Source organism: Janthinobacterium sp. BJB426 (assembly GCF_002735705.1).
GTDB lineage: Bacteria > Pseudomonadota > Gammaproteobacteria > Burkholderiales > Burkholderiaceae_D > Janthinobacterium.
In genome coordinates, this window is sequence record NZ_PDZL01000024.1 from 1 (window position 1) to 57671 (window position 57671).

The window sequence follows — 57671 nt, forward strand, 5'->3', positions numbered from 1 at the left end:
GGCGCAATCGGTGCGGATCTATAACCAGGAACGGCCGCATACGGCCCTGCAATACAAAACGCCCGATGCGGTGCATCGGGCGTTTCTACAGCAATAAATACTGTCAACCTATTTTAGGACTGGACACCGTACCGCCCGCGCTCAGTCCGTGACGCCGTACGACGCCGTCGTCAGGATGCCGTTAGGCGTGCGCACCGTCACCGTCAACAGGCCGTTGCGCACGCTGTTCGTCTGGCAGGTGGTGCCGTTCTGGGTCACGTCGCTGATCATCTGCACGGGATAGATCCAGCTGGCGGAACTGGCGCTGTCGATGCTGGGCACGACAAAGCTGTTGCCGCTGACGATGCTGCCATTGCTGGACGCGAAACTGATCGTCGTGCCGGCCGGCAGCGGATTGCCGGGCAAGTCGAACACCCGCTTGGTGACATCCTTGCCATTGACGACAAACACGGTGTCATTGTTGTCGCGGATGGCCAGCTGGAAAGTATGCACCGTGTTCTCGAACAGCGTGCCATCGACGCATTTGTCCAGGTCGATGCTGGCTGCGTCCAGGGGCGTGAAACGCGCCGTGCTGCCGGACAGCACCTGCACCAGCGCCTGGCGTATGTGCACGGTGTTGGCGACCGTCGTATTGACGCTGGAGGCCGCGCGCAGCACGCCGTTGTACTGCCCATCGCCGGCCGGGTCCCAGAGGCCGTTACCATTCGAATCAATTTTCATTTCGCCAGTGGCACGCACGGCATTGCCCGTGCTGTAGGCATCGTCCTTCAAATTGGCATTGCTGCCAACGATGGCGCGGTCGTTGCGGAACGGTTCGCCCAGGTCGACATACGTCTCGCCGCTCTCGAACAGGTTGTTGCCGTTCGCATCGGCAAAGCTTTCCTCGCCCAGCGCATAGGCCAGGATGGTCACGCGGCCGTCAGCGGGACGGGGATTGCCGGGGCAGAAACGCACGCTGCACGAACCCGGCACGCCTTTCTGCGTAATCACGGTACCGTCCGTCAAGGTCGTGTTGACCAGGCCCGTCAGGCAGGACGCATCGATGGTGCCGCCCTCGACCGAGAAGCTGACGGCCGTGCCATCGGGTACGGGATTGTGGAAATGGTCGCCCAGGCGCGCCGTGATGGTGGCGCCCGTCGGTGCGGTACAGCCGGCAAAGTCCCCCCCTTCCGTATTGAACATGGACGTGCTCAGGGTAAAGCTGTCCTGCTCGGGGATACCGGTGGATACGACCAGCTGGTCCGACACCGTCGACAGGCCCGTGCCCTGCAGGCTGGCCGTGATGCGGATCGGCGTATTCACGGTGCCCGAAGCCACCGTGGTGCTGACGCTGCCGTCCGCGCCGGTGGTCGATTGCGCCGGGTTCAGGCTCAAGCCGCCCACCGTCGTGTTGAGCGCGAAATTGACCACATAGCCGCTGACGGGATTGCCGTTCCGGTCGAGCACCTTGAAGGTGACGATGGACGATTCTTGCCGCCCCGCCCCGCCCGTGCCCTTCAGGGCAATATTTTGCGGCAGGGCCGAGACAAAGCCGATCTGGCCTGCGCTGGCCGTCTGTACCGTCAGGGTGCCCGTCTGGCTCAGGGTGGTGGCATTGAAGACGGTGCTGGCCGTGATCACGTCGGGCGCGCCGCAGCCCTTGTCGATATAGGAAGTGCTGGCTACGCCATTCACTGTATTGACGGGGCTGCTTATGGCTGCCTTGCCGGCCGTCGCGCAAGGCGAGCTGAAGACGACCGACTGCACCGGCGCATATACGGCCGGGCCATTCATCACCGTCACGCTCAGGCCGGCCGTGCCGCCCGCCGACAGGCTTGCCGGAACGACACCCACGCCACCGAGAGTCAGGGTCGGGAAGACCACCGTGTAATTGATACTCGACGTCAACACGCTGCCATTTACCGTGGCGCTGCCCGTCAGCGCAAAAGCGCCGCTCTGGCTGCCCGCCGCGATCACGATCGTGGCCACGCCATTCGCGTCCGTCAGGGCGCTGGCCGCCCCCGGGGTGAAGATGGCGCTCTTGTCGCTGCTGTTCAAGGTCAGCAGGACGCCCGGCAACACGGCACCACTGCCATCCTTCACGACGGCTTGCACAGTGGCGCTGTTGCCGGGACCGACCGAGGTAGTCGCCTTGCCGGCGCCGTCTTTCAGGCTCAGCGCCAGGGTCGCAGGCACGGGCACGACAGGCGTCACGGGCAGCACCGGCGTGACGGGCGGCACCACGCAACCGGGCAGGTTCGGATTGCGGCCCGGGTCCAGGGTGCTGCAATCGCTGCCGCCGGAACCGCCACCACCACAGCCGGCCAGCAACGTCACTGCCGTGCCGGCAGCCAGACACAGCGCCCAGCGCGCCGGCAAACTGTTACTCATCAATCCTGACATGCACTTCTCCCTGTTATTTTGATGCTGATCATGTGTTGCTGCTATTGTGTTCAAGCCTGGTCGCGCCCCAGGATCAGGCGGATGCCGGCGCCGCGCCCCAGGCTGGCGACGGCCACCAGTGGCACGGCCTCCCCTCGCTGCGCCAGAATTTGCCGCAAGGCATCGGCCTGGCGAGCGTTGCCGGGCGCATACAGGATCTGGCTGCGCGCCTGGCGGAAACCGGGAAGATTCGCCAACCGGCTGACCGCCATGCCATGCTCCCGCACGCGCTGGCGCATGTGCGCCGCCATGCCGCGGATGCCATTGCCGTTGATGATTTCGATCTCGGCCGGCACCTCCGGCGCGGCGGCCACGACTAGGGCGGCTGGTGCCAATGCAGCCTGTGCCGCTTGCACCAGCTGCAAGTTGTTGCGCGCCAGCGCCGTGCCGCCGGCGCGCGCCGCGGCCTGCCCGAGCATGGCGGACGCTTGCGCCAGCTCCCCTTGCAGGTAGTACACATAACCGAGGTTGTTCCTGGGCTGGGCAGCGTCCGGGTAGTCGCGCACCAGCGCCTGCAGCGCCGTGGCAGCCTGTTCCAGCCGGCCCTGGCGCGCGTCGAGCACGGCTTGCGCATTGCGCGCGCCCAGCTGCCGCGGGTCGAGGGCGAGCGAAGCGGCATACGCGCCGGCGGCCAGTTCCAGCTGACCCCGCGCCTGGTAAAACTTGCCCAGTTCCAAATACGTGGCGGCACTCTGGCCGGCGGAATGGCCGATGCGCTGCACGCCCTGTACCTGCCAGTGCGGCGCGGCGGGCGTGGCCGCACAGCCCTGCAGCAGGCATGCCAAGAGCCACCACACAGGTATCCAGTACCAGCGCAGCGTCATAGCCCGCCCATCGCCGGCAGCAGGGCGCGGCGGATCTGCAGCAGGGCCGGCCCCATGAGCACGACCAGCAAGGAGGGAAAAATGAAAAAAATCAGGGGAAACAGCAGCTTGAGCGCAATCTTGGCCGCCGTTTCCTCGGCGCGCTGGCGCCGCTTGGTGCGCAGCTCGTCCGACTGCACGCGCAGGGAAGCGGCGATACTGGTGCCGAAACGCTCCGCCTGTATCAGCAAGGTGACCAGCGCATCGACATCTTCCACGCCCGTGCGCAGGGCCAGGTTGCGCAAGGCCTTGTCCTTGGCGCTGCCGGCACGCAATTCCAGTGTCACGAGTTGCAATTCCTCGGCCAGGATCAGGCTTTTCATGCCGATTTCCTGTGCCACGCGCGCCAGCGCCGCATCCATCGCCAGGCCCGCCTCCACGCAGACGGTCATCAAGTCCAGTGCGTCGGGAAAGGTTTCGAAGATTTCACGCTGGCGCTCCTTCAGGCAATGCTTGAGCCAGAAATCGGGCAGGTAATAACCGAGGGCCGCCGCCAGCACCAGCCACAGGAACAGGTTGTAGTCGCCGTGCCGCAGCAGCAGATAGGCCAGCAGGGGGAACAGCAATGCCAGCCCCGTCTTGGCCGCATAAAACAGCGCCGGTGCGGCGCTCTTGCGCCAGCCCGCATTGATGAAGCGGATGCGGATGGGCGACACTTCCCAGCCCTCTTCGGGCAAGGACAGCTTGGCCAGCGGACGGGTCAGGCTGACCAGGTGTGCCAGCCAGCGCTGGTTCATGCGGCGCGCCCTGCCCGTATCGATCTTCTGCACCTCGAGGGTATCGAGGCGCAGTTGCACCGCGTTGCCCGCAAACAAGCGCGCCAGCACCAGGACGATGCCGAACACGATCAGGAACAGCACCACCAACAGACCCATCTGCATGCCGCTCATCGTGCCACCCTCTGTCTGGTCAATTGCTTCATTTCATGGCCTCACACGCGAATCCGGACAATCTTGCGGATGACAACGATGCCAATCAGCAGCATGCCGAAGGCCATCGACACCATCTTGCGGCCGCCGCTATCGAGGTACAGCACGGAGAGGAACTCGGGGTTCGTCACCTGCATCATCAGGGCGGCGGCAAAGGGCAGCGATCCGAGCACCCAGGCCGACATGCGCCCTTCGGCCGACAGCACGCGCACCTGGCCCATCAATTTAAGGCGGTCGCGGATGATGGCGCTGATGCTGCCAAGCAATTCCGTCAGATTGCCGCCCGTCTCGCGCTGGATCAGCACGGCGATGACGAAATAGCGCAAGTCCGTGCTCGGCACGCGCGCCGCCAGGCCCGACAGGGCGTCAGCCATCGACACGCCAAAATTGACTTCGTCAAACACGGCGCGGAATTCATCGGCCAGGGGGCCCGTCATCTCGTCGCCGACCATTTTCAGGGCCGTGGGGAAAGCATGGCCGGCACGCATGGCGCGGCTCATCATGTCGAGCGCATCGGGCAATTGCAGTTCGATGCGCGCCTGCCGCCTGGCCTTGGTGCGCAGCACCAGCAGGAATGGCAGCGCCGCGCAGGCAAGGCTGAGCAGCAGGCGCAGATACCAGGGCAAGGGGCTGAGACTGCCCAACAGCAAACCCAGCAGCCAGGCCAGCAAGCTGTAGCCGAGCAGCTTGCCCACATTCCAGTCTTTGCCCGACTGCAACAGCAAACGGTCCAGCGCGGCCACGCCGGGCAGCCATTCCAGCACGCCCTGGATGCCCGCATGCGAGCTGAGCAGCCGGTCCTTGGTGATCGACACGGTTTTCTGCGCGTCGTCGCTGGCCGTATTCATCGCGCGCAAGCGGCGCGCCACGCGCCCGGCGCCGGCGCCGCGCGACTGCCAGTTGAAATACACGGCGCCCACCAGCAGCATGACCGCCAGGAAGATCAGCAAATACACCAGATACGAGAGATAGCCCATGCCGCGTCAGCGCCCGCTGCCGGTCGGCTCGAAGACGGCGCTGGAAATGCCGATGCCAAAACTCTTCAGGCGTTCCAGGAAATGCGGACGGATGCCGCTGGCCGAGAAATACCCGACGACGGCCCCGCTCTCCCCCACCCCCGTCTGCTTGAAGCTGAAGATTTCCTGCATCGTGATGACATCGCCCTCCATGCCCGTGATTTCCTGGATCGACGTGACCTTGCGCTTGCCGTCGATCAGGCGCGACACTTGCACCACCACCGATATGGCCGAGCTGATCTGCTGGCGGATGGCCTTGCTGGGCAAGTTGGCGGCCGCCATGCTGATCATGTTTTCCAGCCGCGTGATGGCGTCGCGCGGGGTGTTGGCGTGGATGGTAGCCATCGAGCCTTCATGGCCCGTGTTCATGGCGCCCAGCATGTCGAGCGCCTCGGCGCCGCGCACCTCGCCCAGGATGATGCGGTCGGGACGCATGCGCAAGGCATTGCGCACCAGCGCGCGCTGGCTCACTTCGCCCTTGCCTTCGATATTCGCGGGCCGCGTTTCCAGCCGTACCACGTGCGGCTGCTGCAATTGCAGCTCGGCCGCGTCTTCCACCGTGACGATGCGTTCCGTATGGCCGATAAAGCCGGAAATGACGTTCAGCATGGTGGTCTTGCCGCTGCCCGTGCCGCCGGAAATGAGGATATTCATCTTCGCCTTGCCCAGGCCCTGCAGCACTTCGGCCATCTCGGCCGTCATGCTGGTGTAGGCGACCAGGTCGGCCAGGCGCAGCGGATCGACGGAAAAACGCCGGATCGACATCACGGGCCCGTCGATGGCCAGCGGCGGGATGATGGCGTTGACGCGCGAACCGTCGGGCAGGCGCGCATCGACCATGGGGCTCGATTCATCGATGCGGCGGCCCACGCGCGAGACGATCTTGTCGATGATCTTCATCAAATGGGCATCGTCATTGAACACGACATCGGTCAATTCCAGCTTGCCGCGCCGCTCGACATACACTTGCTGGTGGCCATTGACGAGGATATCCGACACGGTCGGGTCCGACAGCAAGGTTTCCAGCGGGCCAAAGCCCAGCATCTCGTTGCGGATGTCGCGCGTCAGGTTCTTGCGCTCGAGATCGTTGATCACGACGGCTTCCTCGTCGAGCAGGCGCTCGACCAGGCTGCGCAACTCGTCGCGGATCTGCTCCTGCGTCAGCCGCTGCATGCTTTCCAGGTCGACGCGCTCGAGCAGCAGCGCATGGATGCGCTGTTTCAGCTCGCGGTAGCTGCGGTTGTCGATCGACGGTGCGCGCTGCGGCGTCAGGGTGGCGATCTTGCCATTGCCGAGGCGCTCGCGGATCGACAGGCTGGAGACGGGAGAAGTGGCCATGAGGGTTCCTGTTCGAATGAAGTTAGGCGCGCTGCAGCACCCGGCTCAGCCAGCCTTGCCGCACGGGTTCGGCGCTGACGCCCGTCAGGCTGGCGGCAAACTCCTGCAGCGAGCGCGTGATGGGGCTGTTCTTGTCCAGCTGCAAGATCGGCATGCCCTGGTTGACCGAAGCGGCGGCCGATGCATAGTGATTCGGCACCGTGCGGTCGATCGTGGTGCCATACGCCGCCTCCAGGTCCTGAAGGCGGATTTCGCCGCCCTTGTCGTGCCGGTTGACGATCAGGCGCACCTTGTCCTTGTCGTATTCCAGCGAGCGGAACATGCCCAGCAGGCGCTTGCCGTCGCGGATATACGGCAAGGTCGTTTGCAGGATGGGGAAGATCAGGTCCGCGTGGTCGAGCGCGCGCACGCTGACCGCATCGAGGTTGCGCCCCACGTCGAGCACCACGAAGTCGTACTGGCGCCGCGCCAGCTTGATGATGGCGTCGATATGCTCGGGCTGCACTTCGCTGGCATGGGCCGGGTCTTCCGGCGCCGCCAGGACGCTGAAATTGGGCAACACATTAAGCATGCTCGAGGCGAGGAAGGACGGATCGAGGCGGTGGATGTCGCGCGTCACGTCGGCCAGGGTGGCCAGCGGCTTGTTCTCGGAGACAAACAGCGAGGCATCGCCGAAGTGCAGGTTCAGGTCCAGCAGGGCAACACGCTTGTGTCCGCTTTCCGCCAGGGCATAGCCGAGGTTGGTGGCGATGAAGGTGGCGCCGCTGCCGCCCTTGCAGGAAATGAAGGCCAGCACCTTGCCATTGCCATTGTCGCGCCGCTCGAGTTTTTCCTCGATGCGCTCGAGCGCCGGGTAGACGCTGGCGGCCGCCGCCGGCGACGGCAGCACTTCGCGCACGCCTGCACGCATGGCTTGCAGCAGGAAATCAGGCGAATGCTGCGGGCACAGCAGGATGACGGCCAGGCGCGGAAACTGATTGCTCAGGCGCTCGATGGCGGCCAGGTCGGCGCCATCGTTGCCGGGCCGGTCGAACATCAGCACATCGGGCAGCTCTTGCGCCGAGTACAGCTGCTCCAGCGGTCCGCTGCGGGTATCGACGTCGTCGGCCGGATTGCGGTTGCCGACCAGGCGGCCCAGCTCGGCCAATGCTTTTTCATCGCGGGATATGATGGCGATTTTCACAATATGCCTTGCCTGTTCTGTGATAACGGTGACATCTTCATTGGCGACCACCCACGCCGATGGTCAGGGTGCTCGATTGCGGCACGGGCGCGCTGAAGGTTTTCTCGTACGCGGTGTAGCCTGCCACCGCGGACTTGCCGTCGAGGCCGGCGACGGGGTCGCGGTTCAGTCCCGCCTGCGGGTTGATCACCTGCTGTGCCCGCAGCAAATCGACGCTGCGGCCAAACTGGCGGTCCAGGTGCGGCGTGGTGGTGCAGCCGCTGGCGGCGAACGACGCCAGCAGCACGCACAGCACGGAAAGGAATGGCGGACGCTGCATGCTCACTCTCCTATTGAAGGTCGAAGCCGGTTGCCGCGGCGGCGCCCGGTTGTTTGTCGGCGGCGGGCGGCGGCGTGGCATCGCCTTCCATCTTCCCTTGCAGGAAGAATTGCGCGCGGCTGGGCGCCACGTAGGCATCCGTCGGCAACACGTAATCGCCGGCCAGCGGCTTGACCAGGTGCGGCGTGATGATGAACACGAGTTCGGTGCGGTCCGTCTGGAAATCGCTGCTGCGGAACAAGGCGCCCAGCACGGGTATCTCGCCCAGCATCGGCAGCGCCTTGATATTCGTCGTCACGTTGTTCTTGATCAAGCCGCCGATGGCAAAGCTCTGTCCATCGAACAATTGCACGGTGGTGGTGGCGCGCCGCGTGGTAAACGCGGGCAGGATGGCGCTGCCGGCCGTGCCGCCCGTGGTGATGCCGATGCCGTCCTTGTTGAGCTCCGACACTTCCGGCGCCACCTTCAAATTGATGCGTCCGCCATCGAGCACGGTGGGCGTGAACTTGACGGCAATGCCGAATTCCTTTTCTTCCAGCGTGATCTTGTTGGTGGCGCTGTCTTGCGAGACGGGAATGTAGATCTTGCCGCCGGCCAGGAAGCTGGCCTCCTGGCCGCTGATGGCCATGATGTTCGGTTCGGCCAGCACTTTCACGAGGCCGTCGCGCTTTTGCGCATCGAGCGTGAGGAAATTGCCGTTTTTGCTATTAAAACCGTCGATCATGCTGGGATTGCCGCTCAACAAGTTCGACAGGAAGCTGTAGGTCCAGTTGCCGCTGCTGGCGCGCGCGCCGATGCTGGCGCCCAGCTGGTCGACGAGGGTTTTCGACACTTCGGCGATCTTGACTTCCAGCATCACCTGCTGCGGCGCGGCGATGGTCAGCATATTGATCACGCTCACGCCCGGCGTGGCGGCACCGGGGGCACCAGCCACTGGCGCAACGCCGGTCGCGGCAGCCGGCGCCGCCGCCTCGCCGGCACCGCGCTGCGCGAACGCCGTGGCCATGGCCATGATCTGGCTGGCCTTGACGGCGTCCGACACCATGCCCGTCAGCACGATGGCACCGCCGGCCGAGCTGGCCTTGAGATCGGTTTCGCGCGGAAACACGTGTGACAGCTGGGCCTGCAAGCCGTCGGCATCGACGCCGACTTCGATATCGACAATCACGGGCCGGTGATCCTTGTCCCACAGGATCAGATTGGTGCTGCCCGGTGCCAGGCCCCAGATATACAGCTCGCTGGAACTGCCCAGCAGCCTGGCGCCCGCCACCTTCGGATCATTGACGGCGATCTGCGAAACGGCGCGCGTCAGGCTGCGCAAGGTCGACTTGCCAACGGACAGGCGAATCGGCGGCCCCAGCCGGGCGATATCGGCGCCCAGCGACAGGGGCGCCGCCTGGCTGGCGGCATCCACCTTGCGCACGGCGGGCGCGGCACTGGCGCCAGCCGGCCACAGCAAGCTCGCCGTCAAGCCGCTCAGGGCCAGGGCCAGGCGCACGTGCGGCCTGGCGATACGGGTACGAAATGAGGTCATCGACTATCCCTGCTACTGGTATGGTTAAAATTGCTGGACGCGGGTATCCATGCCCGTGATCACTTTGACGCTCTCGGCCGGTGGCGCGGCGGCACGCGGCGCCTGGCGCGCCGGGGCGGCCGCGCGCGGTGCCGCGACGGGCGCCAGCGGCTTGAGTCCCAGCAGCGACTCCTTGGTGGCGCCGCCCGTGTTGACGGGCGCCGGATCGACCTGGTTGCGCAGCACCAGCGACAAGGCGCCCACGCTGCGCGCCAGGTCGAGCTTTTCCACCTGGTCCGGCGTCAATTCCAGGGTCACGGCATTGACCACCTTGGGCTTGTTGTCGTCGCGGTTCGATTCCTGCGCCACGGCCAGCACCAGGATGCGCTCGAGCACGATCTTGGAAATGGCCAGCTCGGCGCCGCCGCTGGCCTTGGCGCGGTCGTCCTGGGTATTGACGAGGATGTCGACAAAGTTGCCCGGCAAGGCAAAGCCCGCCACCCCGACCACATCGTTGACGCGCACGGTCATGGCGCGCTTGCCGTCGGCCACGATGGAGGACAGGCCGCCGCTCGTGCCCGGCGGCGCAAGCTTGCTTTCCAGTACCGGTTCGCCGAGGCTGACGGCCGAGCGCGTGATGCGTCCGTCCAGCGCCTTGCCGTCGGTAAAGGCGCCGGGCGGCTGCGCCCCTGCGGGCCAGTCCATGCTGCGCAGCATCAACGGACTGATCTTCGTGCCCACGCCGATATCGACCAGGGCCACGACGATCTTCTGGCTGGCGGGCGTGCTCTGGCCGCCCATCCAGATCGCCGCCGTCAGCACGGCGGCACCGGCCAGCACCAGGGCCAGCAGCAACATCAGTAAAGCACGGGTATTTCGCATCGTTTTTCCTCTGACTTCAACTTGATTTCGGTTCGCGGCGTTCCTGCACGGCCAGGTCGTCCGCGCCCTGGCGCTGATTCGCGCCGGCAAAATAATTGTTCCAGGCCCAGTCCAGCACCGTTTCACTCAACTGCACCGCCGTGCCTTCGTAGCGGGCCAGGTCGCGCACCTGGCGCAGCAGGTCGCGCGGGTAGCAGGCCAGCAAGGGCGTCGCGCTGCGCGCATGGCGCTGCAGCAAAAAGGCAAAGGCGGCCGCGTCGAATGCCACGCCGTAGGTGGCGCACGTCTGGCGGAACACGGTTTCGTAATGGGCGGCGCTGAGCGCCGGCACTTCGATCTTGTAGCCGAGACGGCGCAGGAAGGCCGCGTCCGACAGGCGCTCGGGCAGGAAATTCGAGGAAAACACCACCACCACGTCGAACGGCACCTGGAAGGTATGGCCGTTGTGCAGCGACAGGTAATCGATGGCGCGGTCCATCGGCACGATCCAGCGGTTCATCAGTTCCAGCGGCGAGCAGCGCTGGCGCCCCAGGTCGTCGATGATGAAAATGCCATTGTTGGCTTTCAGGTGCGGCGGCGCGCGGTACAGGCGCGTCACGCTGTCGAAGCGCAGGTCCAGCATTTCCAGGGTCAGTTCGCCGCCTGTCAGCACGGCCGGGCGGCGCACGCCGCGCACCCAGCGCGCGTCCAGCTGCACGGCCCGCTCGATGCCGGCCGGCGCTTCCTGCTGCTGCGCCGCCGGCAGATGCAGCACCGGATCATAAAAGGGCACGACTTCGCCATCGACCATGATGGCGTAAGGCAAGGCAATGGCGCCTTGCAGCAAATCTTGCAGGCGTTCGGCCAGGTAAGTCTTGCCGCTGCCGGCGGCGCCGTAAATGAAAATGGCACGCCCGGAATTCATGGCCGCGCCCAGCTGGTCGAGCACGGCCTGGTTGACCACCACGCCATCGAAGCTGGCTTGCACCTGCGGACGCGTGACGTGCATGTTGGCCACGCTCTGTGCCGCCACCTGCGCGTTATAGGCAGCCAGCGGCACGGGGCACGGGCCAGCGTAGGCATTGCGCGCCAGGCATTCGAGGGCGCGCTGGCGGCCGCTGTCCGTCAACTGGTAATGGATGTCGGCATCCGTGCCGCTGGCGCCGCGGCGCATGACCTCGCACATTTTTTCCTGCCGCATGAAGACGATGACGGGGTCGATCACGCCCAGGCCCAGCTTGACGTAGCTGGCCAGCTCGGGCAGGTGCAGCTGGCCCCGCTGGAACAGCACCTTGACCAGCAGTTCGACGAGGAAAAAAAAGGGCAAGCCCGTCTCTTCGACGGTGCGCGGGGCACGCTGGGACGCCGGTGCGGCAAGCAGGTCAGCAGGCATGGGAACAGCGACAGAAGATGCCAGCGATCATGCGAACATGTCCAGCTGGCCGGCGGCGGCCAGCAGCAGATACAGCGCGGTGCCGCTGGCGATGGCTATGGCATACGGCAACTTTCCGCTGGGCACGACAGGCGCGTCGATATCGGGCCGCTGCGCCGCGATGGCCCGCATGAAGCTGTTCAAGGCCATGTGATAGCTATTGCTGCCGACCTGGCGCAAGGTGCCGTGACAGGCGGCCACGGCCAGTGACAGCACGCCGCCGGCAAGCAGGCTGGCCAGCAGGCAACAGAAGACGGTGAGCGGGCCGACAAAGGCGCCCACCATCGCCATCAGTTTCACATCGCCGGCGCCCAGCGCCTTGAGCGCATACATCGGCAGCAGCAACACCAGGCCCAGGGCCAGGCCGCCCAAGGCCGGCCAGAAGCCGAGCGCGCCCGGCGTGGCCGTCAACAGGCCTGCACCAGCCGGCAACACGGCATTGAGCAACAGCCCGGCCAGCGCGCCAGTCAACACCAGGCGGTTCGGAATGCGGCGGCTGCGCACGTCGTGGTACACGGCCAGCAGCAGCAAGCCGGCCAGCAGGACCGCCGGCGACCAGGTCAGGAAAAGATCGGTGTACATGGATTATCTGGCACGCGAAGGACGATGGCTGGGCCACAAACGACGATGGCCCGGCGCCATGCGGCTGATCCGGGCCACCATCGGCGCGTGCCCGGAAAGGGGCGCGCCGCCATTGCACGTGTGCTGATTACTTGCCCGTCAACGTGGTCGAGACGCCTGTAAATACGGTCGACAGATTAGTGCCCAGCAATTTGACCGCGCCAACGATTGCAACAGCGATCAGTGCGGCGATCAGGCCGTATTCGATTGCGGTAACGCCATCTTCTTCAGCGATAAAGTTTTTGATGAAATTCATGATTAATCCATTCAGAGTGAGTTTTACAACGTCATGTGCAACTGCGGATGCGGCCAGCCAATAGATCGATATCACGCATCCTTGCATATAGACAGAAGTGCAATCAGACACACCAAGGCCATCGGCGACAATAACTGTACGTCCCCGGAAAATGAATTTCCGGGCCCGGCGCGCAATACATGCGCGCTGCCTGGAAAATCATCTTTATTCCGGATTTTTTCCGCTTTTGTCCCTATTCGCAATATCAGCCTGGCTAATTCAGCGGTATTTACCGATTGCTGATGCAGATATTATAATTAAATAAATATTGATATTAAACAGACAAAAGTAATTTTATTGCCGGTACAAAAGAGCTTTTTTTCTGCGTGACATCAGTACATTTGTACCGGCTTCAATATTCATGCGCCGCCGCAAGGCCATTCTTCAAGGCGTACACATACAGCTCGAGGCGGTTGGCCACATCGAGTTTGCTGTAAATCGACGTCAAATGGTTGCGCAGGGTTTGCTCGGAAATGAAGGCGCGCTGCGCGATGGTTTTGTTGAGTGCGCCATTGCCTTCCACCATCATGGCGACAATCTTGCGCTCCTTGAGGGTCAGCAAGGCGATGCGCGCCGCCTCGGGATCGGGCGCCGCCGGCGTCGGTGCCGGCTTGATCAGCGCGCCCAGCAGACTGCCCAGCAAGGCCTGGTCCAGGCACAGTTCGCCGCGATGCACGCGCGCGATGGCGTCGATAACCTGTGCCGCCGCCACCTCCTTGCCGATCACGCCGCGCGCCCCGTTACGCACGGCGCTGGCCAGTACTTCCTGGTCGCGCGTGCCGCTGAACATCAGCGCCCGCGTGACGCCATTGGCCACCAGCGCCGGCACGAAATCGACGGAACATACGCCATCGAGATCGACATCGAGCACGACGATATCGGGCTGCAAGCTGCAGCTCAGGGCCACGGCATCGCCAATATTGCTGACGCTGGCGACCACTTCCATCGACGGGCACGCTTCCTCCAGCATTTTTTCCAGACCCCACAACATGGTCTTATGGTCGTCGACCAGCATGACGCGAATCGGATGCGGATTTAACATGGATGTATACCTTTTATGTGCCACGGCGCGCAGGGCCAGGCCCTTACACGGGAATTTCAATGCGCACCGCCGTCGCGCCGCCAGCCGCCTGGCCCACCTGCACGGTGCCGCCCAGCGCCAGCGCCCGTTCGGCGATGGAAGCGGGCATGAACGGGGCGCGCCGGGACGCTTCGGACTCGGCGGTATTCTCGATCGAGATCGACACGGCATGCGTGCCGCAGGCCAGGCGCACGCACCCCTCGCGGGCCGTCGTATGCCTGCGGATATTGCTCATGCCTTCGTTAACGATCTGAAATACTTCCGCCGCCAGCCTGTCGCTGAGGACGAACGCCCGCTCCGAGACGATCTCGATGTCGATGCCAAAGAATTTCTTCAACTGTTGCGCCTGCCGCCGCAACGCCGCCAGCAGCTCGGGCTCGTCATGCCGCTCCTGGCCGCCGCGCACCGTCTGCGCCATCTGGCGCAAGTCGCCAATGACCTGGCCGCTCATCTCGATCAGCTTGTCGAGGTCGCCCAGCAAGGGATTGCCGGCGGCCACCTTGGCCCGCAAGGCGCTCAAGCCATGGCGCAAGCCGATGTAGGGCTGGATGGTCGAATCATGCAAATCGCGGGCAATCTTCTGCCGTTCGCGGTAAGCGGCGCCGGAGGCGAGCTTGTCGAGAATGGCGATGTTCTCTATCTGGGGAAATACCTGCTCGACGATCTGCGCCAGGAACGTGGCGTCGGCCTTCGACAGCCGGTCCGTGGCCGCCAGCACATACAGGCGGCCCTGCCCCTTATGCAAAGGCAAGGGAACGCTGATGAAGGATTGCGCATCGAAGAGTTCCGTCAGGGCCGTGCCCTGCGTGGCGTCGAGGTCGAGCCGCTGCCAGGTGGCGCTGGCGCGCGCCTTGCCCTGCCACGCAGGGCCGAGCCCGAGTCGCGAACGCAGCGATGATGCGTACAGCACGCTCTGGCTGGCCTCGAACACCATCAGCGGCGCCACGGCTGCCTCGCTCATCTGGCTGACGCGCCCGCCATTGCCCCGGCTGTCATCGAGCGCCGTGCGCAACTGCCAATGCGCCGCGCCGCCCTCGCGCATGACCAGGATGCAGCTGCTGGCGCCAAAGAAGACGCGCGCCTTCTCCAGCATCGACGCCACCGTATGATCGACGCCGAAACGGGGATTCGATTGCTGGCTCACTTCGCGCAGCAAGGCCAGGCGGCGCTTGTGCTGCACGCTCAAGCCGCCCCAGCAAGCGATCATGGTGCCCAGCGCCATGACAAACGCCGTGCGCAACAGCAGCAGCGGCAAGTTCGGTTCCTGCTCCGACAGCACCGACGCCAGCACCAGCAAGGCGCAGGACGCGAGCGTTATCCGGGTGCCTTCATCGCGCCCCCGCTGGAACGACGAGGCCAGGATCGCAAAGAAAAAATAGGGAAAAAAATAACTCTCGCCACCGCCGGTGCACCACACGATCAGGCCGCACCAGCCTGCATCAAGCCAATACACCCGTTTGCCATTGCCGCGATGAAAATGCAGCAACACCAGCAATGCCGCGCCATACAGCAGATACAGGGACAACATCACCGGGGCGAATTGCCCAGCCATACCTTGATGGCCGGAATCGATCATCAGCGTCAGCAATGCCATCACGGCCAACAATAAACGCATGCCAAAGATCATTTGCAAGTCAGCATGATCCTCCGGCGGCAAGGCCGCCACGGTATTCTTTCCCCATTGCAATTGTTTCTGTTGCAGCATACTGATTTCATCTTTACAAAAATTACCATTTTCCCGGCATGCCGGAGAATGGTTAATTATTTTTTAATTTTCGTACGCCCCGCATATTACTCCCAGGATTAGAAATTAGGAATGAAAAGCCTGTCATTTACTATGTAAATTATAATAAACTTGATTTCCGTGCATTTTAATGCGACCCTCACTCGCGCAAAGCGCGCTAAAATGAGCCGAGGCAAATTGATTTGAATACATAGCCTAAATACGCAGGCGCGAGCCTTTACCTGGATACCTGAAATGATGCTCAGCAAGGCTACGCCCCGCTTTTCCCGCCCCCCGCCCGCCGGCATCGGGCAAGCTGGCGCCTCCCTTGTCGAGTTTGCCATCATCGCTCCCGTCTTCCTGCTGCTGATGATCGGCGTGATCGAATTGAGCATGGCGTATTTCGCCAATCTCACCATGCAGCATGCGGTGCGCGAAGGCGCGCGCTATGCGGTGACGGGCAACAGCGATCTCGACCCGGCCAGCAGCAACCAGCAACGCTACCAGGCCGTCATTCAAAAGATGAAAGCCAGTTCCATGGGTATCTACGACAAGGTCAATCCCGTCATCACGGTGAACGGCAGCAGCGGCACCAGCGCCGGCATGTTTGGCAACAGCGGCGATATCGTCGTCATCTCCGTCGCATACAACTGGACATTCGCCACGCCGATGATGGCCGCCTTCTACAAGGACGGCAAATCGGCCAACGTAGTGGCCGCCACCATGCGCAATGAAAGCTTTGGCGGCCTATGATGCGTTCACGCCCTGCGGCAAGACGCGCCGCGCGCGGCATAGCCGCCGTGGAATTTGCCATCGTGCTGCCGCTGCTGGCACTGCTGCTATTCATGGTGGTCGACCTGTCGCGCGCCATCCAGGCCAAGATCATCCTGCTCAATATCAGCCGTGAAGGCGCCAACCTGGCTTCGCGCTCGACGTCCGACCTGAGCGGCTCGAGCCAGACCATCATGAATGCGCTGGCCGCCAGCACGCCGCCGCTGGACATGAACAAGCGTGGCATGATCTACGTCACCAAGATCATGGGCTACACGGCGAAGAGCGGCTTGCGCAATATCGTGCTGGAACAATACCGCTGGGATGCCGGCGCGAAGTCCAGCGGCTACCTGCCAGCCAGCCAGGTGTGGCGGTGCGGCAGCTGGAGCAATGGCACGTGCACCAATATCGCCAAGGACAACGATGCCCCCACGGTGTCCTTGATGCAGAACCAGCTGGCCGACGGCGAACTGATCTACGCCGTGGAAACTTTCTACAATTTCGACATGCTGTTCGGCACCTTGAAATTTGGCAACAGCACGACGCCCATCCTGGGCCCCGACCTGACTTCGATGACGATATTCTGATGCGCATTTCCTACAAACGGCAAGGCGGACAAGTGCTGATCATGGTGGCGCTGTCGGCCGTCGTCCTGATCGCCTCGGTAGGCCTGGCCGTCGATTCGGCCCTCGGTTACCTCGTCAAGGCCAAGCTCAATGCGGCCGTCGACTCGGCCAGCCTGGCGGCGGCGCGTGGCGTTACCACGGGCAACTCGGAAACGGAGCAGCGGGCCAGTGCGCGCCAGTCGGCCAAGGAGTTTTTTGACATCAATTATCCGGATCAGTTCCTGCTGTCGACGCCGACCCTGAATCCGGTAGACGTCACGTTCAACAAGGGCACCGTCACCATCGACGTCTCGGCCACCGCCACCCTGCCCGTCTCGCTGATGGGCATACTCGGTTTCAAGACCCTGAACGTGGCCGCCAGTGCGCAAACTATCCGCAAGGACCTGGACATGGTGCTGGTGATGGATACGTCGGGGTCGCTGGAATCCAATGCCGACGCCGTGCGGGCGGCGGGCAAGTCCTTTCTGAACAAATTCAACTCCACCGTGGACCGGGTCGGCTTGCTGCACTTCGCGTCGGAAGCGCAAATCGATGTCCCGATCAAGCAGGTCAACCGCGGTTTCGACCGCAGCAGCATGACCATGAAAGATGGAAAGATCGATAAATTCTCCTTTGTCGGCGGTACTAATTCTTCCGCAGGCATGTTCCAGGCGCGCAAACAGCTGAACGACATCCAGCCACTCAACCGCTCCAGCCTGCGCGTCATCGTATTTTTTTCCGACGGCTCGCCAGCCGCATTTTCCTCGTTTTTCCCCAACACGGACGGCAATTGCAAGACGGCAGGCGGGCTCGCCACCTATACCCCTTTGCAAAGCCCCGCGCTGGTCGGCTTGTACGCAATGAAAGAGACTAACAACGTGCAGGCCGGGAACTGCGCTGCCAGCAAAATCACCGCGATTCCCCCATGGTATAACGCGAATAACGCGTTCGCCCAAGCCGACGACGTGGCGCTGCGCGAGTTTCCCATCGTGACCAACACGCCCCGCGTCGTGACCGCTTCCATCTCCTCGGCGCAGGTGCAATGGACGAATGTGCACCGCGCCTCGCGCAACCTGGTCGAAGCGATGGCCGCAAAGGCCCGCCAGGAAGGTATTTTCGTCTTTACCCTGGGCATGGGCGCCTCGCTGAAAACCAAGGAAGGGCCGGACAACGAGCTGGGCGAAGACTTGCTGCGCTGCCTGGCCAATACCACCGATGCGAAAGCCAGCTGCCGCAAACCGGCCGAACCCGTGGGCCTGTACTGCTATGCGGCCACCGACAGCGACCTGAGCCCCTGTTTTACGCGGCTCGCCTCGGCCATTTTGCGCATTTCCAAATAAGGCCTGATCACCGGTTAGAAGGCAAAGCAGCTGCAGCCCAAGGTGCCCCAGAAGCCGGAAAAATCGCTGATCGGCACGGCCGACTTGCGCGCCCGGTCATGGGCGTGGGCATGCACGCCGCAGGCGCCCGCGCACTGGTGCGGCAGTATGGATTGCGCTTGCGCCGGCCTGGCCGCAGGCCGGTAATGGCCGGGCACCGCGCGCACGGGCGACCACTCGGGCAGCACGGGAATCAAAGGCGGCGCCAGTGCCGAAAATTGTCCCTGGCCGTAGACGACCTTGCCGCCCACCATGGTCAGCACGGACTCGATGGACTTGATCGCTTCTTCCGGCACCGTAAAATAATCGGCCGACAGCACGGACAGGTCGGCCAGCATGCCCTCGCGGATGCGCCCCTTCTTGCCTTGCTCGCTCGAGAACCAGGCGCTGCCCGCCGTCCACAGCTCCAGCGCCGTGTCGCGCGACAATCTGCCCGCCGCATCCGTCAGGGCCAGGCCGCCCACGGTGCGCCCCGATACCAGCCAGTACAGCGCCGTCCACGGGTTGTAGCTGGCGACCCTGGTCGCATCCGTGCCGCCGCCGACGGGCACGCCCGCGTCGAGCATGCGCTGCACGGGCGGCGTGGCCTTGGCGGCATCCGCGCCATAGCGCTCGACGAAATACTCGCCCTGGAAGGCCATGCGGTGCTGGATGGCCAGGCCGCCACCGAGCGCCTTGACCCGGTCGATATTCTTCGGGCTGATGGTTTCCGCGTGGTCGAACAGCCAGTGCAAGCCGCCGAACGGCGTGTCGCGGTTGACCTTTTCAAACACGTCGAGCATGCGGCTGATCGATTCGTCATAGGTGGCGTGCAGGCGGAACGGCCAGCGCTGCTCGACCAGGTGGCGCACGACCTTTTCCAGCTCATCTTCCATGCCGGCCGCCAGCTCGGGGCGCGGCTCGAGGAAATCCTCGAAGTCGGCGGCGGAAAACACCAGCATTTCGCCGGCGCCATTGTGGCGGTAAAAGTCCGTGCCGTCGCCGGGTTTCACCATGCCGGTCCACTTCTGGAAGTCCTGCAGTTCCGCGCCCTTGTTTTGTGTGAACAGGTTGTAGGCGATGCGGATGGTCAGCTGCTCTTTTTGCGCCAGCTCGTCGACGACGGCGTAATCCTCGGGATAATTCTGGAAGCCGCCGCCCGCGTCAATGGCGCTGGTGACGCCAAGGCGGTTCAATTCGCGCATGAACTGGCGCGTGGAGTTCACTTGCAGCTCGCGCGGCAGGCTCGGGCCTTTCGCCAGGGTCGCATACAGGATCATGGCGTTCGGCCGGGCGATCAGCAAGCCGGTCGGATTGCCGGCCGCATCGCGCACGATTTCGCCGCCGGGCGGGTTCGGCGTGTTCTTGTCATAGCCGACGGCGCGCAGGGCGGCGCGGTTCAGCAGGGCGCGGTCGTACAGGTGCAGAATGAAAACGGGCGTGTCGGGCGCGGCCGCGTTGATTTCATCGAGGGTCGGCATGCGCTTTTCCGCGAACTGGAATTCCGTCCAGCCGCCCACCACGCGCACCCATTGCGGGTTCGGCGTGCGCAGCGCCTGTTCTTTCAGCATGCGCAAGGCGTCGGCCAGCGACGGCACGCCCTCCCAGCGCAATTCCAGGTTGTAGTTCAAGCCGCCGCGGATCAGGTGCAGGTGCGAATCGTTCAAGCCGGGAATCACCGTGCGGCCAGCCAGGTCGATCAGCTGCGTGGCCGGACCGCGGTGGCGCATCACGTCTTCCACGTCGCCGACGGCGAGGAATTTGCCATCGGCGATGGCGACGGCGGACGCCAGCGGCTGCGTCCTGTCGACCGTGTGGAAACGGCCGTTGAGCATGATCGTGTGTGCGTGCATGGAAACTCCCCAATCAAATGAAAACACGGCCCCGCCGGCGGGCGGCGGAGCCACAATCAGCGAAAAATCAATGGCCTTCGCTGGCGTTGAACATCGATTTGGCGTAGGTCAGGCCCAGGCCATAGCCGCCGCCGTGCGCCACGGCCGTCGCCACCGTTTCATTGTAGGTCTCGCCGCGGGCCCAGTCGCGCTGCAGTTCCAGCAAGTATTGCACGGACGTCATCGGCTGCGCGCCCGCCTGTATCATGCGCTGCATCGCCATCGCATGGGCTTCGTCGGAGACGTCGCCGCTGGCGTCGGCGATCACGTAGACGTCAAAACCCTGCTCCAGCGCCGACAGCGCGGGACCGACGATGCACACCGACGTCCACAAGCCGGCCAGCACGATCTTGCCCTTGCCGTAGCCATTCACCTTGTCGGCGATGCGCGCATCTTCCCAGGTGTTCATGCTGGTGCGGTCGATCGGCGCCTGATCCGGGAAGACGGACTGGATCTCGTCGAAGATCGGGCCGGAGAATGATTTCGCCGCCACCGTCGTCAAAATCGTCGGCACCTTGAATTCCGCTGCCGCCTTGGCCACCAGGGCCGCGTTGTTACGCAGCAGGGCCAGGTCAATGGAGCGGGTAGCGAAGGCCATCTGCGACTGGTGGTCGATCATGATCAGGGTATGATCGTTCGGGGTCAGCAGTTTTTGGGCGGCTTGGGCGGTGGCGATAGGCATGATGTTTTCCTTAGTGAAAATAATTGAATATGAAAAAGAGAGGTCGTTATACGGTGCTTCTGCTCCTGCCCTTGCGTCACGCTGTGTGTGCCGGGCCAGTGCTATGCAGTATGGACGAGATGATTTGAAAACAAAAACGGAAAGAATGCCAAGCCATGTGCAATTTTTTCGATAATGAAAAATGACCGCAACAACAAGCGACACATCAAGGAGAACACATGGGATTTGAATTCAGGATCACGGCCAGCCTGACGCAGGAACAGCGCCAGCACATCGAGCAGCAACTGGCGGCGCTGCCGCAAGCGTCAGGCGCCATGCCGGACACGGACGCCAGGCTGACGGATGCCGGCCTGTATATATGCCAGCACCTGCGCCCGGACCCGTGGCACGGCCTGGAGACCGTGCGCGCCTGGCTCGATGCGCAGGGCGTACGGTATGCCGTCGACGAGATCGACGACTAGGCGCTGCTTTTCTTTACTTGCGGCATTGCAAAGCTGAAACAAAACAGGCGCGTTTTTGCCATGCTGTTATACTTCGCGTGTGCGGCACATATGACCAGTCCCCTTGCCGCTGTCTTTCGACCCCTAATCTGATTGCCTGCGACTGGCGCCTCACGATGGCGACAGGCCGATCTCACAATAAAGTTACCATGTCCTTTTCCTCCCTCGGATTGTCCGACGCTATCGTACGTGCCGTTACCGAACACGGCTACACCGTGCCGACCCCGATTCAGTCGCAGGCGATTCCCGCCGTGCTGGCTGGCGGCGACTTGCTGGCCGGTGCACAAACCGGTACCGGCAAGACGGCCGGCTTCACCCTGCCCGTGCTGCACCGCCTGTCGACAGACGCCAACGGCGCGTCCATCACCAGCAACACTTCGACGCGCCCGATCCGCGCCCTGATCCTGGCCCCGACGCGCGAACTCGCCGCGCAGGTCGAGGAAAGCGTGCGCGCCTACAGCAAGTACACCAAATTGAACTCGACCGTGATCTTTGGCGGCGTCGGCATCAACCCGCAAATCAAGCAGCTCAAGCATGGCGTCGACATCCTCGTCGCCACGCCGGGCCGCTTGCTGGACCACATGGGCCAGGGCACGGTTGACCTGTCGAAAGTGGAAATCCTGATTCTCGACGAAGCCGACCGCATGCTCGACATGGGTTTCATCCGCGACATCAAGAAAGTGCTGGCCGTGCTGCCGCCAAAACGCCAGAACCTGCTGTTCTCGGCCACCTTCTCGGAAGAGATCAAGGCCCTGGCCGACGGCTTGCTGAACAAGCCAGCCATGATCGAAGTGGCACGCCGCAATTCGACCGTGGAAGTGATCAAGCAAAAGATCCATCCGGTCGACCGCGACAAGAAGCACCCGATGCTGTCCTACCTGATCAAGTCGAACAACTGGACGCAAGTGCTGGTATTTACGCGCACCAAGCATGGCGCAAATAAACTGGTCGAGCAGCTGGGCGCGGACGGCATCGGCGCCCTGGCCATCCACGGCAACAAGAGCCAGTCGGCACGCACGCGCGCGCTGTCCGAGTTCAAGGATGGCACCTTGCAAGTACTGGTCGCCACCGACATCGCCGCGCGCGGTATCGATATCGACCAGTTGCCGCACGTCGTCAACTACGACTTGCCGAACATTCCGGAAGACTATGTGCACCGTATCGGCCGCACGGGCCGTGCCGGCGCCAAGGGCGAAGCCGTGTCGCTGGTCTGCGTGGATGAGCACGAAATGTTGAAAGACATCGAAAAGCTGATCAAGCAAACCCTGCCGCGCGAAGTCATCGAAGGCTTCGAGCCCGACCTGAACGCCCGCGCCCAGCCTGTGCAATTGCGCAGCGGCACCGGCGGCCACCGCAACAACAGCCGCGCGCCAGCCGGCGCCGTGGTGCGCGTGAAAACCGGCGGCAGCGGCGCCAAGCCACGCAGCGCCGGCCCAGCGGGCGGCGGTGGCGGCGGCAACCGTTCGGGCAATGCGCCGCGTTCGGCGGCAAACCACAGATCTGGTGGCCGCGGCCGCTAATACCCGCGGGTAAGCGTATCGCAGCAATAAAAACCGTTCCAGGACTTGCTTCTGGAACGGTTTTTTTATGCACGCCACCGATTGCCGATTTGGGCTAGGATAGTGTCCATCCTATTGACCTGCGTGCCGCCATGCCGAACTTCGCTGCCAACCTCAGCATGATGTTTACCGAACTGCCGTTCCTCGACCGCTTTGCCGCCGCCAGGGAAGCGGGCTTCGATGCCGTCGAATTTCTGTTTCCCTATGCCGTCGAGGCGCGGCAGATCGCCATGCGGCTGGAACGCCACCATCTGCAGCTGGCCGTCTTCAACTTCCCGCCCGGCGACTGGGAGCACGGCGAGCGGGGCATTTCCTGCGATCCGCGCCGGGGCGAGGAATTTCGCGGCAACGTGCAACTGGCGCTCAATTACGCGCTGGCGCTCGGGGCGAAACAGTTGCACTGCATGTCCGGCATCGTGCCTCCCGGCATGAGCCTGGAGCGGGCACGGCAAAGCCTGATCGGCAACCTGCAATTTGCGGCCGACGCCTGCCGTCCGCATGGCATCAACGTGCTGATCGAGCCGATCAACCGCTACGACATGCCCGGTTACTTTCTGAACCATAGCCAGCAGGCGGCCGACATCATCGCCGACTGCCAGCGCAACAACATCTTCCTGCAATACGACATTTATCACATGCAGCGCATGGAGGGCGAGCTGAGCAACACCATCCGCGCCCTGCTGCCCCTGATCCGCCACATCCAGATCGCCGATACGCCGGGTCGCCACGAGCCGGGCACGGGCGAGATCAACTACCGCCACGTGTTCAAACTGCTCGACCAGGTCGGCTACGCAGGCTGGGTCGGCTGCGAATACCGTCCCGCCAGCGACACCGTTGCCGGACTGGGCTGGCGCGAGCAATTGACGGCGAGCGCGGGCAGCTGATCGCAGCGCGCTTGCGCCCGCACAAGGCGGGCGGCGCAGGCCGGCACGACAATACCTTTCCATACAGTATTTCCTGTCGAGAGGTCACGTGTCCGCCCTGCCCGCCCGCCATTGCCGCGCCCTTGGCCTGAACCTCTGCCAGCACCTTTGCCTGGCGATTCTGCTGTGCGGCTGCGCCACCGCGCGCCCCGAGCTGGCGCAGGTGCGCGCCCTGGCCGCCGGCAGCAATGCCCTGACCACCTTCGGCGAACTGTCGCAGCGCCACGTCGACAGCTATCAGCGCGCCCGCCCCTATCTGTCACCGGCCGAAGACGCGCGCGAACGCCTGCTCGACGCGCAGCGCCGCGCCGCGCAGGCGGACGTGGCGCGCCTGGCGCAGGCCGTGCGCCTGTACCTGCAGGCGCTGGGCCGGCTGGCCGATGCCGATGCATATGACGTGCAGCCGGAACTGGCCGGCGCCGGCGCCGCCATCCGCGCCTGGCCGGGCAGCGGCATCGACGACCGCCATGTCAGCGCCTACACCTTGCTGCTGCAGCAATTGTCGCGCCTGGGCGGCGCAGCCAGCCAGCAGGCGCAGCTGGCGCAAGTGCTGCACGACGGCGATGCGCCGCTGCAAGCCCTGCTGGCCGCGCTCGACAGCTTGCTGGCGCTGTACGACAAGAGCGGCGATAACGAGCGCGACATGGTGCTCGGCTTGCTCGACGTGGAAATCGCGTATGCGGACACGCCGCAGCAGCGCCTGCTGGCCGTGCTGGCGAAAAACATGCAACAAAGCAAAACCGAGGAATACCGCCTTTATGGCCTGCGTCATACCCTGGCGCGCCGGCAACTGGCGGCACTGGGGCGCGAACACGCCCAGCTCGCCGCCGCCCTCACCACCACGGAGGCAAGATGGATGGATCGGTAGGCAGCGGCAACGAACGCCGCGAAGCAGCTCTCAGCAGCGCCATGCGCGTGGAGCAACTGGCCGACAGCCTGTCGCAGGCAGCCGTCACCCTGCACGGCGCCGTCATGCGCGCCATCCGCAGGCGCGCCAGCCAGGGAGACAGTGGCATCAGCCACAGCCAGGCGCAAGCCGTCTTCGCCCTGGAAGTGGCCTTGCGCCAGTAAGCCAACCAGCTGTATGCCGATGCGGCCGGGCACACGGTGGCCGGCCTGGACACGGCGCAGCGCCAGCTCAGCGGCCTGCTCGACACGGTGCGCCTGCGCATCGCTCGCAACGACGAGGTGCGGCACTGGATCAGCCTGGCGACGAGTTTGTTGCACCTGGGCAGCGCCGTCCTCGCCGGCAATCCCGAGCGCATCCTCGGCACCCTGGGCAAGGTGCGTGAGCGGCTGCAAGAGATGGCGCCAGACTGATTGAAATCGGCCAGCAAGCGCCTATACTGGGACGTCCCCGCCTGGCAATCGTGCCTGCGGGGCGACCAGAGGAGACCAACATGCGTATCGAACCGTATTTGCAATTCGATGGAAACTGCGCGCAAGCGCTGGAATACTACCGCCAGCACCTGCATGGCACCGACCTGTGCCTGATGCCGTATCGCGGCACGCCGATGCAGGAGCAAGTCAAGGAAGACTGGTATGACAAGATCATGCACGGCTCCGTGCAGCTGGGGCCGACCATGCTGATGGGCTCGGACGGCGGCTGCAGCGAAGATGGCGCCAAGGGCATGCACGGCAGCTCGATCTGCCTGACCGTCGATACGCCGGAAGAGGCGGAACGGGTGTTCGACGCGCTGGCGCGTGACGGCAACATCCAGATGCCCCTGGAGGAAACGTTCTGGGCCAAGCGTTTCGGCATGCTGAAAGACCAGTTCGGCGTCGCCTGGATGGTCAACTGCCTGAAAGAACCAGCATAGAACGGCCCCTGCCCGCCTGCGCCGCGTCAAACGCGGCGCGGGTAGTAGCGCAAGCAGAGTCGCCCATCCTGGACTACCATATAGGACAGACGCCTATCGGGGACAGCCATGAATGGATTGCCGCAAGACCAGCTGCAGCGCCTGCAGGGCGTGCTGGAGCAACGCAAGCTGGCGTTGCTGGAACAGATCGAGAACGAAGCGGCCGAAGCGGACGCGCGCGCCTCCCTGCTCAATGAAATCGAAGCCTCGCCGGCCGACAACGCCAGCGTGCGCACCTTGAACGCCCTCGTCAGCGAAGCGGCCGAGCACAACCAGGCGCAGCTGGCCATCATCAAGCATGCGCTGGCCAAGTTTGCCGATGGCAGCTACGGCCTGTGCGACAACTGCGGCGAGGCCATCGGCCTGTCGCGCCTGAACGCGCGCCCGGAAGCGCGTCTGTGCATCGATTGCCAGACGCGGCTGGAAAAAGCCCAGCGCTGAGTCACTGACCGGAGCATGACGGCGGCGCAACAACAAAGGGCAAGGCATCGCTGCCCTGCCCCGTGTTTTCCAGCGTGACTGCCATTGCCTTCCGTCCTGCGCCAGCGTCTGTGCGCCGGCTGGGTGGACGGGTCTCCTCTACTGCCATTGCCTCTGTGCAAGCTACACGCTTGCTTAACTCATGTGCTGTCCGCCATTGATGGCGATGTTCGCGCCCGTGACGAATGCCGCCTCGTCGGACGCCAGGTAAGCGACCAGGGCAGCCACCTCGTCCGGCTCGCCCAGGCGGCCCAGGGGAATCTGCGGCAGGATCTTCGTTTCCAGGATATCGGCCGGCACGGCCGTCACCATCTGCGTGCGCAGGTAACCGGGCGAGACCGTGTTGACGGTGATGCCATGGCGCGCCACTTCCAGCGCCAGCGCCTTGCTGAAGCCATGCACGCCCGCCTTCGCGGCCGCATAGTTGCACTGGCCAAACGCACCCTTCTGCCCGTTGACGGACGAGATATTGATGATGCGGCCCCATTTTTTTTCCAGCATGGGTTCCAGCACCTGCTTGCTCATGTTGAACAGGCTGTCGAGATTGGTGCGCATGACCTCGGCCCAGTGCGGCAACTCCATCTTGCGCATGCTCTGGTCGCGCGTGATGCCGGCGTTGTTGACCAGCACGTCGATGCGGCCAAACTGCGCCAGCACGCTTGCCACGGCCTCGCTGCAAGCATCGAAATCGCCCACGTCGATGGCCAGGGGATGAAAATAATACTGCTGTGACTGCTGCGTGTCGAGCCAGCTTGCCACCCGTGCATTGCCCGTCGTATGCGCCGCCACGACGGCAAAGCCCGCCGCATGCAGGCGGCGGCACAGGGCCGTGCCCAGTCCGCCCATGCCACCCGTGACCAGCGCTACCTTTTGCTCTTTCATGACTGTCTCTCTCCGCTTGTTATGGTTGTTCTGCGTGGCATCAAGTGTAGGAGCAGTTTTTATCGTCAGCTTTGCGCCAGATCAAGTGCCCAGCCTGTCAAGCATGGCGCATGCGTGCGCGGCCGCCTCCCCGTCTGTGCCAGAATGGCCACTACTGCACAGCGAGAGGCCAGGCCATGACATATAAAACCGTATTGCTCCACATCGACGACGGCGCCGGGCGCAATGCCCGCATCGAAGCGGCGGCCAGCATCGCCCAGGCGTGCGGCGGCCACCTGACGGGTGTGGCGCTGACGGGCGTGTCGCGGCTGCTGTACCAGAACCAGCCCGACCTCGATGCGGATCCGAACCTGAGCTTGCATCTGAATTTCCTGCGGGAACGGGCGACGCGCGCCCTCGACGGTTTCGAGGCGCAGGTGCGCGCGGCCGGCGTCGCCTCGTTCGAGCAGCGCGTGCTCGACGACGAGGCGGCGGGCGGCATCAGCCTGCTGGCCCGCTATGCGGACCTGGTCGTCATCAGTCAATACAATGCCAAGGATAAGTCGCCGTCCGTGATGCGCGACTTTCCCGCCTATGTGCTGCTGCATTCTGGCCGTCCCGTGCTGATCGTGCCGTATGCGCCGCCGCTGCCCCTGCTGGCGCCGCCGGCGGCCGCGCGCAATGTGCTCATTTCCTGGAACGCCAGCAAGGAAGCGAGCCGCGCCGTGAGCGCTGCCCTGCCGCTGTTGCAGCGGGCCGGGCAAGTCCACGTGGCCATCTTCGACGCCCAGGTGCATGCCGCCGAGCACGGCGAACATCCAGGTGCCGAGCTGACGCACTACCTGGCGCGCCACGGCGTGGAAGCGCGGCTGCATTTGCTCGATGGTGGTGGCGTGCGGCGCGGCGATATCGGCGAAGCACTGCTGTCGCAGGCGGCCGACCTGTCGGTCGACTTGCTGGTGATGGGAGCGTATGGCCATTCGCGCCTGCGCGAAACCATCCTGGGCGGCGTCACGCGCACGATTCTGCAAAGCATGACGATCCCCGTGCTGATGGCGCACTGAGCCAGTTGAAAGCGACGGGCTAGCCGCCCTGCCAGGGCTGGCTGCGGATCTTCGCCACCTGGCGCTGCGCCAGCCATTGCCACAGCTGCAGCGCGTCGCCCTGCGGCAGGGCCGACATGTGGCGCGGCGTGGCCAGGGCGATTTCACAATCGCGGTCCGACCATTCCTCGAAAGTGACTTCGCCTCCGCTAGCGACTTCGACCTGATACATCAAGCCATCGTCGTAGCCGAAGCGCAACAGGACGGCGGCCGGGCTGCCGTCCTGCGTGACGCCGCCGCGGTAAACCTCGGCCAGCGCATCGGCCAGCTGTGCCGGAGAGGGCGCGCAGATGTCGCGCCCATCGGCCCGTGTCAGAATGAACCATGCCTGTGTCATGACGCGCCCTCCTATTCATACTCGTTAGCATGCGAGGCAAGTACTACGGGCAGTCACCTTGGTCCAGTGTCACTTCGGGCGCGCGGAAACTATCCCTGTCGGCATTGTTTACCAATAATTAGCAATACTAACAAGGATCATACCTAAATTTCATGCGGTGCGGAATTTATGGATTCACGCCACCAGCACGGGAATGCTGAGCGGGTCGAAATCATGCCAGTCGCCATTCGCGATCGTGCCTTCCGCTTCCTCGATATGCTCGGCGCCCAGCCGGTGCAGCGCTTCGAGCGCCCGTTCGCGCTCGTCGAGGCCGCCCAACGCCACGGCGATCAGCATGCCCGGATGGCGTGGCTGGCGGCGGTTTTCACCATTCTTTTCGCCATTTTTCTCGGGCTCGCCCGCCTCCTTCATCTTGTTGAAACTGTAGAGCGAGCCTACGTGGGCGCCCACCAGCGCACCCACCACGGGACCCAGCGGCCCCGTCGCCAGGGTAGTGGCCGCGCCGATGCCCGCGCCCAAAGCGGCCCCGACGGCCACGCCTTCCACCACGCCCTCCGGCGTCTCTTTCGCGCCCGGCGACATGTCGCGGTCGCCGCCGAGCGCGTGCAAGTCGTGCTGGCCCGGCTGGTTGACAAAGAAGGCGCTGATGCGGCTGTCGGGAAAGCCCGCCTGGTTCAGCGCGGCGCGCGCGGCGTCGATCTGTTCCTGCAACTGAAAATGACCTGCGATGATGCGTGACATGATACGGTCCTCCTCGTCGGCTGCTGGCGCACCATGCGCCACTCCTCTAGCGTGCGCTCACCGACCGCGAAATACCGTTCGCTTACGCACACAGCCGCTCACTCATGTATTTACTCATGTGCTCACGCCAAACGGGCTGCGGATATCGGAAATGAATTGTTGTGCGCGCGCATGTTGCGGCCGCGCAAAGAAATCTTCGGGCGTGGCCCGTTCCAGCACTTGCCCGTGATCCATGAACCAGACGCGGTCCGCTACCTCGCGCGCAAAGCCCATCTCGTGCGTCACGCACACCATCGTCATGCCGCCCTGCGCCAGGTCGCGCATCACCTGCAGCACTTCGCCCACCATTTCCGGATCCAGCGCGCTGGTCGGTTCATCAAACAGCATCAGCGGCGGCTGCATGGCCAGCGCGCGGGCAATGGCCACGCGCTGCTGCTGCCCGCCCGACAGGGCCGCCGGCATGGCATGCGCCTTGTGCGCCAGGCCCACCCGCTCCAGCAGGGCCAGCGCCCGCTCCTCCGCCTCGCGCCGGGACAGGCCGCGCAAGCGCTGCGGCGCCAGCGCGCAATTATCGAGTACCGATAAATGGGGAAACAGGTTGAATTGCTGGAAGACAAAACCGATGTGCGAGCGGAAGGCATTCACATCCAGCCCCGACGCGTAAATGTCCTGGCCGGCCACCGTGATGCGGCCTGAAGCGATCGCCTCCAGGCGGTTGATGGTGCGGATCAGGGTCGACTTGCCGGAACCGGACGGCCCGCACACGACCAGCACCTCGCCCTTGGCCACGTGTTCATTGATGCCGCTCAAGGCGTGATAGTCGCCATAGTATTTGTTGACGTTGTCAAAGGTAATCATGCAGCCGCTTTCAAGAGTCGCGCCTGGCGCCGCTCGAGCCAGAAGGCAGCGCGCGACAGGCTGAAACATAAAACAAAGTACGTCATGCCCAGCAAAAAATACACTTGCACGGGTTTCGTCAGCACCAGGCCGTTGACTTGTGTAGCGATGAACGACACTTCGGCCAGGCCGATGATGGTTCCCAGCGAGGTTTCCTTGATGGTGGAGACGAACTGGTTGACCAGCGAGGGCAGCATGTGGCGCAGCGCCTGCGGCAGCACGACCTGGCGCATGCTGTCCAGGTAGTTCAAGCCCAGGGAACGGGCCGCCTCCACCTGTCCCTTGGGCACGGCTTGCACGCCGGCACGCACGATTTCAGCCAGATAAATGCCGTCGAAGATGACGAGAGCCGCCAGCATGGTGCCGAATTGCCCGCTTTCATGGCCCGTGATGCTGGGCAGGAAGAAATACGCCCAGAAAATGACGAGCAGCAAGGGGATGCCCCGCACCACGTGGATCAGCGCGGCGACGGGCCAGCGCAGCAGCCGCCACGGACTGATGCGCGCCAGTCCCAGCAGCAAGCCAACGGGCAGGCTCAGCACCAGCGCCAGGCTGGCCAGCAGCACCGTCAGCGCCAGGCCGCCCAGCGGCCCCTCGGGATAGCGGCCCACAAGAAAATACAGCCAGTAGTCATGGATCAGTTCCAGCATCAGGACACCTTCCTTTGCAGCAAGGCCGCCAGGCCCGCGATCACCAGCGAAACGGCCAGATACGCAATGCTGGCAAAGACAAAGGCCTCCACGCTGCGGAACGAGGCCGCTTCCACGCGCTGCGTCTGGTACATCAGCTCGGCCACGCCGATGACGGTGGCGATGCTGGTGTTTTGCCACAAATTCAGGGTTTGCGACAGCAGCGGCGGCGCGGCCAGCCGCAGCGCCTGCGGCACGATGCACAGGCGCATGGTGGCGAGAAAGCTGAAACCCAGCGCCCTGCCCGCCTCGAATTGCTGGGCAGGAATGGCGCGGATGCCGCTGCGGATGTCTTCCGCCATGTAGGCGGCTGTATATAAGGTCAGGGCCGTGATGGCGCTGACGGCTTCAATATTGCCGGCATACAAGCGCTCCTTCCACGTGTCGGGCAGCAATTCGGGCGCACCGAAATACCAGAACAGGAAGTGGGCCAGCAAGGGCACGTTGCGGATCAGCTCGACATACGCGGCGCCCAGGGCATTGAGCAGACGCGACGGCGCCATGCGCAGCATGGCCACGCCGCACGCCAGCGGCAAGGACAAGAGCAAGGTGATGCCCATCAGTTGCAATGACAGCAGCAGGCCGGACAGCAACCAGTCGCGATAGTCGCCGGCCAGCAGAAAGTTCAGATCAAATTGGAACATGATAATGAAATATCATTGATGCCTAAGAAAACCGTAGCGAGCGGCAGTGATTTGTGGCCGAGAAGCGCAACCGTGCTTGAGCACGGTGAGCATCGCAGGCCGCAAAGCGCGCCGCGCAGTCGGTTTGCTTAGGCAGCAATCTTGTCCGATTCAATTTTGAATGTACGTTTCTGGAACTTCACATTGCTCGTGGGGCCATACCATTTGAAAAACAGTTTTTCCGCTTCGCCCGACTTTTCCAGTTCTCGCAGCACCTGGTCGACGGCTGTTTTCACGCCCGTCTCGCCCTTGCGGATGCCGAAGGCAAACACTTCCTGGCTGATGTTTTGCGGCAGCAAAATATAGTCTTTTTGCGCAGCGCCCAGCTTGGCGTAATTGTTGAGCAGCGAGACTTCATCGTCGACATAGCCGACGCCCTTGCCTTGCTGCAAGCCCAGATAGGCCTGACCCGCCGTCTCGAACGTCACCACGTCCACGCCAGGCACGGCCTTGCGGATATTCGGTTCCTGCGTGCCGCCCTTGACGGTCAGTACTTTCTTGCCGGCCAGGCCAGCGACCGTCGTGATATTGCTGCTTTTTTTCACCAGCACGCGCTGGCCCGTGTAAAACGTGGACAGGGAAAAATCGATCAGCGCTTCGCGTTCCTTGTTATGCGTCAAGGACGCCGTCAGGATATCGATGCGGCCCTGCTGCAATTCGGGAATGCGGGCGGCCACGGCCAACTGCTTGATCACCGGCTTGACGCCCAGCCCCTGGGCGATGGCGCGGCACAGGTCCACTTCATAGCCGACCAGCTGGCGCGACCTGGCGTCGATGAAGCTGTTCGGCTCGTCCGTGCCCAGGGTCCCACAGACCAGCTCGCCCTTTGCCTTGATGGCGGCCAGTTGGTCCGCTTGCGCCACCTGCGTGAAGGCGATGGAAGTGAAAAGAAGCGCGGCGAAGTGAAGGCGGGTCTGCATGGAATTCCTCTGGTGGACAATGAATGCCGCCATTAGACCGCAACGCTCTTATTTCCAAAAAGGAATCTTTTCACCCATGTTTATGCAGATTTCATCTAAGGCGCCAGCGCCTTCGTCTCGCCACCGAGGCGGATGATCGCTGCCTTGGCCCCCACGGCGCCCGGATAGCGGGGGTCGAGCTGCAGTGCCTGGCGATAGGCCTCGACGGCCTGCGGGCGCAAGCCTTGCTCCACATAAAACTCGGCCAGGCTGTCCTGCAGGTTCGCGTCCTGCGGATGCAGGCTGACGGCCGCCTGCAGCACGGCCATGCCTTGCGCCACGGCGCCGCTGCCTTTCAAACGATACGCTTCCAGGTTCAGCGCCGCGGGGCTGGCCGCACCCAGCGGGTCGCGGGCCAGCGCCAGGCGCAGGGCGGCGAGGGCCGGTTCCGTCTTGCCTGCGCGCAGCAAGGTCAGGCCTTGCAGCGCATGCGCGCGGTCGCTGAGCGGATACAGTTCCACGGCCAGGCGGCTGGCCGCCAGCGCCGCGTCTGTCTCGCCGCGCGCGGCCGATGCTTGCGCCAGATCAAGTAACTCGGGCACGAAATCGGGATAGGCGCGCTGGCCGCGGAAGGCCGCGCGCAGCTGGCTATCGCGTGCGGCGATGGGGACGGACGCTGCCGGCCAGGCGATGGCGGCCGTGCGGTCCCAGCTGGCGGCCAGGGTCACGATGGCTTGCTCGAAGGAGGGGGCGAAGCGGGGCAAGTCGCCGGCCTTTATGCCTTGCGACAACTGGATATAGTCGCGCGCAAATGCCAGCGCGCCGCCGCGCGCATATTGATTCAGGTCGACGCCCACGTCGCGCAACTGTCTGGCCATGCTGGCGCCGGCCGTGAGAAACACGCGCCCCCCTGCGGGATGGCGGGCCGCTTCGATGTAGGCGCGCGCCGCCCTGGCGTCGGGCGCCAGCGCTTGCTGGTTGATTTGCGTAAATGCCTCGCGCGTGGCGGCCGCATCGGCGTACGCTTCATTCGTGCGCTCGGCATACGCCCGGCCTTCCTCGAACAGGCCTTGCGCCACCTGGTACGCGCGCTGCGCGCCCGCATCGACGATATACGTGTTCAGCTGCCACGGTTCGCCCGTGACCACTTCGAACAGGCGCTGCACGAAGGCTTCCGGATTGACGCGCTCGAGATTGGACGCAACGGCAAGGGTGAGTTTGCGCGAGGGAAAGCTGTACAGATAGGTGACGGTTTCCGGCTGCTGGCCGCTGTGGGCAATGGCGTAGCGCCCGCCCGTGGGGAAGATTTCCCAGCCCATGCCATAGTTCGTCAAGCGGCCGGCGCGCGTGGCCATCGGCTGCACCATGGCGGCCACGCTGGCCGCCGACAGTATCTTGCCCGCATGGACGCCCCTGCCGAACGCCAGCATGTCGGGCACGCTGGCGCGCGTGCCGCCGGCCGAAAAGCGGCTGCTGATGTCGACGAATTCGGAATTCTTCCACTCCTTGCCGGCCAGCCGGTAGCCGCGCACGCGGTGGGCAATCACGGCGTCCGGGTCATCCAGCACGGTGGCGTCCATGCCCAGCGGCCCCCACACGTGGCGCCGCATGTAGCCGCCATAGCTTTCGCCCGAGGCGCCCTCGATGACGGCGCCCAGCAAGTTGTAGCCATAGCTGGTGTAGCGGAAGCGCGTGCCCGGTTCGGCGATCAGGTCGAACTGCTCGAAGACGGCGATGGACTGGCGCGTATCCTTGTGCTCCTTGAAATGCTGTTCCACCTGGCTGTTGCGGTAGGCATCGATGCCGCCCAGGTGACCCAGCAGCTGGCGCACCGTCACGGGGAACGGCTTGACGGGGAAGTACGGCACATAGGTTTGCACGGGCGCATCCAGGTCGATCTTGCCCTGTTCCACTAGTTGCAAAATGGCCACTGCCGTCATGGGCTTGGTGACGGACGCCAGCCGGTAGCTGGAGCGGGCCGTGGCCGGCACGCGGTTTTCCAGGTCCGCATAGCCATAGCCTTTTACCCATTCCACGTCGCCCTGGCTGAAACCGACGGTCACGCCTGGAATGCGTTCCGCACCCATGCGCTGGGCGACCCAGCCGTCGAACTCCGCCAGGCGCGCGGCCAGCGCAGGAGCGGGAACAGCAGCGGGCGCGGAGGCGGCCTGCGCCACGCCGCAGAACAGCGCCAGCGCGCCGGCGAAACCGTAGTATTTGCTGCTTTGCATAGTCATGATTCCATGGTGAGGGCCGTGTCCACAGCACGGCGCTGATGCATGGTAAGTGTCTTTCACACACTATTGGCGGGCCGTGCACGAAATGCACGCAGCCCGCACGAACGGCACCGAAATGGATGAAAATGTTGCAAAGGGGTAGCACATGAGCAGCTACAATGCCCGCCATGCCCTCCTTCTTCCGCTTCCTTCTGCTGTGCTGCCTGGCCTTGCCCTCTTTCGCCTGCGCCATGACTCCGCTCTGGCTGGACGAAGGCTGGCGCGCCTGCGGCAACCCGCCGTCTGTGCCCGCCGCCACGCTGCAGCAACTGGTGCGGCCGGGCCAGCTGCTGTGCGTGGAACGCGATGTCACTCTGGCCGCCTCGCCCTCGTCGACGCAGCTGCTGGTGCTGTCGGCGCTGGCCGCCAGCGAGCTGTGGCTCGATGGTGTCTTGATCGGCAGCAATGGCCAGCCGGCCCGCCAGGCCAGCGGGGAACGCGCGGGCGACATCGATTTCGCCATCCACCTGACGCCACAGCAGTTGGCCAAGGGCAAGCACCACCTGCGCCTGCTGCTGTCGACGCAGCAGGTGCCGGCGCACCTGGCGTCGCCCTTTTATGCGCTGTACCTGGTCGACCGGCACGACTACCGCACGGGGCTGGCCTGGTACCGGCTGCCGCCGCTGCTGCTGGCCGGGGCGCTGGGCGCCGTGTCCCTGCTGTTCCTCGGCTTGACGGCGCTGTATCAGCGGCAACGGCACTGGGCCATGTTTGCCGCGCTGTGCCTGCTGGCGGCGCTGCTGCTGGTGGCGGAACTCTGGCGCAGCGTTACCGGCTATGCCTACCCCATGCACATGCCGCGCCTGTACGCCGTCAGCGCCCTGACCTGGCTGTTTTCCGCCTTGCTGCCCCTGTATTTTTATACGGCCTACCGCCTGCCGCGCTGGCCACTGGCGGCGGCGGTGCTGCTGGCGTGCATCGCGCTGGCCGGCGCGCTGCCCACGCATTTCGACGCGCGCTGCTGCTGGATGTTTCTGACGGGCCTGGCAGCGAGCCTGGCGCTCAGCCTGATCGCCGTGTGGCGCCGCCTGCCGGGCAGCCGCGGCGGCACCTTGATCGCGCTGGCCTCGTGCGCCCTGTTCCTGCTGACGGGCAGCCAGTTTGCCGAAGGCGGCTTCGCCCTCGTCGTGTGCTTCCTGCTGCTGCCTTTATGCGCGCAATTGCTGGCGCAGTTGCTGCGCGAACGCAGCAAGGCAGCGCGCGCCCAGCAGCTGGAAAACCAGCTCTTGCGCAAAAGCATGCAGCCGCACTTCCTGATGAATTCCCTCAGCCTGATCAGCGAACTCAACGCGCAATCGCCGCAGGCGGCCGAAACCTTCATCGAGGCGCTGGGCGCCGAGTTGCGCATGCTCAACGAATTTGCCCAGCAGCCCAGCATCGCCCTGACGCAGGAACTGGCCCTGTGCGAGAATTACCTGAGCATCATGGGCACGCGGCTGCAGCAGCCGTGCAGCCTGCAACTCGATGGCGAGGCAGCGGGCATCACCGTGCCGCCCGCCCTGTTGCTAACGGCGCTGGAAAACGCGTTCAGCCATAACCGCTACCGCCACGGCGCGGCCTTTGTCCTGCGCATCGCACAACATGCGCAAACGCAATTACTTACCCTGCTCCTGCCCGAAGGCGAGGCGCGCCCGCATGCGGGCGGCGGCGTGGGCGAACAGTACATCCGCGCCAGCCTGCACGCCGTGTTCGGCGATGCGGCCCACTATGCCTGCGAACAGCAGCAGGCAGGCTGGCGCCTCACCTTTACCTTGCCGGCGGCGCCATGAATGTATTGATACTGGAAGATGAACCGCTGATCGCGCAAGGCCTCGAACGCGAGGTACGCGCGCATTTCGGCGCGCGACTTCGCAATCTCGTGCTGCATGACAATGTGCCGCAGGCACTGGCCACCCTGGCACAGGAGCAGGGGCAAGAGCGGGTCGACTTGCTGCTGCTGGATTTGAACCTCCATGGCGGGGACGGCTATGACCTGCTGCGCCTGGCCGCCGATGCACGCTTCCAGACCATCATCGTCTCGGCCCACGCGGAACGCTCGATCACGGCGTTCGAGTTTGGCGTGCTCGACTTCGTTGCCAAGCCTTTCAGCCGCGAACGCCTGCACAAGGCGCTGCAGCGCTATACGGGACGGCACACGGACGCCGCTTCGCTGGCCGTCAAGAAACGGGGCGCGCTGGAATGGATCGTCATGGCCGACATCGACCACGTGCAAGCCGATGGCCACTACAGCAATATCGTGCTGCGCAGCGGCGAGCAGTGCTTTCACGACTTGCCTATCGACAAGCTCATGGCCCTGCTGCCGCCCCACTTCCTGCGCGTACACCGCTCCTACATCGTCAACAGCCTCGGTTTCAAGCGGCTGCAGATCGCGGCAGGCGGCAAATACGCGCTCGACACGCAGACGAGCACGGGCATTCCCGTCTCGCGCAGCAGCTATCCCGCGCTGAAACAGCGGCTGCTGGGTTAAAGTTAAAGTTCCCGCTTACCAGTGCTGGGCAAAGTTGGGGAATGGCGAAGCCATGTGCTCGGGTTCCACGGGCGGCGCCATCCAGTCGCGCGGGTCGACCTTGTAGTATTGCAAGAATTGCGCGTACAGCTCCTCGTGGTGCTCGGCCATCTGGTACGGCTTTTCAAAGAAGGTTTCCGTGGCCACGGCAAAGAATTCGGCGGGATTCGTAGCGCCGTAATGGTCCATCACGCTTTGCTGCTGGTACATGGCGTCGTAGCGCAAGTTGTCGAAGTCGCGCGACAGCACCGTGGCCCAGCTGCGGTAGCTCGACACGCTGGGCAGGTACGGCGCGCCATTCGCGGCGCCCGATTCGCTGTCGAGCTGGTGGGCAAATTCATGCAGCACGACATTGTGGCCATCGCTCCAGTCGGCCGCTCCCCGCTGCACGTGGTCCCAGGCCAGCACCACTCTGCCATCGCCCCAGGATTCGCCCAGCAGACCATTCGCCGATGGCGTCACCACGCCGCCCGGCCCCACTTCATCGCGCGTGACGATGAATTCGTTGGGATACACGAGGATGGTGTCGAGTTCCGGATACACCTGGGTCTGGCGGTTCAGCAACAGCAAACAGGCCTGGCCGGCGATGGTGTAGCGCATCTCGTCCGTGATCGCCAGGCCGCCGCAACCGACGAATTTCTTTTGATACAGGAATTGCACGACGAGACGGCGCAACTGCTCCTGCAGCGGCGCCGGCATATGCTTGTAGACAGGAATATTCTTTTCCAGCACGGCCAAGCCTTCAGCCGGCAGGGGCTTGTCCAGGGCCCGCTTCAAGCGCCAGCGGGGAAACCACAGCGACAAGACGATGGCGACCGTGACGAGGGCGATCCACAACAGCGGATTCATGCGGAATCCCGTTTCAGGCAAGGCAGTGGCGGACACGATAACAAGGCGGCGTAGGCAGACAAGGACAAGCTCCTTCGAATGAACCCGCATCGGAACGGGCGGGCAGTCCAGCCCACATGGGGGTGATTAATATCTTTTCAATCCGCCAAGATCAAAGGGCTGGCTCCAACGCCAAAAGCCGGGGCGTAACCCGGCTTTCATTACAACGTTCCAACGCCTGACAAAACCGTAGCGAGCGGCGATGATTTGTGGCTAAGAAGCGCAACCGTACTCTAGTACGGTGAGCATCGCACGCCGCACGCCGAGCGAGGTTTGGTCAGGCGTTATTCTGCAGCTTTCTGCTGTGGCGCACCAAACAAGGCAGCTACCAGCGGGTCGCGCGTCACGGGACCGCGGTTGACGCGGATGGCGTAATGCGTGTCATCGGCCAGGATGTGGAAGTGGCGTCCACTGCCTGCCATGCTTTGCTCGCGCAAGCCTGGACGGTCCTTGCGCGGTGGCGCGCCTTCGCGTTTTGGCTGGACGATGGCGGCCAGGAAGGCACGCACGCGCTCAGGGTCTGGCGTCAACTGGTACACTGCCTTGCCCAGATAGGTGGCGGTGCCTTCGATGTAGCGGGCCAGTTCGATCACGCCCGCTTCGCGCAGGTCGCGGATGTATTTGCGGGCGCCCGATGGCGAAAACTTGAGGAACCAGGCAATTTCGTCGGCCAGCATCTCGTGCAGCGACAATTCGCCGATCAGCTTTTGCATGTTTTCGATGCGGCGCAGGGTGGCCGACGTCGAACGCACGCGCTCGATCGGGGCCATGGAAATGGGATTCATGCGTTCCGGGGGAATGGGTGCTGCGCGTTCTACCATTTGCGAGCCTTTTTCGGGGCTACGAAGTTCCTGGTGCGCTGCCTTTAATTCGCTCTTCACGTGAGACTGAGTCATTGCATGCATTTGAATACTCCTTTTAAACGATTGCCGGTAGCCCGGATTGTTAAGTTCTTGGCAATTTTTATACCAGAACACCACGAATCCTGAGCGTCTGGACACAGAATGCCCGTGTCGGCGGCTACGGTCTGTGCGTTAACGAACATTAGAAGCAAGAAAGTGAAAAATATTGCCCTACCGAATCATTTCTCGCATGGCATCTAAAAATGACATCTAAAATCCCTGTATGACTATCGTGTGCTTCGATTCGTGGCGCAAAGTGAAATAGCGAACAGAAGCGGAAGCGCCATTGCAATAAATTCAAGCTTCGCGCGCGGCGCCTGCCGCCCGCATCGCGATCCTTCGACTCTTGCAAAGGAAACATCATGAAAATACCTGCCCTGTTGGCCGCCGCCTTGCTCGTCACCCTGTCCGCCTGTAAAAAACCGGCCGAGGCGCCCCTGCCCGAAACGGCGCCCAACCCCGCCTCCACCCCACAAGTGATGCCTGCCCCCGTCACACCAGCCATGCCGGAAGCGGGTCCCGGCAGCACGACGCCGCCTGCGCCGCTGACCGATCCCGCCACCGCGCCCGCCCTGCCGCCCGCCACGGCGCCAAAGTAAGGCCGGCGCACGGCATCAATACCGGCGCCCGCGCGGCGCCATCCCTACTCCACGGGGGAGTTACGCGTTGCCAGCCTGTTTGCAACGCGTTTTTTTACGATTGGAGTCGGCCACACCCTGAAGGTTCACCGGCATGCTGCCCCGCCAACCCACCTCGAAGCGGCCACCCGGAAATGCGGCTATCCGCACAGCCTTTCCCCTCGCCGTGCGGAAAGACGGAATCTCGCCATTTCCCATTTTCAATAGATTCAAATTAAACCTTTATAAACAATCACTTGCAATAAACGCCAAAATGCGCTCCACTGGCACGGAAGATGCTTTTATATTTTCATAACCGCCATCAGAGCGGCAGCCTGACCCACTATATAAAACCATCTACCTTTTGGAGACAACAGCATGGCACGCACCTTCCGCATCTCGTCCTTCCTGAACACCAAGGCACTGACCGTGGCCGTCGCACTGGCCGCGCAATTCCCGCTGGCCGTCCATGCCGCCGACCTGGTTCGCCTGGGCAACCTGAAATTCGCCCATTACGGCGCCGTCGCCTACATGAAGGAAATCGCACCGAAATACGACTTGAAAATTGAAGAGCGCATCTTCGCCAAGGGCCTCGACATCGTGCCAGCCATGATCGCCGGCGAAATCGACGTGTCCGCCAGCGCGCTGGAAGCGGCCATCACGGGCCGCGCCACGGGTTTGCCCGTGTACCTGGTGGGCGGCTTCGCCAAGGGCGGCGTGCAGATCGTCGGCCGCCCTGACCTGAACATCAAGGGGATTGCCGACCTGAAAGGCAAGAAAGTCGGCGTCACGCGCGGCGGCCCGCAGGAAATCCTGCTGTTTGCCGAACTGACCAAGGCCAAGCTGACCTGGTCCGACAAGCCGGGCAAGGACGTGCAGATCCTGTACATGGGCTACCCGGACTTGAACCAGGCCCTGCTGACCAAGGACATCGACGTCATGAGCCAGTCCGAGCCATACTCGACCCAGGCGATCCACAAGAAATACGGCGCGGCCATCATCAAGCCTTACGACACGCCGCTGGGCGAGCCGGTGCGCGCCCTCGTGATGACCGAAAAAATGTACAAGGAAAAGCCGGCCGTGGCCCAGCGCTTCATGGATTGCTTCGTCGCTGCCACGCGCGCCTTCCTGGCCGACCCGAAACTGGCGGAAAAATACGTGCGTGAATCGATGTTCAAGAACCAGATCACGACCGACGATTACCGCGACGCCATCGACAACGCCATCTTCACGGAAGACATCACGCAAAGCCACGTGCAGCTGACCACCGACTACATGGTGAAATTCGGCGTGGGCCGCATGGCCAAACCGCCTGCCGCCAAGGATTGGGTCAAGCTGGATCTGCTGGAAAAAGCCAAAAAGTCCTACGCACCTCGCTAATCTGAAAGTATCACAATGAATATTCAAATGATGAAACGCTTCGCGCACGGTGCCGCCGTGCCCGTCGCCGTGCTGCTGCTGTGGCAAGCCATGTCGACATTCGGCTGGATCAACCCGCAAATCCTGCCCTCGCCCGTGGCCGTGCTGGTGAAGTGGTATGAATACCTGGTGCCAATGGAAGCCTACACGCCCGAAACGGGCAATTACCTGGTGTGGATGTTCTCCGGCGAATTGCCGCATGACGCCTGGGCCAGCTTGTCGCGCGTGCTGGGCGGCTTTGCCATCGGCGCCGGCCTGGCCTTGCCATTGGGCTTGCTGATGGGCACCAACAAGACCATCTATAAACTGTTCGACCCGCTGGTGCAGGTGCTGCGCCCGATTCCGCCGATCGCCTACATTCCGCTGGCAATCCTGTGGTTCGGCCTGGGCAATCCGCCCGCCTTCTTCCTGATCAGCATCGGCTCCTTCTTCCCCGTGCTGATGAATACCATCGCCGGCGTACGCCAGGTTGACGGCATCTACATCCGCGCCGCGCGTAACCTGGGCGCCAGCCAGATGACCATGTTCCGCCGCGTCATCCTGCCGGCCGCCACGCCGTACATCCTGGCCGGTGCGCGCATCGGCATGGGCACGGCCTTCATCGTCGTGATCGTGGCGGAAATGATCGCTGTCAACAGCGGCCTCGGCTTCCGCATCCTGGAAGCGCGCGAGTACTTCTGGTCCGACAAGATTATCGCTGGCATGTTTACCATCGGTCTGTTCGGCCTGGCCATCGATATGGCCATGAATGCCCTGAATAATCATTTGCTGCAGTGGCACCGCGGCCTGGAACACTAAGAGGAACGGCCATGACCACGATCAATATCAATGCAGTCAATAAAATCTTCACCACGGGCGGCGCGGACGTCATCGCCCTGAAGGATATCAACCTGGAAATCGCCAGCGGCGAGTTCATCTGCCTGCTGGGACCATCCGGCTGCGGCAAGTCGACCCTGCTCAACGCCATCGCCGGCTTTTCGCAGCCGACGTCGGGCCAGATCCTGGCCGGCGGCAAGCTGATCACCGAACCCGGTCCCGACCGCGGCATGGTGTTCCAGGAATACGCGCTGTTCCCCTGGATGACCATCGAGAGCAATATCGCTTTCGGCCTGGAAATCGCCGGCAAGACGCCGGCCGAGATCAAGGAACGGGTCGACATGCTGCTGAGCATGCTGGGCTTGACGGAATTCCGCGCCCGCTACCCGAAAGACTTGTCGGGCGGCATGCGCCAGCGCGTGGCGATTGCCCGCGTGCTGGCCCTCGATTCGCCGATCATGCTGATGGATGAGCCGTTCGGCGCGCTGGACGCCTTGACGCGGCGCAACCTGCAAGATGAATTGCTGAAAATCTGGAAAGTCTTCGGCACCACCATCGTTTTTGTGACGCACTCGATCGAGGAATCGATCTACCTGGCCGACCGCACCATCGTCATGACCTACCGTCCCGGCACCATCAAGCGCGACGTGGCCATCGACCTGCCCCGCCCGCGCGACCCGAGCGACCCCGAGTTCAACCGCTTGAAACGCATGCTGGGCGAGATGGTGATGGAAGAGCAGCAGCGTCATCACAACGCGGAAACGATGGCAAGTACCGCCGACTAGTGGCTGGTAGCGTCTGACCAAACCTACTGCGCGGCGCGCTTTGCGGCCGGCGATGCTCACCGTACTAGAGTACGGTTGCGCTTCTCGGCCACAAATCATCGCCGCTCGCTACGGTTTTGTCAGACGCCGAATATTTGCATGTCATATATAGATCAGGATTCGCCGATTCAAGGCGAATCCCACCGTACACTACAATACCGCCTTGGCGGCCCTCGCGCGCTTAACCCGACACACGGAGCACCATGGCATTCGGCAAACGGACCCTGAGACCCGCGCTCGGCCCCCTGCTGGCCGTGGGGTCGCTGGTCGTGCTGACGTGGGCGTCGTATGCCTGGGTCAAGCAGCGCCAGCTCGATGAATTGCACCGCACGCTCGATTCGCGCGCGGAACTGTATGCGGCATCCATCGGCGGCGCCCTCAACAAGTACGAATTCCTGCCCCTGGCCGTGGCCCAGAGCGATGCCGTGGCGCAATTACTGGAACAGCCCAGCGCCGACAAGGTCACGCAGATCAACGCCTACCTGGTCGACATGAACCGCCGCGCGGGCGCCTTTGCCGTCTACGTGCTCGATGACAAGGGCACGACCCTGGCGTCGAGCAACTGGCAAGACCGCAGCTCGTATGTCGGCGTCAACTACGGTTTCCGGCCCTATTTCAAGGATGCGTTCGCGGGCGGCATCGGCCGCTTCTACGGCATCGGCGCCTCGACCTTCGAGGCCGGCTATTTCATTTCGCAACCCGTGCAGCGCAACGGGCGCATCATCGGCATCGTCGCCGCCAAGGTCAACCTGGACTGGATCGAGCAATCGTGGCGCACACCGGGCGCGGGCGAACAGATCTGGGTCAAGGACGCGAATGGCGTGCTAATCCTGGCCACCACACCCGCCTTCAAGTTCAAGACACTGGCCCCGCTGTCGGCGGACGCCAAGAACAACATCAGCGAACAGCGCCAGTTCCTGCAAGAAAACCTGCCCATCTTGCCGCACCGGCTGCGGCGCCAGTTCGCCGATGGCGCCAGCGTGATGACCCTGGAACGTCCGCAGACGGGCGATACGCCCGCCCTGTCCGGCAGCGCAGACTATCTGGCCGTGAACCGCGCCCTGGGCCCGCTGCAATGGCAAATCACCGTGCTGGCCGAACTCGACCAGGTCGACGAAGCGGCGCGCAACGCGGCCATCGCCGCCGCGCTGGGCTGGGCCTTGCTGCTGCTGGCCCTGATGTATGCGCGCCAGCGCCGACGCCGCATCGCCGACAAGCTCAATGCGCAGCAAACCCTGGCGCGCGCCTATGAACAGCTGGAAATCAAGGTCGAGCAGCGCACGGCCGACCTGGTGCACGCGAATGGCCGCCTGCAAGCCGAGGTGGCCGAGCGCGAGCGGGCCGAACAGACCCTGCGCTATGCCCAGGCGGAACTGGTGCAAAGCGGCAAGCTGGCCGCCATCGGCCAGATGGCGGCCGGCGTGACGCACGAACTGAACCAGCCGCTGGCCGCCCTGCAAACGTTTTCCGACAATGCCAAGGTGTTTCTGGCAAGGGGCCGCATCGACGATGCGCTCGATAACCTGTCGACCATTTCCGACCTCGTCAAGCGGCTCGGCTATGTGACGTCGCAATTGAAGGGCTTTGCGCGGCGCAGCGACGATGCGCGCAAGCCCGTCAGCGTGCGCCAGGCATTTGCGCAAACCATGCTGCAAATCCGCACGCGCAAGCATTCGCAGCGCCTGACCCTGCATGAAAGCTGGCTTGAGGACGACATCATCGTGCTGTGCAACGCCATCGGCCTGGAACAGGTGTTTACCAACCTGATCACCAATGCCATGGATGCCGTGCCGGAAAGCGAGCCCGTGCAGATCTGGTTCCAGGTGCGCCGCGAAGGCGACCTCGCCGTGCTGCATATCACCGATAATGGCCCCGGCATCCCGCTGGCCTCGCTCGACAAGATCTTCGACCCCTTCTATACCACCAAGGAACACGGGCTGGGCTTGGGATTGTCGATCAGCGCAGGCATACTGCGCGCGGCCGGCAGCGCCCTGGCCGTGCGCAACCGCAGCGCGCAGGAAGGGGGCGGCGCGCAATTTACCATCACCCTGAGCTGCGACCCGGGGGAAAAGAATAGAGAGACAGGGGAAACACCAAATGCACGAGAATAATTTTGAAGGCATGCAAGTGCTGCTGGTGGAAGACGATGCCGTCGTGCGCAAGGGCGCCCGGCAATCGCTGGAACTGGCCGGCCTGCAAGTGACGGCCGTCGCCACGGCCGAAGAAGCGCTGCCCTACCTAGTGCCCGAATTTGCGGGCATCTTATTGAGCGACATCAAGCTGCCCGGCATGGATGGCTTGAAACTGCTCGATATCGCCGTGGCGCAGGATGCCAGCCTGCCCGTCATCCTCGTCACGGGCCACGGCGACGTGTCGATGGCCGTGGGCGCCATGCGCCGTGGCGCCTACGATTTCATCGAAAAACCATTTTCCGCCGACTTGCTGGTGGAAGTGTGCCGCCGCGCCCTCGATAAACGCCACCTGGTGCTGGAAAACATGAACTTGCGCCGCCAGCTCGAGCAGCGGGTCGGCATCGAAGCGCGCATCGTGGGCCGCAGCGCGGCCATGGCCAAGGTGCGCCAGCTGGTGCTGAACCTGGCGCCCAAGTCTGCCGACATCATCATCCTGGGCGAAACGGGGACAGGAAAAGAACTCATCGCCCGCTGCCTGCACGACTTCAGCGAGCGGCGCGACCACCCTTTCGTGGCGATCAACTGCGGTGCGCTGCCCGAATCGATTTTCGAGTCGGAACTGTTCGGCCACGAGGAAGGCGCGTTTACGGGCGCGCAGCGCCAGCGCATCGGCAAGATCGAATACGCGAACGGCGGCACCCTGTTTTTGGACGAAATCGAAAGCATGCCGCTGGCCCTGCAAGTCAAGCTGCTGCGCGTGCTGCAGGAACGGCAGGTGGAGCGGCTCGGCTCCAATAAATTGATTTCCGTCAATTTCCGCGTCATCGCCGCCGCCAAGGAAGACTTGAATGTGCTGGCGGAACTGGGCAAATTCCGGCCCGACCTGTATTACCGCCTGAACGTGGCCAGCCTGACCCTGCCTGCCCTGCGCAACCGGCGCGAGGATATCCCCTTGCTGTTCGAATTTTTCGTGCTGCAGGCGGCGCTGCGCTATGGCCAGCCGGCCGCCCTCGTCAGCGGCGAACTGATCTCCTCGCTGATGGCGCAGCGCTGGGCCGGCAATGTGCGCGAGCTGCACAATGTGGCCGACCGCTTCGTGCTGGGCTTGCTCGACGATACCCTCAGCCCGGCCGGCTGCCGCGAAGCCTCGCTGGCCGAGCAAGTCGACACTTTCGAGATTTCCATCATCGAGGAAGCCTTGCGCCGCCACAATGGCAACGTCATCGACGCGGCCGCCAGCCTGAATATTCCGAAGAAAACCCTGTACGACAAGCTCAAGCGATTTGATATCTCGACGGAGCAATTCCGATAATCAGTAGCAACCAGCCGACACAAGCATGAGGCCGCGTCCTACCCGTGCCGGCGGTATCCTGTGTGAGAATGCAAGCTCTTACTCATTTCTGCACAGGACACTGCCATGAAAACCGCCGCTCTCTTGCTGGCCGCCACCCTGATGACCGTCGGCGGCGCCTGGGTGCAAGCCCAATCGACGACGAATCTGAACCAGACGGGCAACCACACCAACAATCCGAATGATTCTGGCCAGAAATCGGACCAGTCCGACAAACTGGACAACAAGGGCAAGCTGGTCCACGACGCCAAGCCCGCCAAGGCGCGCACGGACAAGCGCACGCGGCGCGGGAAGCCCACAGCGCCGCCAGCGTCCACACCGGCTGTGCCCAGCATCCCCGTCGCTCCCACGAAATAGCGTCAGCGCTGCGCCACGTTGCTTCCAGGCACGCTATCATCGCGCCTTTGCAAGATAGCCAGGAAAACAATGAAAGCAGCATGGTGTGGAATGATAGCGGCAGGCGTATTGTCCGCCGCGAGCGTACAGGCAGCGCCCACGGTGGGCGAGTGCATGGAACTGACGACGGGTGTCAAGTTCAGCAAGAACAATGGCGACGCGCAAGTCAACGTCGAAGAAACCTTCGAGGGCAAGAAACTCAAGGGCACGCAGCTGATCCTCAACGGCGGCGTGCTGCTGGCCACGTCCTACCAGGACATCCGCGATGGCCAGGTATTCCTCACGGGCAACGTCCACTACAATGAAGACGGCACGGTGCGCAGCAAGAACGTCTACACGCCGCAGTCCGCCATCCCCGCCACCATGCGCCCCGGCCAGGAAGTGCGCGTGCAATTCACGGACACGCAAACGAGCACGCACTACCCGCTGGCGGGCCTGTCCGACAAGATCACCACCTCCACGCGCACGGACGAGCGCAACTTTTCCATCACCTTCCTCGGCTGGGAACGCCTGGAACTGGGCGGCCGCCGCTTCCCCGATGCCTGCAAGTTCGAACTGCGCGACGTCGGTGGCAAGAGCAAAGGCAAGAGCGGCGAATACGTGTGGTACGCGCAAGGCTACGGCGTGATCATGACGGACAAGCTGGACAAGGATGGCGATGTGCAGCCCGCGTATCGCATCGCGCTGACGAAGATCATCAGTGCGCCGTAAGGCCCCCTTCTTTTCCGCAATACTTGCGTAAACGCAATTAATCCGCCATCCCGCCCCTCTACACTGACCTGTCTGGTCAGCATGGAGCGGCGATGGCGTATCCCAAACTTCCCTACACCAGCGGCAAGAGTAGCGCCCTGCTCCATGGCGGCCGCCTCAACGACGCCATCGTGCGCATCCGCCCTGAGCTGCCGGGCAACATCATCGTCATCCATGGCGTCAACGACGTGGGTACGAGTTTCAGTGCCGTGGAACAAGGACTCTGCCAGGGACTCGATGCGCGCATGTATGGCGGCGGGCACGTGTTCACCCCAGCCACCTACCGCCTGCCACAGGAGGCCGACAAGCGTGAAGTGATCGCCGATCCGGACGCGGTCTACTTCAAGCGCAAGCATGATGACACGACGTACAGTCCCGTCATCCCGTTTTACTGGGGCTTTCGCGAACGCAGCAACGCCAGCAAGGTGCTCAACGGCCAGAACACGGACCGCTACGGCAACCGCCTGGACAAGGATATGTCGAAGAACGGCGGCCCGTTCGGCAATGCCACCAATACCCTGCTCGACATGTGGAACAAGGGCTTGTTTTCGCCGTACGACGTGGGCGGCGACCCCGTGCGCCCTTTGAAGACGGCGCCTGGACGCATGTACATGGTGCTGGCCGCCAAGCGCCTGGCGGCGCTCATCGCCATGATCCGCGACTACGACAGCAACGATGTCGTCTCCATCGTGGCGCACAGCCAGGGCTGTCTGATCTCGCTTCTGGCACAGGCCTTCCTGCTCGACGAAGGCAAGCGGCCGGCCGACACGCTGATCCTTACGCATCCGCCCTACAGCCTGGTGGAAGACACGACCATGTTTTTCGGCGCGGCGGAAACGAGCCGCATCTTTGGTGGCGGCCGGGATGCGGCGATGGAAAACCAGTACGACGCCATCAGCAACCGCCAGACCCTGCATGCGCGCCTGCAAACCCTGGTGCAGATCGTGCAAGGCGTGGTGACCAAAAAGCACGCCACGCCCGCCTTTGCGCAGATCAAGGATCATGCCGTCTGCCACGGCATGGCAGGCGCGGCATGGCGCGCGGAAGCGGACCGAGACAACCGGGGCAAGGTCTACCTGTACTTCTGCCCCGAAGACATGACTGTAGCGCTGGATAATATGCAGGGCATCGGCTGGCAAGGCATACCCGACCACATCGACGGTCATGGCCTGTCCAAAACCAAGGGCAAGACGGACAAAAGCATCTGGGGTGACGGTCCCACCTACTGGGACAAGGAATCCCAGCATCGCCAGCCGCTGGCGGAACTGGGCAAGGGATTTTACCAGCGCGTCTTCACCAACAAGCAACGCCTTGACGCCGCTGGCAAAAACAATGGGCCGGTGCTGGTGGGCCAACCGCCGCACGACTTCGCCCTGCGCCTGGATGGCGAGGACGACCATGCCCACGTGGCCGGCGCCAACCGGGGCCACCGCGGCAACCATGCCGAGTCACAGTGGCCGCCCGTCAAACCAAGTAAATGGAATATCTTTTCCACGGAAACGGGACGGCGCGAAGGCTTGCGTACGATCAATGGCGAAGCCTTGCGCGTACCCGGGAAAGCCGTGCTCGACGGCGGCGAGATCCGCCCTGGTAAGTTCCCGAGGGATTCCGACCAGGCCAGGCTGCCGCGCGACCAGCAAGGACCGTGCGAGGAAGTCGACCCGATCGATGCGGCCATCGCGGTAACCAGCAAGCAAGGTTTGCGCATGCGCAGGCAGGAAGTCATCGCCGATCCGCGTCCGAAGCAGCATCGCATTCCCGAATACGGCGTCGGCAGGTTCGGCGCGGGCGAGCACGAGCAAGTGGAAAAGGCCCTGAACGTGGGCAAGGAAGCGGGCGACCAATGCAAACTCGACCGCGTCTCGCGCCATCCGGGCGGCGGCGACATGCTGCTTGTGAATCGCGAAGAAACCCCGAACGAGGCGCGCAAGCGCTGGCAGAACGAGGTCAGTCCCAAATCCTTCCACGGCGCCATCATCGGCAATGCGGAAAACCACCGCAACGTGACGGCGTATGACGTGGCAATCGGCGGTGGCAAGGCGAGCAGCGATCCGAGGTTTTACCAGTATTTGTGTGCGGTGGCGGATTGGCGGCTGAAAACCGATGAAAAAATATCACGCCTATCGATATTGAAGTGGGATACCTTTGCAAAAAATTTCGCGGTTTACTTGTCTGCCGAGCCTGCGGCGCGTAAGGCAATTATCGTAGGTAATGCGCGCTATTACAGTTCGGGAGAACTTCCCGCTTGTATTCCCGCCCTACATGAGGGCCTGCCTTCCACCGTTGTATGTGAAATAGTCAACGGCAGGCGTACTGATTCAGTCGTCACGCCGGTCGTCCATAAAGCCAGCGACGAAATACCAAGATGAAAAGCTTATTCCTCCGCTTGCAATATCCGCTGTATGCAGTCGCCAGCGTACTGGCACTGCTATTGCTTTGGTCATTACTGATCAGCCCATCACCTTTCTTGCTGGAGTCCACGATGAGCAGCAAAGTCTTGAAGTACCTGCATGGGCTGTTGCTGATCCCGCCTCTCGTGGCAGCCACATTGCTAGGCTCACGCTGGCTGCACTCGTCCAAGCCTATGGTCGTCGCAAAGCCGCAAGTGCAGCAGATGGTGCCCAGCGAACAGGAAAAGCGGGAATATGTGCTGGAGGTTATCGGTCTCGGCGTCACCCTGGACAAATACCGACAAGGGAAATTGTGGGAAGCCCTGCAAAAGGGAAATGCCTATGCCAGCATCCGCGAACAAGACAAGAAGAAATATCCATGGAGCAGCCTGGACAAAGCAGGCACCAGTGGGGGACGCGCAGGCGACTCGCTCGAAAATGGCGCGCTGAACACCCCTATGTATTTTGCCGTGCCCATCTTTAACGCCGAAGGTCCCATTGCAGATCCTGCGCTGCAAGATACACCACACTCGCCCATTATGGGTCTGGCAGGTAGCACCGCCTCTTCCGGCATGCACTGGCATCTGTTTGTGGCGGGGCCACGACGCTTCGAGGAACATCCCGAGCATATTCTAGAAGATGTTTTCGCATTTTTTGACGCCCATCCTGACGTGCCATACATCATCTTGAATTCGCATGATGGCATGGAATCGCGCGATATCAATCGCAGTCCCAACACTCCCGAATTGCTCAAAGATGGCTACTACATCCCCGAAATGCCCGACACCTCCGCCCTCTTCGTGCTGGCCCGGCGTGAACGCATCGATGCCGTGCGCAAGTTCGCCTACGATGACGCGCCGCCCGAGGACAGCGTCGATGACTTGAATACCTACGGCGTGGCGCGGCGCTTGTATCTGGCGTATGACGAATTGATGCGGGCCGTGCCGCATCCGCGCAAGAAGGAAGACCCGAATGCCTTCACCCAGCGCCAACCATCAATCGCCGAATGGCTGCCCGTCGCCGCGCAATTCGCGCAGCGCTCCGATATCCGCGGCACGGGCAGCGTCAGCATGCTCGACAGGCTTCAGCACAAGACCTACCAGCCGCCCAAAGACTGGCAACCCACGCCGTGGTTTCCCTTGCCCTTCAACAAGGAACAGCTGGCGCAGCTGGACCGCCTGCCTACCTTCGGCTTCATCCACAGGCCCACGTTTGTCAAGATGACGGACAAGGATGGCAAGCCGCTCACGCGGCGCGATCAGCGCGAACAAGCCTTGCAGGCGGGCGGGCAGCAAACCTTGCGCAGCTTGCCGGAAGCCGAGCGCCCCGCCGCCCCGGCGCGCCTGGTCGCCGCCACCGGTGGCAATCAGGCGCAGCTGGTGGCGCTGCACAAGACCTTGCTGAGCCATGCGGAAGATGGTGGCACGGAACTCGACAGTGGCAAGCCGCAGCAGTGGATAGATACGGACCAGCGCCTGGGCAACACGGGCGCGGCCACCCTGTTCGTGCAAATGGCCATCGCCGTGATGGGCAGCTACCGCGATGGCGGCGTCAGCGCCGTGGTGAACCTGCGCAACCCGGACGAAGCGACCATCGTGCTGGTCAGCCCGCCGTCGGACGAAAAACGCCGCACGCAAAAGCATCCGCACGGCGGCGATGTGCTGCGGCACTACGTCACGCCAGCCATCGACCCGGTGAATTATCCATCAAACTGATTATTTACCCTGCACGGCAAGCTGTGCCAGCGCATTGCCCCGCACCTGGAACGCCACCTGCGCCACCGTCTTGCCTGCGTCATCGACAAGCGCCAGCGCATGCTTGCCGGGCACGGGGCGCCAGCTGATGCTGTCAAGAGCCGCGCCCATATCCTTGCCGTCGAGCACCCAACGCAAGGCGTGGCTGCCCTGGGCCTGGAAAAACACGCGCTGCAGGGCGGGCGGGATGTCGGGGTCGATGGCGAGGATGCTGTCTTCGGCCGGATACACGATGGCGGGCGGCTTCACGGTGTCGCCCAGCACGGCGATGACGGGGCTTTCCGTACCAAAGATAAACCATTCGCGGCGCGGCGCTTCCAGCGCGGGCTGGTACGTCACCATCTGCTGCAATACGCCTGACGGCGCTTTCGGCGCATGGCTGGGCACGTTCCTGTGCAGATAATCCATCACGTCGCGCCACACGGGCGCGGCGCCCGTCACGCCCGACACGTCCCACATGGGCTTGCCGTCGAAGTTGCCCACCCAGACGCCCACCGTGTAGCGCGCCGAGTAGCCCATGCACCAGTTGTCGCGCATGTCCTTGCTCGTGCCCGTCTTGACGGCGCTCCAGAAATTTGTCCCCAGCTCGTTGCGCAAGCCAAACGTCATGCTGCGCGCGGCGCGGTCGGCCAGGATGTCGCCCACGATGAAGGCGGCGCCTGCCTCCATCACGCGGCGCCTGTCCTTGCCCGCCTGCCCCGGCTGCAGGCTGGCGGTGCTGTACAGCCCGCCGTTGGCCAGCGCGCGGTAGGCGTTTGCCAGTTCCAGCAGGGTCACTTCGGACGAGCCCAGCGCCAGCGAGGGGCCGTAGTATTCGGCCGCTTCCGTCAGGCTGGACAGGCCCACGTCCTTCAGGCGATTGTAAAAGCCGTCCTGCCCCGTCAGCAGCACTGTACGCACGGCGGGAATGTTGAGCGAGCTGGCCAGGCTGGTGCGAGCGCTGACATAGCCCTTGAAGTTGCGGTCGTAGTTTTGCGGCGCGTACATGCCCGATGCCGTGGCGACATCGAGCGGCGAGTCGTCCATGACGGACGCGGCCGTCATCAAGCGGCGCTCGATGGCCAGCTCATACAAGAATGGTTTCAAGGTGGAACCGGCCTGGCGCAGGGCCGTCACGCCATCGACGTGGCTGCCGCCCGCATTGCCCACATAAGCGAGGATTTCTCCGCTACGGTTATCTAACACGATGATGGCGCCATCGTTGACATTGCGCTCGCGCAAGGACGCCAGTTGCTGGCGCAGATTTTCCTGTGCGAAGCGCTGCAAGGGGCCATCGAGCGTGCTGGCGACTTGCGCGCCCGGCTGCTTCAGCAACTGCTGCGCCACTTGCGGCGCCGGCGCCAGTTCAGCATACAACGCGTTACGCTGCAGGGCCGTCTGCACGCGCTGGCCGATCAGCTGGCAGCTGCTGTCCATGCGCCACTCTTTCGCCAGCGCGCAGGCGCGGCGCGTGACGGTGGCCGGCGGCGCGTTCGGCGCCCGCACGAGGCTGGCCAGGATGATGGCGTCCGTCTGGTTCAGTCCCGACGGCGCCTTGCCGAACAGGCTGTACGAGGCGGACGCGATGCCTTGCAGCTCGCCGCGGAACGAGACCAGATTCAAATACGCTTCAAAAATCTGCGCCTTGCTCCAGCTGTCTTCGATAGCCTGGGCGGCACGCATCTGGTCCCATTTCTGGCGCAGGCTGCGTCCGCCCGAGGACGCCTGCAAATCCGCGTCCAGCTGGCCCGCCAGCTGCATGGTGATGGTCGAGGCCCCCCGGGGCTTTTTTGAAAACAGGTTGTCCCAGGCGGCCGTGGCCAGCGCGGACACATCCACGCCGCCATGACGCATGAAGCGCTGGTCTTCCGCCAGCAGCACGGCCTGCTGCACGGCCGGTGAAATATCGGACAGCGGAACCCACGGCAAGCGCCGTACCTTCATATCCACGCGCAACGATTGCAGGGGCACGCCGCTGCGGTCCAGCAATTGCGCTTCCGAACTGCGGTACGCGGCCTGCACCTGAGCCGGTGTCAATATCGCTTCAGCGAAGACCGGGCCGGCCAGCAAACAGCCCGTCAGTAAAACAAACCGTTTCACTGCGCCACCTTCACATTCGCGTTCGGCGACTCGCCAAACATTTCGGGCGAATACATGGCCTCGATGCGCGTGGCTGGCAGGCTGAAATCCCCGGCATTGTTCAGGCGCACCGTGTATTCCACGCTCCAGTTACCCTTCGGCACGAAGGCGTAATAGGCGCGGAAGGCGTCGAACGCCCGTTCCTCGAACGTGGGCCAGACCCAGCCCGTGGATTTTTCGCCGGCCGTCAGCAGTTGCGAATCGCGGCCCAGGCCATTGCCCAGCACCGTGGCGCTGGCGGGGATCGGGTCGTCGACCACCACCCAGCTCATGTCCGCCTGCGCCGACAGGTCCAGGCGCACGCGGTAGACATCGCCGCGCGACCATTGGCCCGTCGTTTTCTGTTCCACAGGCGTAATGGTTTTCTTGATCGTATAACCGCTGGAGACGGGCGCCTTGAGCGGGATGGCCGCCAGGCTTTGCACGGTGGCCCAAGGTTTGCCGGTGCCGCTGTGCGCCAGGCCCAGGGTATCCGTGCCTTTCGGCCACGCTTGCAGCACGGGGCCGACCTTCGCCGCACCATTCCACACGAGGGCTTGCGTATCGCCGCCCAATTTGACGGCGCTGGCGCCCGTCACGGGCGTGGACTCGAATTTGGCCGAGAATTTATTGATGGCCAGGGTGCCCCATGCGTTGGCTACAGTCGTATCCCAGCGGCCCTTCTTCTGGCGGCCCATGCTGCCGCGCACCAGGCGGCCGATGTCATCCTTCCACGCCGGGTCGTCCATCACGGCCAGCAGCAGGCGGTTGGCGTTGACGTCGCCGGAGACCATCAGCCACCACCAGTTATCCTTGCGCTCGGTGGAGAAGCCCATGGTCGTGCCCTGGAAATTCAGGCGCGAACGCAATATCTGCTGCGCCTCGGCCAGCAGCGCATCGCGGCGCGCCAGGCTTGGCGTGCGTTGCAGCAACAAGCTCCAGTCGATGACAGCCGAGGTAGGCCACAGGTTCGGGTTGATGCTGATACTCTCCAGGGCATCGGGCGGCACCTTGTTCGAACGCGACAGCGCTTCCAGCGCAGCAAGTTTGCGCACGGCCAAGTCAGTCGTGTCCAGCGCGGAACGGCGCACGATGCGGCCCTGCACGAAGGCCGTCAAGGCTGCTTCCATGCGGTTTTTCGTCTGTTCCGGAATCGCGTAGCCCGCTTCCCTCGTTGCCGACAACACGTACGCCGTCAGGCTGTCGCTGCCCTGTTCCATGATGGGGAAATATTTCAGCATGCCATCGCTGTCCAGGTAGGCGGGCAGGCTGGCAGCCAGCTTGTTCCACGCCTCCTGGTCTTGCAGGGCGATGGCTTTCGACGTGTTTTGTTCGAAGCACGTGTAGGGATAGGCGGCCATGTACTCGCGCACGCCGGGCAGCTCGCCACCGAGCTTGGCGACAAAGCTGGTCTGGATACCGCCCCGGCCCGGCAAGGCGCCGGCCGGCATTTGCACGGACATATTGACGGGTTTGTCGATCTGCTGCAAGGTTGCCTGATACGTGCGCACGGGCGTCGCCTGGCCCACTTTTTGCGTGATTTTCAGTTTATCCGTGTGGCTTCCCGCTTTCGCGCTGATATCCCACACGACCGTTTGCGCACCGAGCGGTACCTGGTAATCCCAGCCCGTTTCACGCGCTTCGCCGGCCGCCAGGGTCAAGCTCTGGCGCGGCAAGGCCTTGCCAGCCGCCGTGGCGTTGAGTTCCACGTTCAAGGAGGCGGCCGAGGTGTTACGTACCGTAAATCCTGCGCGCAACTGGTCGCCTTCGCGCACGAGGGTCGGCAAGCCCGACATCAAAATCAAGTCCTGCGAACTGCGGATGTCCGTGCTGCCCGTACCGAACAATTCCTTGCCCGCGCTGGCGATGGCCACGATGCGGAATGCCGTCAGCGAGTCGTTCAGCGGCACTTGCACGGTCGCTTCGCCCTTCGCGTCGAGCTTGACGGTGCCCTTCCAGAACAGCAGGGTGTCGAACAATTCGCGGCTGGCGCCCTTGCCGCCGCCACCGCCGGCCGGGAAGGCCTTGCGGCCGAAGTGGCGCTTGCCGATCACCTGCATCTGCGCCGTCGCCGTTTCCACCTGGAGGCTGCGCTGCGCCATCATGGTATCGAGCAATTTCCAGCTATCGTTGGGCATCAGTTCCAGCAAGCCCGTGTCGACGGCCGCCAGCGCCACTTCGGCGCCTGCCGGCAACGGCTTGCCATCGGCGCGGCGCACGCGCACGGATACTTCCGCCTTGTCGCGCGTTTTATACACTTCCTTGTCGGACACGACCATGACGTTCAGCTCATGCGCCTGCCACCCCACGTTCAGCGGTGCAATGCCCATCTTGTAGGCCGGCTTGCCCAGGTCGACCAGGGCAGTCGGCTGCACGCCATCGACACGCCCGCGCACGACAAACACGGACACATACACATTCGGCGCGTAATTCGGTTTGACCGGGATATTCACCACCGGTTCCCGGCCATTGAGCTGGCGCACATAGGTGTCGAGGATGCCTTCGCGCTCGACCGTGATCAGGGCCGTGCCCGCCCGGAACGGCATGCGCACCTGCAAGCTTGCTTCCTGGCCCGGTTCATAGCGTTTCTTTTCCGGCAGCACATCGATGCGGTCATTGTCGCTGGCGTTGAACCACCAGTCGCCGCTGCCGGCCACCCAGGTTTCGCGGTTGGCGACGGCCGCATTGCCGGCGGCATCCTGCGTGCGGGCGCGCAAGACCAGATTGCCGCTGGCGGGCGCTTTCACGTCGCAAATCAACAGGCCCTTGTTGTCCGTCTTGCCCGAACACGCAGGGCCCAGCTTGACCACTTCGCTGCTGTTTTCATACGCATAGAAGCCGCCGATCAGCCGCCGGCGGTGCGAATAGCTGTTGCGCTGGAAGAAATCGACAGCGACCGGGGCATTCGCCACGGGCTTGCCATTGGTGCCGAGCACGGCCACCGTGAACTTGAAGGCATCCTTGCTCAAGGCCCAGGCATCGGGCTTGATGCCGATCACATAGTTTGACGGCCACAGCGATACGCGCGTGGCGACCGAGGCCGTCTCGCCATTCGCATCCTGGAACGCCATTTCCGCCACCAGGTCGCGCGGCGTGGACAGTTGCGGCAACTGGTCAATGACGATGCGCGCGCCACCCGCCTTGTCCAGGGTCAAGCTTTGCGTACCCGCGGCAGCTGCGCCGGCGCCGGCTCGCCCGCCATGGCCTTCGTCCTGCCACTCGCCCTCATCGTCGTCGTAGCCCGTGCCCTGTTTCACAAGACCTTCCTTCACGTCGCCATTGCTGAAGCTATAGTCGGGATAGTCGGCAAACGTCACGCTCTTGTCTTGCAGCACCGTGCGCAGCTTGACGGGCGCATTCGTGGCGGCGCCGCCGGCCAGATACGTGATTTGTGCATCGAGGGCCAGCTGATTCGCCTGCACGGCGGGCGCTTTCGGTCCCTGCAGCACGGCTTTCATGGTGGGCACGCGGAACGCTTCCACGCGGAAACTGCCGGACGGGCGTCCCGCCATGGTGACGCTGTATTCTCCCTGCTTGGCGTCGGCGGGGATGACCCAGTCGCTTTCCGCCGTGCCGCTGGCGGACCAGCGCAGGGGCAATTGATAGTTCTGGTCGCTGCCCTGGTGCATGATGACGACGGAGGTGGCGCTGCCGGGGCCGTTATTCTTGTCAACCAGGCTCATGCCCTCGCCCGTGTGCTTGCGGATGAAATGCTTCATGTGCACGGTTTCGCCGGCGCGCAGCAAGGTGCGGTCGAATACCGTCGCCAGCAGGGTGTTGTCGGCGCGCGTGTCGTCCGTGGGCAAATTGAAACGCCAGGCTTCGATGCCGCCGACCCAGTCCGACAGCGTGAACGTCATGTCGCCGCCGCTGCGCGCACTGATAAAGTAGCGGCCATTATTCTTGCAACTGGAATTGGCCAGCTCGCCGGGGATGTGCGCCACGCCGTCCGCGCCCGTGGCGCCTTGCCACAGCAGCTTGCCGGCGCAGTCGCGCACGGCCACTTGCGCTTTCGCAACTGGCGCGCCCTTGTCGAGCGACGTCACCCACACGAGCGACGATTGCGCGCCATGCTTGAAGTGGGCCGCCAGGTTGGTCACCAGCGCGGCCGTGCGGATG

53 protein-coding genes (1 of these 53 running past the window's edge) are annotated in these 57671 nt (G+C 63.4%); 25 read left to right on the forward strand and 28 right to left on the reverse strand.

Going from position 1 to position 57671, the window contains the following annotated elements; all coding sequences use genetic code 11:
• Positions 1-97, forward strand: a 97-nt coding sequence (locus tag CSQ93_RS25195) for an integrase core domain-containing protein (RefSeq protein ID WP_158301364.1), incomplete at its 5' end; no start/stop codon positions are given.
• Between the two features lie 44 nt (positions 98-141).
• Here the strand turns inward: CSQ93_RS25195 and CSQ93_RS25200 are convergent.
• The 14 genes from CSQ93_RS25200 to CSQ93_RS25265 form a co-directional block, all read right to left on the reverse strand.
• Positions 142-2370, reverse strand: a complete 2229-nt coding sequence (locus tag CSQ93_RS25200; protein WP_099380404.1) for an Ig-like domain-containing protein — start codon at positions 2368-2370, stop codon at positions 142-144.
• A gap of 62 nt (positions 2371-2432) precedes the next feature.
• Entirely contained in the window at positions 2433-3218 is a 786-nt protein-coding gene (locus CSQ93_RS25205) for a LytR C-terminal domain-containing protein (protein WP_158301365.1), read from the reverse strand.
• A 23-nt stretch (positions 3219-3241) separates the two neighbouring features.
• Positions 3242-4174, reverse strand: a complete 933-nt coding sequence (locus CSQ93_RS25210; protein WP_099380406.1) for a type II secretion system F family protein — start codon at positions 4172-4174, stop codon at positions 3242-3244.
• Positions 4175-4215: 41 nt separating this feature from the next.
• A complete protein-coding gene (locus tag CSQ93_RS25215) occupies positions 4216-5190 on the reverse strand; it encodes a type II secretion system F family protein (RefSeq protein ID WP_099380407.1) in 975 nt (324 codons plus the stop codon).
• Positions 5191-5196: 6 nt separating this feature from the next.
• Positions 5197-6543: a CpaF family protein gene (locus CSQ93_RS25220; protein WP_099380452.1), complete on the reverse strand. Its 1347-nt coding sequence runs from the start codon at positions 6541-6543 to the stop codon at positions 5197-5199.
• 46 nt (positions 6544-6589) lie between these two features.
• Positions 6590-7750, reverse strand: a complete 1161-nt coding sequence (locus CSQ93_RS25225; RefSeq protein ID WP_099380408.1) for an AAA family ATPase — start codon at positions 7748-7750, stop codon at positions 6590-6592.
• 37 nt (positions 7751-7787) lie between these two features.
• Positions 7788-8069 (reverse strand): pilus assembly protein, encoded by a 282-nt coding sequence (locus CSQ93_RS25230; protein ID WP_099380409.1) that lies wholly within the window; start codon positions 8067-8069, stop codon positions 7788-7790.
• Between the two features lie 10 nt (positions 8070-8079).
• Positions 8080-9603 (reverse strand): type II and III secretion system protein family protein, encoded by a 1524-nt coding sequence (locus tag CSQ93_RS25235; RefSeq protein ID WP_099380410.1) that lies wholly within the window; start codon positions 9601-9603, stop codon positions 8080-8082.
• A 24-nt stretch (positions 9604-9627) separates the two neighbouring features.
• A complete protein-coding gene (cpaB, locus tag CSQ93_RS25240; RefSeq protein ID WP_099380411.1) occupies positions 9628-10464 on the reverse strand; it encodes a Flp pilus assembly protein CpaB in 837 nt (278 codons plus the stop codon).
• Positions 10465-10480: 16 nt separating this feature from the next.
• Positions 10481-11836: an ATPase gene (locus CSQ93_RS25245; RefSeq protein WP_099380412.1), complete on the reverse strand. Its 1356-nt coding sequence runs from the start codon at positions 11834-11836 to the stop codon at positions 10481-10483.
• Positions 11837-11863: 27 nt separating this feature from the next.
• Positions 11864-12457 (reverse strand): A24 family peptidase, encoded by a 594-nt coding sequence (locus CSQ93_RS25250; RefSeq protein WP_233516341.1) that lies wholly within the window; start codon positions 12455-12457, stop codon positions 11864-11866.
• A gap of 127 nt (positions 12458-12584) precedes the next feature.
• Positions 12585-12752: a Flp family type IVb pilin gene (locus CSQ93_RS25255; RefSeq protein ID WP_099380413.1), complete on the reverse strand. Its 168-nt coding sequence runs from the start codon at positions 12750-12752 to the stop codon at positions 12585-12587.
• A gap of 391 nt (positions 12753-13143) precedes the next feature.
• On the reverse strand, positions 13144-13833 hold the full coding sequence (locus tag CSQ93_RS25260) for a response regulator transcription factor (RefSeq protein WP_233516342.1): 690 nt from the start codon (positions 13831-13833) through the stop codon (positions 13144-13146).
• A gap of 43 nt (positions 13834-13876) precedes the next feature.
• Positions 13877-15577 (reverse strand): sensor histidine kinase, encoded by a 1701-nt coding sequence (locus CSQ93_RS25265; protein ID WP_099380415.1) that lies wholly within the window; start codon positions 15575-15577, stop codon positions 13877-13879.
• A gap of 273 nt (positions 15578-15850) precedes the next feature.
• On the opposite strand from CSQ93_RS25265, the gene CSQ93_RS25270 reads away from it, so the two are divergent.
• From CSQ93_RS25270 to CSQ93_RS25280, 3 genes are read left to right on the forward strand one after another with little or no spacing between them, the layout of a single operon-like run.
• The gene (locus CSQ93_RS25270) at positions 15851-16348 is read left to right on the forward strand and encodes a TadE/TadG family type IV pilus assembly protein (protein WP_233516343.1); all 498 of its coding nucleotides are present in this window, start codon (positions 15851-15853) and stop codon (positions 16346-16348) included.
• Positions 16345-16953, forward strand: a complete 609-nt coding sequence (locus CSQ93_RS25275) for a TadE/TadG family type IV pilus assembly protein (RefSeq protein ID WP_099380416.1) — start codon at positions 16345-16347, stop codon at positions 16951-16953. Before CSQ93_RS25270 ends, CSQ93_RS25275 begins: the two co-directional genes overlap by 4 nt.
• A complete protein-coding gene (locus CSQ93_RS25280) occupies positions 16953-18311 on the forward strand; it encodes a vWA domain-containing protein (RefSeq protein WP_099380417.1) in 1359 nt (452 codons plus the stop codon). Before CSQ93_RS25275 ends, CSQ93_RS25280 begins: the two co-directional genes overlap by 1 nt.
• Positions 18312-18325: 14 nt before the next feature.
• On the opposite strand, the gene CSQ93_RS25285 is transcribed toward CSQ93_RS25280, so the two are convergent.
• On the reverse strand, positions 18326-20182 hold the full coding sequence (locus tag CSQ93_RS25285; protein WP_099380418.1) for an amidohydrolase: 1857 nt from the start codon (positions 20180-20182) through the stop codon (positions 18326-18328).
• A gap of 67 nt (positions 20183-20249) precedes the next feature.
• The gene (locus CSQ93_RS25290; protein WP_099380419.1) at positions 20250-20903 is read right to left on the reverse strand and encodes a hydrolase; all 654 of its coding nucleotides are present in this window, start codon (positions 20901-20903) and stop codon (positions 20250-20252) included.
• 218 nt (positions 20904-21121) lie between these two features.
• Here CSQ93_RS25290 and CSQ93_RS25295 point away from each other — a divergent pair, with 218 nt between their 5' ends.
• From CSQ93_RS25295 to CSQ93_RS25330, 8 genes are all read left to right on the forward strand, one after another.
• Positions 21122-21364: a hypothetical protein gene (locus CSQ93_RS25295; protein WP_099380420.1), complete on the forward strand. Its 243-nt coding sequence runs from the start codon at positions 21122-21124 to the stop codon at positions 21362-21364.
• A 188-nt stretch (positions 21365-21552) separates the two neighbouring features.
• On the forward strand, positions 21553-22923 hold the full coding sequence (locus CSQ93_RS25300; protein WP_035826342.1) for a DEAD/DEAH box helicase: 1371 nt from the start codon (positions 21553-21555) through the stop codon (positions 22921-22923).
• A 131-nt stretch (positions 22924-23054) separates the two neighbouring features.
• Positions 23055-23846, forward strand: coding sequence for a 2-oxo-tetronate isomerase (gene otnI, locus CSQ93_RS25305; protein WP_099380421.1), 792 nt, complete (start codon positions 23055-23057; stop codon positions 23844-23846).
• 88 nt (positions 23847-23934) lie between these two features.
• A complete protein-coding gene (locus CSQ93_RS25310; RefSeq protein WP_099380422.1) occupies positions 23935-24753 on the forward strand; it encodes a hypothetical protein in 819 nt (272 codons plus the stop codon).
• The gene (locus tag CSQ93_RS25315) at positions 24738-24956 is read left to right on the forward strand and encodes a hypothetical protein (RefSeq protein ID WP_099380423.1); all 219 of its coding nucleotides are present in this window, start codon (positions 24738-24740) and stop codon (positions 24954-24956) included. The genes CSQ93_RS25310 and CSQ93_RS25315 overlap by 16 nt, the downstream gene beginning before the upstream one ends.
• 36 nt (positions 24957-24992) lie before the next feature.
• Positions 24993-25205, forward strand: coding sequence for a hypothetical protein (locus CSQ93_RS25320; RefSeq protein WP_099380424.1), 213 nt, complete (start codon positions 24993-24995; stop codon positions 25203-25205).
• A gap of 80 nt (positions 25206-25285) precedes the next feature.
• Complete coding sequence (locus tag CSQ93_RS25325) at positions 25286-25705, forward strand: VOC family protein (protein ID WP_035826338.1); 420 nt, start codon at positions 25286-25288, stop codon at positions 25703-25705.
• Positions 25706-25813: 108 nt separating this feature from the next.
• The gene (locus CSQ93_RS25330) at positions 25814-26185 is read left to right on the forward strand and encodes a TraR/DksA family transcriptional regulator (RefSeq protein ID WP_099380425.1); all 372 of its coding nucleotides are present in this window, start codon (positions 25814-25816) and stop codon (positions 26183-26185) included.
• Between the two features lie 174 nt (positions 26186-26359).
• Here CSQ93_RS25330 and phbB read toward each other — a convergent pair whose 3' ends face one another.
• Complete coding sequence (gene phbB / locus CSQ93_RS25335; protein ID WP_099380426.1) at positions 26360-27106, reverse strand: acetoacetyl-CoA reductase; 747 nt, start codon at positions 27104-27106, stop codon at positions 26360-26362.
• A 176-nt stretch (positions 27107-27282) separates the two neighbouring features.
• On the opposite strand from phbB, the gene CSQ93_RS25340 reads away from it, so the two are divergent.
• Entirely contained in the window at positions 27283-28149 is an 867-nt protein-coding gene (locus CSQ93_RS25340; RefSeq protein WP_099380427.1) for a universal stress protein, read from the forward strand.
• 19 nt (positions 28150-28168) lie between these two features.
• Here the strand turns inward: CSQ93_RS25340 and CSQ93_RS25345 are convergent, their stop codons facing one another.
• The 7 genes from CSQ93_RS25345 to CSQ93_RS25375 all read right to left on the reverse strand — a co-directional run bounded on the left by CSQ93_RS25345 (position 28169) and on the right by CSQ93_RS25375 (position 34665).
• Positions 28169-28525: a hypothetical protein gene (locus tag CSQ93_RS25345; protein WP_099380428.1), complete on the reverse strand. Its 357-nt coding sequence runs from the start codon at positions 28523-28525 to the stop codon at positions 28169-28171.
• Positions 28526-28699: 174 nt separating this feature from the next.
• Positions 28700-29266, reverse strand: a complete 567-nt coding sequence (locus tag CSQ93_RS25350; protein WP_099380429.1) for a glycine zipper domain-containing protein — start codon at positions 29264-29266, stop codon at positions 28700-28702.
• Positions 29267-29380: 114 nt separating this feature from the next.
• Entirely contained in the window at positions 29381-30124 is a 744-nt protein-coding gene (locus tag CSQ93_RS25355) for an amino acid ABC transporter ATP-binding protein (protein ID WP_099380430.1), read from the reverse strand.
• A complete protein-coding gene (locus CSQ93_RS25360; RefSeq protein ID WP_099380431.1) occupies positions 30121-30813 on the reverse strand; it encodes an amino acid ABC transporter permease in 693 nt (230 codons plus the stop codon). Before CSQ93_RS25360 ends, CSQ93_RS25355 begins: the two co-directional genes overlap by 4 nt.
• Positions 30813-31496, reverse strand: a complete 684-nt coding sequence (locus tag CSQ93_RS25365) for an amino acid ABC transporter permease (protein ID WP_099380432.1) — start codon at positions 31494-31496, stop codon at positions 30813-30815. The genes CSQ93_RS25360 and CSQ93_RS25365 overlap by 1 nt, the downstream gene beginning before the upstream one ends.
• A 128-nt stretch (positions 31497-31624) precedes the next feature.
• A complete protein-coding gene (locus CSQ93_RS25370) occupies positions 31625-32455 on the reverse strand; it encodes a transporter substrate-binding domain-containing protein (RefSeq protein ID WP_099380433.1) in 831 nt (276 codons plus the stop codon).
• Between the two features lie 95 nt (positions 32456-32550).
• A complete protein-coding gene (locus CSQ93_RS25375; RefSeq protein ID WP_158301366.1) occupies positions 32551-34665 on the reverse strand; it encodes a serine hydrolase domain-containing protein in 2115 nt (704 codons plus the stop codon).
• Between the two features lie 164 nt (positions 34666-34829).
• Here CSQ93_RS25375 and CSQ93_RS25380 point away from each other — a divergent pair, with 164 nt between their 5' ends.
• Together CSQ93_RS25380 and CSQ93_RS25385 are read left to right on the forward strand one after the other, a co-directional pair.
• Entirely contained in the window at positions 34830-36479 is a 1650-nt protein-coding gene (locus CSQ93_RS25380) for a histidine kinase (protein ID WP_099380435.1), read from the forward strand.
• Positions 36476-37177, forward strand: coding sequence for a LytR/AlgR family response regulator transcription factor (locus CSQ93_RS25385; protein WP_099380436.1), 702 nt, complete (start codon positions 36476-36478; stop codon positions 37175-37177). The genes CSQ93_RS25380 and CSQ93_RS25385 overlap by 4 nt, the downstream gene beginning before the upstream one ends.
• A gap of 15 nt (positions 37178-37192) precedes the next feature.
• Here CSQ93_RS25385 and CSQ93_RS25390 read toward each other — a convergent pair whose 3' ends face one another.
• Complete coding sequence (locus CSQ93_RS25390; protein ID WP_099380437.1) at positions 37193-38065, reverse strand: zinc-dependent peptidase; 873 nt, start codon at positions 38063-38065, stop codon at positions 37193-37195.
• A 323-nt stretch (positions 38066-38388) separates the two neighbouring features.
• Positions 38389-38889, reverse strand: coding sequence for a winged helix-turn-helix domain-containing protein (locus tag CSQ93_RS25395; protein WP_010396453.1), 501 nt, complete (start codon positions 38887-38889; stop codon positions 38389-38391).
• A gap of 479 nt (positions 38890-39368) precedes the next feature.
• Here CSQ93_RS25395 and CSQ93_RS25400 point away from each other — a divergent pair, with 479 nt between their 5' ends.
• From CSQ93_RS25400 to CSQ93_RS25445, 10 genes are all read left to right on the forward strand, one after another.
• Entirely contained in the window at positions 39369-39605 is a 237-nt protein-coding gene (locus CSQ93_RS25400; RefSeq protein WP_099380438.1) for a hypothetical protein, read from the forward strand.
• Positions 39606-40001: 396 nt separating this feature from the next.
• Complete coding sequence (locus CSQ93_RS25405) at positions 40002-41003, forward strand: ABC transporter substrate-binding protein (RefSeq protein ID WP_099380439.1); 1002 nt, start codon at positions 40002-40004, stop codon at positions 41001-41003.
• A gap of 27 nt (positions 41004-41030) precedes the next feature.
• On the forward strand, positions 41031-41840 hold the full coding sequence (locus tag CSQ93_RS25410; protein WP_369812242.1) for an ABC transporter permease: 810 nt from the start codon (positions 41031-41033) through the stop codon (positions 41838-41840).
• A gap of 11 nt (positions 41841-41851) precedes the next feature.
• Positions 41852-42643, forward strand: a complete 792-nt coding sequence (locus tag CSQ93_RS25415; protein WP_034786306.1) for an ABC transporter ATP-binding protein — start codon at positions 41852-41854, stop codon at positions 42641-42643.
• 242 nt (positions 42644-42885) lie between these two features.
• Positions 42886-44793 carry a sensor histidine kinase gene (locus CSQ93_RS25420; protein ID WP_099380441.1) on the forward strand — a complete coding sequence of 636 codons (1908 nt, stop codon included), beginning with the start codon at positions 42886-42888 and terminating at the stop codon, positions 44791-44793.
• A complete protein-coding gene (locus tag CSQ93_RS25425) occupies positions 44780-46126 on the forward strand; it encodes a sigma-54-dependent transcriptional regulator (RefSeq protein WP_099380442.1) in 1347 nt (448 codons plus the stop codon). Before CSQ93_RS25420 ends, CSQ93_RS25425 begins: the two co-directional genes overlap by 14 nt.
• Positions 46127-46231: 105 nt before the next feature.
• Complete coding sequence (locus CSQ93_RS25430; RefSeq protein ID WP_099380443.1) at positions 46232-46522, forward strand: hypothetical protein; 291 nt, start codon at positions 46232-46234, stop codon at positions 46520-46522.
• A 90-nt stretch (positions 46523-46612) separates the two neighbouring features.
• Entirely contained in the window at positions 46613-47272 is a 660-nt protein-coding gene (locus CSQ93_RS25435) for a hypothetical protein (protein ID WP_099380444.1), read from the forward strand.
• Positions 47273-47364: 92 nt separating this feature from the next.
• Positions 47365-49680, forward strand: a complete 2316-nt coding sequence (locus CSQ93_RS25440; RefSeq protein WP_099380445.1) for a T6SS effector phospholipase Tle3 domain-containing protein — start codon at positions 47365-47367, stop codon at positions 49678-49680.
• Between the two features lie 113 nt (positions 49681-49793).
• On the forward strand, positions 49794-51416 hold the full coding sequence (locus tag CSQ93_RS25445; protein ID WP_158301368.1) for a type VI lipase adapter Tla3 domain-containing protein: 1623 nt from the start codon (positions 49794-49796) through the stop codon (positions 51414-51416).
• Here the strand turns inward: CSQ93_RS25445 and pbpC are convergent, their stop codons facing one another.
• Together pbpC and CSQ93_RS25455 are read right to left on the reverse strand one after the other, a co-directional pair.
• Positions 51417-53534 carry a penicillin-binding protein 1C gene (gene pbpC, locus CSQ93_RS25450; protein ID WP_233516344.1) on the reverse strand — a complete coding sequence of 706 codons (2118 nt, stop codon included), beginning with the start codon at positions 53532-53534 and terminating at the stop codon, positions 51417-51419.
• On the reverse strand, positions 53531-57671 hold the 3' portion of the coding sequence (locus tag CSQ93_RS25455) for an alpha-2-macroglobulin family protein (RefSeq protein WP_233516345.1). 1604 nt of this gene lie beyond the right edge of the window; 4141 of the gene's 5745 nt are visible here — the last part of the coding sequence; the start codon falls outside the window, past its right edge; it ends in the stop codon at positions 53531-53533. Before CSQ93_RS25455 ends, pbpC begins: the two co-directional genes overlap by 4 nt.

Coding starts and splice junctions, on each gene's coding strand:
- CSQ93_RS25200 (WP_099380404.1), bottom strand. CDS start 2,370: ATGAGTAACAGTTTGCCGGCGCGCTGGGCGCTGTGTCTGGCTGCCGGC.
- CSQ93_RS25210 (WP_099380406.1), bottom strand. CDS start 4,174: ATGAGCGGCATGCAGATGGGTCTGTTGGTGGTGCTGTTCCTGATCGTG.
- CSQ93_RS25215 (WP_099380407.1), bottom strand. CDS start 5,190: ATGGGCTATCTCTCGTATCTGGTGTATTTGCTGATCTTCCTGGCGGTC.
- CSQ93_RS25230 (WP_099380409.1), bottom strand. CDS start 8,069: ATGCAGCGTCCGCCATTCCTTTCCGTGCTGTGCGTGCTGCTGGCGTCG.
- CSQ93_RS25235 (WP_099380410.1), bottom strand. CDS start 9,603: ATGACCTCATTTCGTACCCGTATCGCCAGGCCGCACGTGCGCCTGGCC.
- cpaB (WP_099380411.1), bottom strand. CDS start 10,464: ATGCGAAATACCCGTGCTTTACTGATGTTGCTGCTGGCCCTGGTGCTG.
- CSQ93_RS25245 (WP_099380412.1), bottom strand. CDS start 11,836: ATGCCTGCTGACCTGCTTGCCGCACCGGCGTCCCAGCGTGCCCCGCGC.
- CSQ93_RS25250 (WP_233516341.1), bottom strand. CDS start 12,457: ATGTACACCGATCTTTTCCTGACCTGGTCGCCGGCGGTCCTGCTGGCC.
- CSQ93_RS25255 (WP_099380413.1), bottom strand. CDS start 12,752: ATGAATTTCATCAAAAACTTTATCGCTGAAGAAGATGGCGTTACCGCA.
- CSQ93_RS25260 (WP_233516342.1), bottom strand. CDS start 13,833: ATGTTAAATCCGCATCCGATTCGCGTCATGCTGGTCGACGACCATAAG.
- CSQ93_RS25265 (WP_099380415.1), bottom strand. CDS start 15,577: ATGCTGCAACAGAAACAATTGCAATGGGGAAAGAATACCGTGGCGGCC.
- CSQ93_RS25270 (WP_233516343.1), top strand. CDS start 15,851: ATGATGCTCAGCAAGGCTACGCCCCGCTTTTCCCGCCCCCCGCCCGCC.
- CSQ93_RS25275 (WP_099380416.1), top strand. CDS start 16,345: ATGATGCGTTCACGCCCTGCGGCAAGACGCGCCGCGCGCGGCATAGCC.
- CSQ93_RS25280 (WP_099380417.1), top strand. CDS start 16,953: ATGCGCATTTCCTACAAACGGCAAGGCGGACAAGTGCTGATCATGGTG.
- CSQ93_RS25285 (WP_099380418.1), bottom strand. CDS start 20,182: ATGCACGCACACACGATCATGCTCAACGGCCGTTTCCACACGGTCGAC.
- CSQ93_RS25290 (WP_099380419.1), bottom strand. CDS start 20,903: ATGCCTATCGCCACCGCCCAAGCCGCCCAAAAACTGCTGACCCCGAAC.
- CSQ93_RS25295 (WP_099380420.1), top strand. CDS start 21,122: ATGGGATTTGAATTCAGGATCACGGCCAGCCTGACGCAGGAACAGCGC.
- CSQ93_RS25300 (WP_035826342.1), top strand. CDS start 21,553: ATGTCCTTTTCCTCCCTCGGATTGTCCGACGCTATCGTACGTGCCGTT.
- otnI (WP_099380421.1), top strand. CDS start 23,055: ATGCCGAACTTCGCTGCCAACCTCAGCATGATGTTTACCGAACTGCCG.
- CSQ93_RS25315 (WP_099380423.1), top strand. CDS start 24,738: ATGGATGGATCGGTAGGCAGCGGCAACGAACGCCGCGAAGCAGCTCTC.
- CSQ93_RS25325 (WP_035826338.1), top strand. CDS start 25,286: ATGCGTATCGAACCGTATTTGCAATTCGATGGAAACTGCGCGCAAGCG.
- CSQ93_RS25330 (WP_099380425.1), top strand. CDS start 25,814: ATGAATGGATTGCCGCAAGACCAGCTGCAGCGCCTGCAGGGCGTGCTG.
- phbB (WP_099380426.1), bottom strand. CDS start 27,106: ATGAAAGAGCAAAAGGTAGCGCTGGTCACGGGTGGCATGGGCGGACTG.
- CSQ93_RS25340 (WP_099380427.1), top strand. CDS start 27,283: ATGACATATAAAACCGTATTGCTCCACATCGACGACGGCGCCGGGCGC.
- CSQ93_RS25345 (WP_099380428.1), bottom strand. CDS start 28,525: ATGACACAGGCATGGTTCATTCTGACACGGGCCGATGGGCGCGACATC.
- CSQ93_RS25350 (WP_099380429.1), bottom strand. CDS start 29,266: ATGTCACGCATCATCGCAGGTCATTTTCAGTTGCAGGAACAGATCGAC.
- CSQ93_RS25355 (WP_099380430.1), bottom strand. CDS start 30,124: ATGATTACCTTTGACAACGTCAACAAATACTATGGCGACTATCACGCC.
- CSQ93_RS25360 (WP_099380431.1), bottom strand. CDS start 30,813: ATGCTGGAACTGATCCATGACTACTGGCTGTATTTTCTTGTGGGCCGC.
- CSQ93_RS25365 (WP_099380432.1), bottom strand. CDS start 31,496: ATGTTCCAATTTGATCTGAACTTTCTGCTGGCCGGCGACTATCGCGAC.
- CSQ93_RS25370 (WP_099380433.1), bottom strand. CDS start 32,455: ATGCAGACCCGCCTTCACTTCGCCGCGCTTCTTTTCACTTCCATCGCC.
- CSQ93_RS25375 (WP_158301366.1), bottom strand. CDS start 34,665: ATGCAAAGCAGCAAATACTACGGTTTCGCCGGCGCGCTGGCGCTGTTC.
- CSQ93_RS25380 (WP_099380435.1), top strand. CDS start 34,830: ATGCCCGCCATGCCCTCCTTCTTCCGCTTCCTTCTGCTGTGCTGCCTG.
- CSQ93_RS25385 (WP_099380436.1), top strand. CDS start 36,476: ATGAATGTATTGATACTGGAAGATGAACCGCTGATCGCGCAAGGCCTC.
- CSQ93_RS25390 (WP_099380437.1), bottom strand. CDS start 38,065: ATGAATCCGCTGTTGTGGATCGCCCTCGTCACGGTCGCCATCGTCTTG.
- CSQ93_RS25395 (WP_010396453.1), bottom strand. CDS start 38,889: ATGAATCCCATTTCCATGGCCCCGATCGAGCGCGTGCGTTCGACGTCG.
- CSQ93_RS25400 (WP_099380438.1), top strand. CDS start 39,369: ATGAAAATACCTGCCCTGTTGGCCGCCGCCTTGCTCGTCACCCTGTCC.
- CSQ93_RS25405 (WP_099380439.1), top strand. CDS start 40,002: ATGGCACGCACCTTCCGCATCTCGTCCTTCCTGAACACCAAGGCACTG.
- CSQ93_RS25410 (WP_369812242.1), top strand. CDS start 41,031: ATGATGAAACGCTTCGCGCACGGTGCCGCCGTGCCCGTCGCCGTGCTG.
- CSQ93_RS25415 (WP_034786306.1), top strand. CDS start 41,852: ATGACCACGATCAATATCAATGCAGTCAATAAAATCTTCACCACGGGC.
- CSQ93_RS25420 (WP_099380441.1), top strand. CDS start 42,886: ATGGCATTCGGCAAACGGACCCTGAGACCCGCGCTCGGCCCCCTGCTG.
- CSQ93_RS25425 (WP_099380442.1), top strand. CDS start 44,780: ATGCACGAGAATAATTTTGAAGGCATGCAAGTGCTGCTGGTGGAAGAC.
- CSQ93_RS25430 (WP_099380443.1), top strand. CDS start 46,232: ATGAAAACCGCCGCTCTCTTGCTGGCCGCCACCCTGATGACCGTCGGC.
- CSQ93_RS25435 (WP_099380444.1), top strand. CDS start 46,613: ATGATAGCGGCAGGCGTATTGTCCGCCGCGAGCGTACAGGCAGCGCCC.
- CSQ93_RS25440 (WP_099380445.1), top strand. CDS start 47,365: ATGGCGTATCCCAAACTTCCCTACACCAGCGGCAAGAGTAGCGCCCTG.
- CSQ93_RS25445 (WP_158301368.1), top strand. CDS start 49,794: ATGAGCAGCAAAGTCTTGAAGTACCTGCATGGGCTGTTGCTGATCCCG.